This is a genomic window from Pseudomonas sp. SbOxS1, assembly GCF_013416725.1.
Lineage (GTDB): Bacteria > Pseudomonadota > Gammaproteobacteria > Pseudomonadales > Pseudomonadaceae > Aquipseudomonas.
Genome location: NZ_JAAVXC010000029.1, coordinates 1 through 57671 on the forward strand (window position 1 = coordinate 1; position 57671 = coordinate 57671).

A 57671-nucleotide genomic window follows, 5' to 3' on the forward strand; every position below is an offset into this window, starting at 1 on the left:
TTCGCCGGCAAGTCGGATCGCCGCACCGCTGGCTCCTACAGGCGAAGAACGATAACGCGGTGCAGCAGATTCACCGCAGCGCCTGGTTCGCCGGCAAGTCGGATCGCCGCACCGCTGGCTCCTACAGGTGAAGAGCGATAACGCGGTGCAACAGATACACCGCGGCGTCTCGGATTCAGGTCAGCGGATTCCAGCGTTGTGACCAGTCGTCATCGCCCTTGATCACCTCGCGCAGCAGATCGAAGGCCCGCTGCAGTGCTGCCGAGTCGCGGTCGCGGGAGTACACCAGGTAGGTCGGGTAACTGAATTCCGGGGCCTTGGGCACGGGTTCCAGCATGCCGTTTTCCAGGTAGCTTTGGACCACCCGGGTCCGGAAGTAGCCGCTGCCGCCGTGTTCGAGGATGTACTGCAAACCCAGGGGGCCAAGGTTGAAACTGAGCGCCGCCTTGGCTTTTTCCGGCAGGGCGGCGTCGTGTTGACGCCGGAAGTGCTGGCCCCAGTCGATGTACACGTAGGGTTCGGGGCGTTCGGGGTGGCGCACGAGGATGAGTTTTTCTTCGAGGATCTGCTCGACCTGCAGGCGCGGCCAGTATTCGGGCTGATAGACCAACGCCGCATCGAGCACCCCAAGCTCCAGTTGCCGCAGCAGGTGTTCGCCGTCGCGGATTTCCATGCGCAGCGCATGGCCGGGAATCCTGTCACGCAATACGCCGGCCCAACGGAGCATCAACGGATTGCACAGGCTGACTTCGCCACCGATGTGCAGGACGTCATGGAACCCCTCGGGCAAGGGCAAATCCCGGCGCGCGGCTTCCCAGGTCTCCACCAGTTGGTTGGCATAGATCACGAAGGCCTCGCCATTGGGCGTCAGGCGGGCACCGGCGCGGTTGCGTACGAACAGCGTGCTGCCCAGGTGACTTTCCAGCTTCTGTACCCGCGCGGTGATCGCGGTCTGGGTGACGTGGAGTTTCTCGGCGGCTGCGGCAAGGCTGCCGTGGCGGACGATTTCCAGGAAGGTGCGGGCGAGGTCGATGTCCATGGGGCGGCCGGTGGCGGAAATGCTGGCATTGTACGAGAAATCAAAAGATCGCAGCCTGCGGCAGCTCCTACAGAGAACCCCTGTAGGAGCTGCCGCAGGCTCGGGCCGCGTTCGGACGATCTTTTGCTTTCAGGTCAAAACGCGAAACAGGAACAGCCAAACGCCCCCCAGAACCCGCGAAAGTCACTGACCGGCGCGTTCGACAAGCGCGCCCGTTCGTGACTGTGCGCATGCACCGCGCAAGCCCCGACGCATTGATGAACCTGAGCCGTCAGCGGTGCCAATGGCTTCCAGTGGCCGGGCACCTTGGCCACGGGCGACCACTCCGGCACCACCGGGATGGGCGGGGGGCCGAGTTTTTCGAACTCGTTGCTGGCATAGACGACCTTGCCATCGACAAGGGTCAGCACCGATTCGATACCCTTGATGCCCTCGACCTCCATATGGAAATAGTCGGCCGACAGCGCGATCAGGTCCGCCAGTTGCCCGACCTTGATCTGGCCCTTCTTGCCTTGCTCGGACGAGAACCAGGCGCTGCCATGGGTAAACAGCTCCAGCGCGGTGTCACGGCTCAAGCCTTGTGGATACAACGCCAGGCCGCCGACGGTGCGGCCACTGACCAGCCAGTACAGCGACGTCCACGGGTTGTAGCTCGACACCCGCGTTGCATCCGTGCCGGCACCTACCGGCACGCCCTCGGCGAGCATGCGTGCAATCGGCGGTGTGTGTTCTGCCGCCTTGGCGCCATAGCGGTCGACGAAGTACTCACCCTGGAACGCCATGCGGTCCTGGATGGCGATGCCGCCGCCCAGCGCCTTGACCCGCTCGATGTTCTGCACGGTGATGGTTTCGGCATGGTCGAAGAACCACGGCAAGCCGTCGAACGGAATGTCGCGATTGACCTTTTCGAACACGTCGAGCATACGGCTGATGGATTCGTTGTAGGTAGCATGCAGGCGAAACGGCCAGCGTTGCTCGACCAGGTGCCGCACCACCGGTTCCAGGTCCTGCTCCAGGGTGGACGGCAGGTCCGGGCGCGGCTCAAGGAAATCCTCGAAGTCCGCCGCCGAGAACACCAGCATTTCCCCGGCACCGTTGTGCCGCAGGAAATCGTCGCCCTGGCCATAGCGTGAGGTACTGGTCCAATGCTTGAAATCGGTCAGTTCTTCCTTGGGTTTCTGGGTGAACAGGTTATAGGCGATGCGTACGGTCAGCTGCTGATCCCTGGCCAGTTGCTGGATGACCTGATAGTCGTCCGGGTAATTCTGATAGCCGCCGCCCGCGTCGATCGCGCTGGTGACACCCAGGCGGTTGAGTTCGCGCATGAATTGCCGGGTGGAGTTGACCTGATGCTCCAGCGGCAGCTTCGGCCCCTTGGCCAGGGTTGAATACAGGATCATTGCGTTGGGCCGGGCGATCAACATGCCGGTGGGATCGCCGTTGGCATCGCGCTGGATTTCGCCGCCCGGCGGGTTCGGCGTTTCCCGGGTATAACCCACCACTTTCAACGCGGCGCGGTTGAGCAGTGCACGGTCGTACAGGTGCAGGACGAACACCGGTGTGTCGGGCGCGGCCTTGTTCAGTTCGTCGAGCGTGGGCAGGCGTTTTTCGGCGAACTGGAATTCGTTCCAGCCACCGACCACCCGTACCCACTGCGGCGTGGGCGTGCGGTCGGCCTGGTCCTTAAGCATGCGCAGCGCATCGACCAGAGAGGGTACGCCTTCCCAGCGCAGTTCGAGGTTGTAATTGAGGCCACCACGGATCAAGTGCAAGTGTGAGTCATTGAGGCCGGGAATCACCGTGCGCCCGTGCAGGTCGATGACTTGCGTGCCGGGGCCTTGCAGGGCCATGGCCTGGGCGTCGCTGCCAACCACCACGAAGCGCCCGTCCTTGATCGCGACGGCACTGGCCTGGGGTTTCTTGCGATCGACGGTGTGCAGTCGTCCGTTGTAGAGAATGAGGTCGGCGGGGTTGTCTGGCATGGTTTTACTCCCTGCGAACAGCGGGCTGATCCAGGCACCGACGGCGCCTGCGGACAGGCCTTGGAGTACGTGGCGGCGGTTGACGCCGTTGTGGTCCTCAGGTGGGCTCATGTCAGTGCTCCGCGCAACGTGAGTTGAGGGCAAACAGCTGAAAGCAGCCGCATGCGGCCAGAAGGAATATAGACGGCAAATCCGCAAGCAGCCGTTTTCAGGCGCGTAAAACGACGAATCCCGCCACAAGGGGCGGGATTCGTTTGCAGCCAGGGTCGCTTGCGCAAGCCGCAAGCGGCGCGCTTAGGCCGGGAACAGCTCGGACAGTTTCATGGCCAGCATCATGTCGCCTTCAGCGCGCAGCTTGCCGCCCATGAATGCTTGCATGCCGTCGGTTTCGCCGCTGACGATGCCTTGCAGGGTTTCGGCGTCCATCACCAGGGTCACCTGGGCGTCAGGGTTTTCGCCTTCTTGCAGCTCGCAGGTGCTGTCCTTGACGATCAGCGAGAAGTGCTTGTCTTCGTCGATGCGGAAACCGAAGACCAGGTCCAGACCGGCAGCAGCGGCTGGGTTGAACTTGGCTTTCATTGCTTGTACGGCATCTGCTACGGAGGTCATGGTTTGATCCTTTTTTTGGTAATTGGAGCAGGGTAATAAGAGCTGGGTGGTTACAGCCAGGGTCACAATAGTCCGGACTCAGCGAAACGTGATGAGTTCCGGGGCCTTCAACAGTTGCAGGTGCGCATGACTGTTGAAGGAAGCCAGGGCCACCTCGCGACCACGGAACTTCAGGTGGTTGAGCGAGGTGTTGACGATTTGCCAGTTCAATTCAAAAGCCTGTTTTGCCGGCATTTGCGTAATGAGGTGGAGCAGGGCGGTGATGGTGCCGCCAGAGGTGAATACGGCGATTTTCTGGGTGTTGTCGGCTTGTTCGAGGATGCGCTGCAGGCCGGCCTGAACCCGCTCGACAAAGCCCAGCCAGCTTTCCAGGCCCGGTGTGTCGTAGGTGCCGGCGAGCCAGCGTTCGATGATCAGGGCGAAGATTCGCTGGAACTCGCCACGGTTCTGCGCGGCGTTGCGCAGGATGTTCAGCGCTTGCGGCTCATCCGGCAACATGGCAGGCAACAGCGCGCGGATCACCGCGTCGGCGTCGAATTCATTGAATGCGCTGTCGGTCTCCAGGATCGGCACCGGCAGGCCCACGGCGGCGTATTGTTCGAGCGCGCTATTGGCCGTATGTTGCTGGCGGCGCAGGTCGCCCGACAGGCACCGATCGAAGCTGATACCCAGTTCGGCCAGGTGCCGACCGAGGATTTCTGCCTGGCGGATACCGGTGGGCGACAGGACGTCATAGTCGTCTGCACCAAAGGAGGCCTGGCCATGTCGAATCAAGTAGATACTGCCCACGTCCGCGTCATCCCGGTACGTTGAAGGTTTGGCGAGGTTATGGGGATGACGGTGAGCTGTCAATGAAAAAACATACGCTTGTTTGAAATGCCCGTTACAGGCCTGTTGCCAGAGGTTTCACGGCTGGTAGCAGGGGCGGCGCATGGGTATGCTGGTGGTATCCCGCGCGCTTGCATGCCGCGCAACGTTTAAGGAGTCCCCGTGGAGTTTTTGTCCGAGTACGCCGTTTTCCTGGCCAAGACCGTGACCCTGGTGATCGCCATACTGGTGGTCCTGGCCAGTTTTGCGGCCTTGCGCAGCAAGGGTCGACGCAAATCCGCCGGCCAGTTGCAGGTCAGCAAGCTCAATGATTTCTACAAAGGGTTGCGCGAACGACTGGAGCAAACCTTGCTCGACAAGGACCAGCTCAAGGCCTTGCGCAAGACACAGGCCAAGACCGAGAAAAAACAGAAGAAACAGCCCGAGTCCAAACCCCGGGTATTCGTGCTGGATTTCAACGGCGACATCAAGGCCTCGGCCACTGAAAGCTTGCGTCACGAAATCACCGCGCTGCTGACCCTGGCAACGCCCAAGGACGAAGTGGTGCTGCGCCTGGAAAGCGGCGGCGGCATGGTGCACAGCTACGGCCTGGCGTCTTCGCAACTGGCGCGTATCCGTGAGGCCGGCGTGCCATTGACCGTGTGCATCGACAAGGTCGCGGCCAGCGGTGGCTACATGATGGCGTGCATCGGCGAGAAGATCATCAGCGCGCCGTTCGCCATCCTTGGGTCGATCGGCGTGGTGGCGCAGTTGCCCAACGTCAATCGCCTGCTGAAAAAACACGACATCGATTTCGAAGTCCTGACCGCCGGTGAATACAAACGAACCTTGACCGTGTTTGGCGAAAATACCGAGAAGGGCCGGGAAAAGTTCCAGGAAGACCTGGACATCACCCATCAGTTGTTCAAGAACTTCGTCTCGCGTTATCGCCCGCAACTGGCCATTGACGAAGTGGCTACGGGTGAAATCTGGCTCGGCATTGCTGCATTGGACAAGCAACTGGTGGACGAGCTCAAGACCAGTGATGAATACCTCGCCGAACGGGCGAAAAAATCGGAGCTTTACCACTTGCACTACGCCGAACGCAAAAGCCTGCCGGAGCGCATCGGCATGGCGGCCAGCGGTTCGGTTGATCGCCTGTTACTGAGTTGGTGGAGCCGGTTGACCCAACAACGTTTCTGGTAACGCTTTAATAACAGGGGCCCTTTCATTGTCTGGCAATGAAAGGGCCCCTGTTTATTTAGCGGTATATATGTAGCGCCTGTGAAAAAACAACGCTCGATATGCTGACGACTCTTGTCAGTTTCGAGTGATTCACCATGTCTTCTCTACCCGTCAATCAAACCGTTCCCGAGTTAACGCCCGAGCAACAAGGCGTTTTTTATGATCTGTTACGAACCAATGTCCCTGCCTGGTTGTTGGCCGCGTCAGAACCGCTGCGACGCCAACTCCATGAAAGCCTGATCGCGAGCCATCGCTCACGAGATGAAGTTGCCATCTTTGTGAAGCGTCTTCAGTCTCCTGAAGGCTTCTGTGCGCCTCTGCTGGCCAGGGCCATGTCGGATAAGCTGGGTAAGCCCCTGGATGTGGCGGGTGTGATTTTCCAGCATGTAAGGTCCACCTCCAGCTTTCTGGGTCTGCGCAAGAAATTGATCCTGCCCATCGATCGGGACTTGCTGAACGCTGCCTGTGAAAACTTTGAACTCAGCGAAACGCTGTCGGCAAACTACAACGACACTTCACTGATTTACATCCCCGAAAAAATTACCGGACGTGCCGCAGTAATATTGCCGATCGAGCCCCACGAGTTTGCCCTGTTGTGTCGAACACTGGATTTGGGCAAGCAATACCAATCTCATCTCCAGGGCGTGCTCAACCCCGCACCCGCGATTAACGAGTTTCGCGATAAATACGTTGCCCATGCAACGAACAGTTTTGAAGTGATCCGGCATCTGGCGCTGATGAAACAACACATCAGTGTTGAGTTACACCAGGCATTGAGCGCGGTGAAAACTCAGCAATCGAACACGATGAGTGACAACACCCTGAATTACCAGGCGCTGGAGATGTTCGGTGTCACCATCAATGGTGCGATCTGCATCAGCCCGGTCGGCGAGCATGACGATGATGATTCCCGTTGCGTGATTTATCTGCCGGATGACCCGCTGCACCCGCTCAAAGAGTATTCGTCGTTCAATCTTTTTGAGGTGCAATTGAGTACGCGATTGAGAAACCCGGCGTTCCGCAAGTTTTTCATGCGTTACATCAAGCTGGGTGATCGCGCGGCTTTCCTGAAAGCCCTCGATGAAGGGTTGGCGTCACCCTCTGGCACTGCACTTCCACCGAGCAGCATTTACGTGTCGGTGTCAGGTACTGCAGTACAAGGCCATCCGTTTCAGGAAAGTTTTCGTCAGCATTCGCAACAAGTCCTGGCGGATGCCCGGCTACTGGTCGTACCCACGGGCGATGAAGACGAGAAGTCCAGGCTCAAGCGACTGGAAACCTACGAGTCGATTGGTCTCAACATTTTTCTGGTGGGCGCGTCTTTTGTGCCGGTGGTCGGTGAGATCCTGATGGCGGTGACCGTCATGCAACTGCTGTCGGAGGTTTATGAGGGGATCGCCAGTTGGTCCAGGGGTGAGCAGGAGCAGGCCACGGATTATTTGTTCGATACCGTGGAAAACCTTGTGCTCATGGCGGCTTTCGCTGCAGGTACGGCGGCCGTTGGCCAGGCTTACAAAGTTATCCGGACTTCGGTTTTCGTTCAGCGCCTGAGAAAAGTGAGGGTGGCGAATGCCCGAGAGCGCTTGTGGAAGCCCGATTTGGAGGTCTATCGCCAGCCTCGGCTGTTACCGCAGGCGCTCGTGCCAGATGCCCGAGGCCTATGTTGGGTGGATGGCCAGGCTTATTTGCCACTCGACAACCGTGTTTTTGCCGTGCGCCCCCAAACCGGAACGGATCTTTGGGAGGTCTTGCCCCCGGTCAGCGCCGGCGACGTCTATTCCCCCTTGCTCGAAACCAACGGCGCAGGCGCATGGCGCCATGACTCGGAGCTTGTGCAGGAATGGAGTGGGTTGAAGCTGTTTCGCCGGTTCGGCTATACCAGCGACGACTTGCCGGATGTCACCGCTGAACAGATCCTTGCCGTCTGCGCGATCGATGACAATGTCTTGCGCCAGGCACACGTTGATCGAAGCAGGCCTCCTGCATTGCTGGTCGACACCGTGCAACGGTTTCGGGCAGACACCGCGGTCACGGCGTTTATCGAGCAGATAAACCAACCTTCGTCGGCATCCCAGGCGGATCCAGACTTGCAATTGCATCTGCTGACGAGCTCCAGCCATTGGCCAGGCAATAGCGCGATCAAGGTCGTCAATTTTGCCGGTCGACAAGCGGGTTTCCATGGCGCGACCACCGCGCAGGCGAGCGACACCGTCATCCTCCAGCAGGACGCGCTGCTTAAAGGGCAATTGCACAGTTCGCTGTTGTCAGCGTTGAGCCGTGCTCAACGCGAGGCCCTGTTAAGTACGCCAACGACGGACTCGCAAACTCAGGTCAAGGCCTTGACGAAGGTCATTGCCGATCAGGCCGAAAGCCACAGAGCGGCACTGTTCCTGCGCATCTATCAACGCACCGAGGCACCGACCGACACGCGTGCGGCGGTGCTGATGCAGAGGTTCGTCGATTTGCCAGCGGCGGTTGCCGATGAGCTGGTGAGGTATGCCGAAGCCGGGGAGTGGGATGACCTGGATGCTGACAAGGTGCCGTTGCGGCTGGCAGAAGAGGCCCAACGCTACTTGGAGGTCGTGCGTGTCAGTCGGGCTTATGAAGGGCTATACCTCAATGCTGTCGATGGCCTTCATACTGACCGCCTGGTACTCAACACCCTCGCACACCTTCCCGGCTGGACCGGCAATGCATGGGTGCAGATAGGTGAGGCGTCCGGCAGTCAATCCGAGTCGGTCAGTATCGGATCGGCACAAGCCTCGGAAAAGATCCAGGTCGACGTCCATGCCGATCGCTACAGCGTGATTGTCGACGACATCACACCCTCGACCACATTCGCCGGGCGTACGCGTGAGCATTATTTCCAGGCGCTGTGGCATGGACTTTCGGCGCAACGAAAAACAGCGCTGGGTGTGGACGTGGACGACGCCGGGACTGCGTTGCGCCAGAAAATAACCGAGCTTGCCCTGACGCGACGCGCCACCATTGCGCGGATCATGGGTGCCATTCCCCTGGGCATGCCCTATGCATCGCCCATGGGGCTGGCCGACCGGGGGGCAGCGCCGGCTACGCCAGGATTTTCCAGGCCCCTGGTCATCCAAAGTAGCCAGGATGTGTTGGTACGCAGGGCATTGGAGCTGTATCCGATGCATTCGCCGACGCAGATTCAAACCCTGGTGAATGCGCTGGGGAGCAATGTAATTCTGGTACTGCAGAAACTGGAAGCGATGAGGCGTGAATTCCAGGGGCTCAGGCACGGACTGAGTCTGTGGGTGAATCGGCAAACCTGGCATCAGGCCCCGGAGGGTCCAAGGCTTGAGGTCCCCAGGCTCAGCAAATTTCGCACCGCTCAGGCGATCCTTCGCTGTTGGCGCAATGAACCCGCAGTTACCCAACCCGGCGGGGCGCTCGGGCACACGCTCAGGTTTGACGCCGAGCCATTGGGAGAGTTGCCGGTCATCATCGCCGACTTCGCTCATATAGGCAGGCTGATAATGGATGGCGTGGGGCCCAGCGCCGGGCTCAACACCTTTTTGCAAAACTTCGCCAATCTGCGCAGCCTGTCCTTGAGGGGCAACCACTTGACAAGGTTGCCGCTGGCGCTAAGCAACATGTCCAGGCTTGCTCATCTGGATCTGAGCAACAACCTGATTCTATTGACAGCCGAGTCGGTGACTCAATTGGCAGGCATGAGCAGTCTGCAATCGGTGAACCTTGCGTTCAATCCGCACCTCACACGCGCCCCAGACGTCAGCAAACTGCAACGCCTGGAGCAACTGAACCTGCAAGGAACCGGAATAACCCAGTGGCCGCAGGGCGCCTCCTCCCTGCCCAGGCTGCGTGAGCTCGATTTACGTGACAATCGGATCGAAACGCTCCCGCCAGAGGTTTTTCAGGCCGGTGCGCTGCCGAACCAAGGGACCAACATTCATGGCAACCCCTTATCACCCGACACCCTGAAAAAGGTCGTTGCGCATCAGCAAAAGACTGGCGTCAGTCTTGGCATCATTGCTTCAGAGTACCGTCGGCTAAGCGTACCCATTGCGACCGATGCGCTGAGCTCGCTGTGGCTGTCGGAATTGAGCCTGGCCGAGGCCACTCCAAAACTTGCATTGTGGGAGTCACTGCGGGCCTCTGCAGATTCCAGGGACTTTTTCAACGTGCTGGAGCGGCTGACCGGCACCGCTGATTACGCGCGCCTTTATTCGCACTTCAGCCATCGGGTCTGGGTCGTCCTGGAGGCAGCGGCCGAAGATGATCGCCTGCGCCGCTCACTGTTTCGTCTGGCCCGGGCTGCAAGGTTCAGTGTTGATGGTTACTCAGCACTGTTCAGTGAGATGGAAGTGCAGGTGCTGTGTTATCGGGCCATGGCGGCGGCCACCACCGGGGTTGCCTCCCTGGAGCAGCAACTCATCACCCTGCTACGGGGCTTGTTTCGATTGCAGGAAGTCGAGGCAATAGCATTGGCGGATATCAACTCGCGGAGTGCCTCCCAGTCGGCAAACTATGAGCATGCCCTGGAGATCAGCCTGGCGTATCGCGTGGGGCTGGCAGCCCGCCTGGATTTGCCGGCCCAGCCAAGGACAATGGTCTCCGGGTTGAACCACGGCGTTACCCAGACGGCGCTGGACCAGGCTTATCGCAAAGTCCTGGCAGCCGAACGATCTCGCTTGCTGCTGGAGTGGGTCATCACCCAAAGATTTTGGGTGGAGTATCTGGAGGCGTCGCATCAAGACCGTTTTCTTGAGGTCACGGACCGCGCTGCGCGAGAGTTTGCGAGGCTGGATGCTGAGCCAGGGCTTTCCCGCGCCGCTGCCACCGAACGCATGAATGCCATTGTCGACAACTTCCGAAACGGACATCGGGCATTGATCAGCCAGCTCTCCTCCCAGGCACTACAACGTCAACGCGCCGCTGAAATGCCAGGTAGCAGCTCAGGCGCGGGGGCATCCCGATGAACCAATCCTCACAGAATGTCGCGGGCACAGCGGACTCGTCGACGCTGCCGAGAATGCGCGACGAACTCAAGGCCGTCCTGGACGTTGCATTGCCGCAAACACCCAGCCAGTTTGGCGAGCACTTGATCAGGGAAAAATGGGGGCAGGGCATCGACCCGCAGACGGCCATGCTGGTAACGCTCGATTACAACTACAAGGGGCATCCTGCGCGCGATGGCGTTGAACAGGGGCAAGTGGCGAGTTCGCAATCGTTGCTGCAAGCGCTGCTGCTCAACTATCAAACCGTGGACGACGGCCGTTTCGCGGAAAATGCGTTCGGTCTGTACACACCGCCCGACGTGGGGCCGTCCGTGCAAATTGTGCAGAAGGTCGATGAGTTCGCTGGTGCCGGCAGCGGTAATCACCAGACGTATGCAGGCATCTACCGCCAAACCTTGCCACAAACCTATGGGCCGCCGACGCAGATCAACTTGCGACCCGCCGACTTCAAGAAGTGGGTCTGGGAGCTGGGTTTGCAGCATTTGTACAAGGCCTACCTGGATCAGGCCTGGCCATCGGACGAAGCCGTCGTCGGGACCGCCTCCTGTGCATTGAGGACGTCGACCAAAGCGGCATTTGTCATGACGGCCTGGTTGCAGCGTCATGAGCAGCGCCTGAGCGAAAAGGGCCTTGCCCTCGCGATGCAGGCCGCCGGTTTGCCAGCGGATCAGCCCTGGGAAACCCTGACGATCGAACAGCTGCAAGCACCCACCCGGATGCCGCCGAAGGTCAAGGCCAGCCGCCTGAAGCTTTATCGTTACACCGCGACCGATATCTGGATGTTTCGCAGTGCGGGCAGTGATCGGGTGCTGGTGTACATCCCGGGCAATTCTTCGCCGCTGCATGAGTTCACCAACGCCTCGCAGCTGCACCAATGGGTGGTTAAACAGGGCAACGGCGAGGACACGAAGCAGGCCCTGGCGTCGCACTTTACCGAGGAGGATCGCCAGGATGGGACTTTCCATGCGGGTGTGCTGACCGCGCTGGACGGCATGGCGATGTACCCCCAAAAGCATTGGCTGACCAACAACGCCGGTTTCTTCAACAATGACGGTTTTTGGGATCCGGCCGAGTACATCGGTTTCGACGATCAGGCACCGGCGACCGATCCGTTCGCACAGCTTGTGCTAAGGATGAAGCAGGCCGCCCAGGCCAGTGTCGCAACCATCCGCGACAATGCGCAGGTCAACCGCGACAACCTGAGTGCCGTGGTCGAGCCGGTCGTCCAATGGGTCAATCAGTTTGGTCCGCTGGCAGTGTTTGTACCGGGCGGCGAAGGGGTGTTGGCGCTGGCCGGGCTGATCGATGCCGGTTACGGGTTGGACCAGGCCATCAACGGTGATACGTCCGAAATACGTTCGCAAGGTATCTCCCGCACGGTGTTCGGCTTGCTCAATGCGCTGCCGCTGGTCACCGAGGCCGCGTCGATCGGCCACGGAGGGGCTGAGGAGGGCTCGATCAAAGCGGGGGAAGGCGGTCGCGAATCCTCGAAGCCTCCCGCGGCAGGGCCGGTTTCCGGGGCTGATATCGGTGAAACGCCGGTCTTGTCATTGCCGACGCGTACCGATCTCTTGCGTGGCATCGGTGCCCCGGCAGGTACATTCAGTGACGAAGTGCTGGCACAGATCGGCAGGGTCAGCGTAGTCGACGATGACATGCTGCGCCTGATGCAGGCAGGACGCGCGCCGACACCGTTGCTGGGCGACACAATCGATCGCTTCAGAATCGATCAGGAAGTCGCGGCGCTGGGCGATCCGTCGACCGCACAGGCTCAATTCAACCGAAGATATCAAGCGCTCCAGCAGTCGGAACACGAATGGGTCCGGCTGTTTCAAGAGGCATACCCCGACCTGCCCAAAACTGCCGTGGAGCAAATGCTGGATCGCTACGGTGTCGATTTCAAGGCTACGCCCAACCCAGACCTGGCCAGGGAACTGTTCAGGCAACTGGACAGCAAGGCGCGCCAATACCAGGAGCATGTGCGCCTCAATCGTGCTTATGAGGGACTGTATCTCCGATCGGTAACCAGTGATGAGTCGCAAACATTGGCCTTGCACTCTCTCGCACGCTTGCCTGGTTGGCCCAAAGGGCTTCGCATTGAAGTGCTCGACGCCTCACCCGCGGGGCAGGTGCTGGATCGCACCGGTCCCATCGACTCACCTGATTGCCTGCGCCTGATCAAGGTGCAAGAGCGCTATCGGCCCTATAGTCTGTCAGCCCCGACTGCTCCGGCGATGAGTTTTCATGAAGTGGTCGCCGGGGGGCTGTCCACGGACCAGCGTTCGGCCTTGGGCCTGTTTTCCGCTGATCCCGGTGCGGAGCTGAAGATCAAACTCAGCGAACACACACTGTCACGTTCCGAACTGGCGACCGGTCTGGGCAGAATGGAGTCGGGACTCGCCTTTGAGCCGCAGGGACTCAAGGGTGGTGTCTTCCCGGATACCCTTCAGAACGAAGCACTGACGCAGGCTGTCAAGAGAATCCAGCTCCGAGAGATCTACCCCGAGCTCACCGATACTGAAGCGGATGTGGAACTGGCGCGAGCAGGCAGTGGTTACACCGCCCATATTGATCAGTTAACCGGACAGCTTCACCAGTTGTGGGCTGATATGAGCGCCTGGATTGATCTGGTGGCGCAAGACATCCACGACATGGGCGTGCCACTCCTGAATATCGGCGATCCTGGTGCCGCGGGAATGGCTCCGGCGCAGTTGGCAGCACATAACGCAGGGCTGATACAAGCCGCGATGGCGTTTGAGCGGCAGAGCAGAGTTGAACTGGCTGGCGAGCTCATTTCCATTTGGCGAAAGCGTTTACCGCAGCAAGATAGCCGATACGCCGGCAACCATGCCGTCGGCTTCACAATGGACCTGCAGCATGAGCAATTTCATCGATTACCCGCGTTAAGCGTTCGATTCAACGATGTCGTTGGCTTGAACATGCACAACTTTCAAATGACTGTGATTTCCAGCCTGGATGAATTTCTTGAGGCATTCCCCAATGTGCAGACGCTGGATCTTTCAGGCGTCGATTTGCGGTTTGACCTTGCGAATGGGCAACAGGACAGTGAGTTACCTTTCATGATCCCCGAGTTGAAGCGTCTGACTTCATTGAATTTGTCCGCCACGGAACTGAAATTAAGTGAGCTCAATGCAGGGAAGTTGAGTGAGCTGACCAATCTTCAATCCCTGGACATGAGCAATAACCCATTAGGCGAGCCACCCTTGGTGATGGGCATGAATCAGTTGCAGTATTTAAATCTGGAAGGTACGGGGATTACAAGATGTCCGGTCGGCATCATGGAGCGCCCGTATTTGAGGCTGCTGAACCTGCAAGACAACCAGATCGGTCGAGTACCGCAGGCGGTGCTGAATCAGGCGGTCGCCAGGGATCGGGTGTTGCTGTGGCACAACCCGATCACTGATGAAGACACCCTGCAGCGACTGGTCGCGCATCGGCAGCAAACGGGCATCAATTTGTGGCTGCGCTCGGCGGGCAATGACTATGGGGCACCGGCGGCCTGGTTAAACGGGATTGAACCTGCGCAAGAGAATGCCCGGTTACAGGTATGGCAACGACTGGCGCTAAAGTATCGCGGTAAACGGTTTTTACAGACCATCAATACATTGACGCTCACCGCGGATTTCCAGGTCGACTATCTGGATCTTCAGGCTCGGGTATGGCGGCTGTTGACTGAAGCGGACGCTTCGCAGGAGTTGTGGGAGCGATTGGCTCAGAATGTGACGGCACCAGGGGGGGCTTTCGATAACCCGTTTGCGGCGTTCACGACGTTGGAGGACCGGGCGCGACTTTACGCCCACTGGGTGGCATTGGGGCGGCCATTTCCGGCTGTAGGGATTCCCTAGCGACAGCCCATCAGCCTTGAGCCCCATGCGGGGGGCTCAAGGCATCACGATTCAACGGCGACGGAACAGCGGCAGCGGTTCGTCGGTAGCAGCCTGATACGTCACGGAGAAGTCCTTGAGACCTTCCAGGGCTTCGTACGGGTCTTTGTCGGCGCGAATGGCGAACGCATCGAAACCGCAGCGGTGCAGGTAGAACAACTGGTCGCGCAGTACGTCGCCAATGGCCCGCAGTTCGCCTTTGAAACCGTAACGGTCACGCAGCAAACGGGCGTTGGAGTAGTTGCGGCCATCGGTGAAGGCCGGGAAGTTCAGGGCGATGACCTGGAACTGCGCCACGTCTTCGCCGATTTCCTCGGCTTCCTCATCGGCGTCCAGCCAGATTCCCAGGCCACCGTCGCGGGCCAGGAGCATACGGCTGTGTTCACGCCACAACTGCAGCGGGACAATGTAGTCGTCACAGTTGGTGATTTCGTCGATGCTGAAATCCTTGGGCAGCAGGTGCCAGGTTTCGTCGACGACTTCGTTGTTCTTAATGATTCGCTGCATAGACGCGCTCCTTGAAGAGGTCGATGCCAATACGCTGGTAGGTGTCGATGAAGCGCTCGTCTTCGGTACGTTGTTCGATGTACACGTCGATCAGCTTCTCGATCACGTCAGGCATGGCTTCCTGGGCAAAGGACGGGCCGAGGATCTTGCCCAGGCTGGCGTCGCGGCTGGCGCTGCCGCCGAGGGACACCTGGTAGAACTCTTCGCCTTTCTTGTCCACGCCGAGAATGCCGATGTGGCCGACGTGGTGGTGACCACAGGCGTTCATGCAGCCGGAGATGTTCAGGTCCAGTTCACCAATGTCGAACAGGTAGTCCAGGTCGTCGAAACGGCGCTGGATCGATTCGGCGATCGGGATCGACTTGGCGTTGGCCAGGGAGCAGAAGTCACCACCCGGGCAGCAGATGATGTCGGTCAGCAGGCCGATGTTCGGCGTGGCGAAACCTTGCTCGCGCAGCTCGCCCCACAGGGTGAACAGTTTTTCCTGCTCGACGTCGGCCAGGATGATGTTCTGCTCGTGGGAGGTACGCAATTCACCAAAGCTGTAGCGGTCGGCCAGGTCGGCCACGGCGTCGAGCTGCTTGTCGGTGATGTCACCCGGTGCAACGCCGGTTGGCTTGAGGGACAGGGTCACGGCCACGTAGCCCGGCTTCTTGTGGGTCAGGGTGTTGCGCACGCGCCAACGGGCGAAGCCCGGGTGCTGCTGGTCGAGCTCGGCCAGTGCGGCGCTCTGGTTGTCCAGCGCCTTGTAGTCCGGGTCGACGAAGTGTTTGGCGACGCGCTGCACTTCGGCTTCGGTCAGCGTGGTCTGGCCACCGCGCAGGTGTTCCATTTCCGCATCGACTTTCTGGGCGAAGACCTCAGGGGTCAGCGCTTTCACCAGGATCTTGATCCGCGCCTTGTACTTGTTGTCGCGACGGCCATAGCGGTTGTAGACCCGCAGGATGGCGTCGAGGTAGCTCAACAGGTCTTGCCACGGCAGGAATTCATTGATGAACGCGCCCACCACCGGCGTACGGCCCAGGCCACCGCCGACCAGCACGCGGAAACCCAGTTCGCCAGCGGCGTTGTGCACCGGCTCAAGGCCGATGTCGTGGACTTCGATGGCAGCGCGGTCGGAGGTCGAACCGTTGACGGCAATCTTGAACTTGCGCGGCAGGTAGGCGAATTCCGGGTGGAAGGTGGTCCACTGGCGGACGATCTCGCACCACGGGCGCGGGTCGATCACTTCATCGGCCGCGACACCGGCGAACTGGTCGGTGGTGACGTTGCGCAGGCAGTTACCGCTGGTCTGGATCGCGTGCATCTGCACGGTGGCCAGTTCAGCCAGGATGTCCGGGATGTCTTCCACGGCAGGCCAGTTGAACTGCACGTTCTGCCGGGTACTGATGTGGGCGTAGCCCTTGTCGTAGTCACGGGCAATCCTGGCCATCATTCGCATCTGGCGCGAAGTCAGCTGGCCGTAAGGCACCGCCACCCGCAACATCGGCGCGAAGCGCTGGATATACAGGCCATTTTGCAGGCGCAGGGGGCGGAATTCTTCTTCGCTCAGCTCGCCTGCCAGATAGCGTCGGGTCTGATCACGGAACTGCTTGACGCGGTCCTCGATGATCCGCTGATCGTATTCGTCGTATACGTACATATAAGTCCTGTTCTCAGGCTTGGGTCGCTCGGATACAGCTGCGTTTTTTGCTTGCCGCAGTCCAAGAGCCTCTGCAATTCTGCGCGCACGGCCGCGCACTCCTAATGGAGCCGGGGCAAGATACCAGTTTGCGGTTATGCGCAAAAGTGATGTTTGAGTATATGTAAAGAACCAAAAGGACTAATGAGAATCGTTGTTGCAAAGCCCCTGTTTGTGGTGCGGGCAATCGTCGTCTTTACTGTGATCGAGTCTTTATGCAATCACCGATAAAACCGACAAGAGGCGATGCAATGAGCAACCCTACCAAAGCTTCAAAACCCGATAGCACGGTGGACGCTTGGGCGATTTTGTTCCTGATCATTCTGGTCGTGGGTACTGCCGTTTTCTGGGTCAGCCATCAATAACCGTTAGCGCCCGTGCCGTGGTCGGGCTGCCAGCGCCGACCGCGGACCGGTTTCCTTACGGAGTCTGCTTTGCGCAGTAATGCCTGGCGGCGGCCTCAGATGCCTGCGAGGTAAAGCACCAGCTTGACGATGGCAAACAGCGTCAGGGCGAACACCGCGGTGAACAATATCCCCAAAATCACGAAGTGGCTCGGCTTGCCGTGGGTAAAGTCCCGCGCCCGGTTTTTCCCGCTCTGCACCCCGAATGCCGCGGCCATCACGCTGTGCACCATTTGCCAGAAGGTCGGCGGCTTGTTGTCGACTGGATCGTCCATATACCCCTCGTCATGCAGAAGTGAACTTTAAGCATAGCCAAACCTGTCCTCCATAACTATGTACCGCCATGGCGCCGCAGGGCCGTGATTTCCTGATGCCTCAACCACAGCGATCAGGATGCACGTCATGCCCGAGCTTTCCCCACCCATGGACCCTGGGTTTCATGTTCCATTTATCAAGAAACGCCTGCCCGACTGGACTCGACACCTCGCACCCGCACATATCGACAACCTCACCCGGGCCAGGGATCCGGCCGAGGCGTTTGCCAGGAACTATCCGCGGCTATACACCGAGGCATTGCCTGCGCTGCGCCTGGCGCTTTACGAAAGTCAGGTGCGCAGCAACCGCTCCACCCAGGCGCTGGCCAAGACCCTCAAGGACTTCAAGGGCATCACCGAATTTTCCAAGCCGCTGCTGGCGGAGGCCATGAACAAGACCTTTGGCCAGTCCCCCGATCTGACCAAAACCATGCTCTATCACCTGCGAGCCCCCAACCGGGCCGATGAGCAGACACTGCTGCAGGCCGCGTTGCGCAATTTCGAGGACGATGAACCCTTTGATGAAGTCGCCCTGCAGGAGACCAGTGCGCTGGCTCCCGCCGGGGCACTGCAGCGAGAGCTTTACGACAGGCAACAGACCATCCCGTTCTGGAGTACGCGCTACAAGATCCTCGACAAGCTGTCGATCAAGCCCGGGGAGTTCGCCACCCTTTGCCGGCAATTGGACCTGGGCCAGCAATATCAGGATCACCTGAGCGCCGTTTTCGATAGCTCCGCCACGCGTGCGACGGTGCGCCAGCAGACGATTACGGCCAACAAAGACCTGATGCGCCTGCAACTGCACATCGCGCGAATGAAGTCGCACGTCAGTGAATCGGCGTATGCGACCTTGCTGGCGGTACTCGACGGCAGACCGGAGCCCCGGATCGATGGCCGTCCCGTGGCGTTCAGTCAATTGACGGCGCTGGGCTCGGAGTTGAGCGACGTATTGATCATCGGCCCGGTGTCCCGCAAGCCCACCTCGACCCTGGAGGACATCGCCGAGGCCTTCCTGCCGGTACCCGTCTGGAGCGCGGCAGTCGACACCCATGCGCGAATCGTCGTCTACATCCCGGGTGACACGAGACACCCGATCAAGGAGTTCACGTCGCTGGCCGCATTTGCCAAAGACTTTGCCGTGCGATTGCGCTCGCGAAGCTTTCAGCGCTTTATCGCCGGGTTGCTGCCCCAGGACGAGTCGCCGAGGTTTATGCGCCGGCTCACCGCCCAACTCAAGACCCACCGATGGAACCCGAATCCGGTCTGGCCAGGCCCGCCCTACAATCCGGAAGCCTACCGCAATGGCATGTATGAAGAGATCTGGAACGAAGACGCCAATGTCGCCCTGAGCGAAACCTTCATCGACGCCGAAGTATTCGGCGCGCGCTACGAGGCCCACCTGGCCAGGATCAAGGCCAACGCCAGGCTCCTGGCCGTTCCTACTGCCGCCGTAGACCACCAGGCCTGGATCGAGCGCCTCGAACACCTGGCTGGATGGGGCTTGAACATACTCAATGTGGGCGCGTTTTTCGTGCCCGGACTCGGCGAAGTGATGCTGTTGGTGACCGCGGTGCAACTGGGCCGTGAGGTGTATCAGGGCGTGGAAGCCTGGAAGGAGGGCGATGCCGAGGAGGCCTGGGGGCATCTCACGTCGGTCATGCAGAACGTGGCCTTCATGGCGGTGCTGGGCGCACTGGCCAGCAAGGCACCCCCGATCACGGCCTCGCGCTTCGTCGACGGCATGCGCAAAGTCACCACGCCGTTCGGCGAGCCGCGCCTGTGGAACCCGGACCTGGTGGCATACAAAAGCAGCGTTGCACTCGATGGCGTGACGCCAAACGCACTGGGGCAATATGAGGTAGGGGGCAAGACCTATATCAAGATCGAAGGCAATGCCTACGAGAAGAGCTACGACCCGGCACTCGATCAGTGGTCTATCAAGCACCCCACTGACCCTGAAGCTTTTCAGCCGATCTTGCAGCACAACCAACTCGGCGCCTGGCGCCACCTCGATGAGCGACCGCTAGAGTGGGACCGCCTGACGCTGTTGCGGCGCATCGGCACGCAGATGGATGCCTTCTCCGAAGCACAGTTGCAGCAGATCGCCGAGGTCAGCGGGGTCAGCGACGATGCCTTGCGCCAGATGCACATCGATCATCAGGCACCGCCACCACGCCTGGCGGAGACCATCGCGGTGTTCAGCGCCGATCAGCAGGTGGATGAGTTCATCCTGGGCCTGCGTCGCGGCACTCGCCTGAACGATGCCGCCGAGTTCGCCGTACCACTGACCCTGGAACTGCCCAACTGGCCCGTTGATGAAGTACTGGAAGTCTTCGAGGGCACTGAACACTGGGGCACCTCCCAGCGCTACGGCGTGGAGTCGGCGCAGCACAGTGCCAGGCCGACGATCAAGATCACCCGCGCCGAAGTCCGCGCCGGCAAGCTGCCGGATATCGTTCTGGCGGCGCTCGACGAACAGCAAAAGATTCAGTTGCTGGGGGCGCACAGCACGGGACCCGGCGCGGACCCGGTGCAGATGTTCCGGAACCGTCTTGCTGATCGGGCACTGACCCGCAGGCAGTCATTGTTCAAACGTCTGCACACCCCGGAACCGACGACGAATCCCGACATCCAGCGCCTGCAGCGCAGTTTCCCGTCGCTGTCGGCCGAGGCTGCCCAGGAGGTGCTCAATGGCTCCCGTGCCAGCGATTTGTCGCGGTTGCGCACCAGCGGCAAAATGTCTTTGCGCCAGGCCAAGGCTATTCGCCTGCATCTTCAGCAGGCCGCCCTGAACCGTGCACTCATCGGCTTGCGCCTGGACAGCATGGCCTCGGCGGCCAGTGACCGTCTGGCCCTGCACAGCCTGCAGAACATGCCTGGCTGGACCGCGCAGATGCGCGTGGAAGTGCGCGCAGGTTCCATTTTGGGCCCGCTGCTGGACAGCGTCGGCAGCGCAACCGCGAGGCCCGGCTTCTATCTGGTCAAAAGCCTGGATACTTACCGGGCGTTCGATGCACAGGGCGTGGCGCTCAACAGCATCCCCGCCCATGGGCGAAATCTGTTCGGGTCGCTGGTGGAGGTATTGCCGAAAACTGCCCGGGATAACCTGCAAGGCCATCCTGGCCGAGCCTTGCGTGAGGACTTGGCCTCCTCTGCCAGCGCTCACCGCGAGGAGATGGCGCGCGCACTCAATCAACATCCCGTCGATGGCCCGGGGCCGTCCCTGCGCCTGCGTTCAGGGCAGCTCGGCTATCTGGCCAGCGGTCGTGGGGCCGGTTTCGCTGATTTGCCCGAAAGCGGATTGATTACCCGGGTACGCGTGCTTTACCCGAACATTTCCGATGAACAAGCCACTCAGTTCATCAGCAGCCGCCTGAGCGCCGGGGATAGCCATCAGCAGGTTTTCAACCTGCTGAACAATCGCCAGCGGGAGTTCGAAGGGTTATCCCGTCAGTTGAGCAGCTGGATCGGCACCGGTGCCGGGCAAGCCGTGCGCAGGGTGCAGGCGGAAAAAGTGATGCGCTGCTGGCGCAATGGCCTTTATCGAGGCCAGGAGCCTGCCTTTGAACTGGATTTGCGCGGCGCGGATGCTTTACCGGAATGGGACGCCGGCTTCAGCCACGTGAAAACCTTGCGGCTCAACAGCAGCCAGCTCACCGACGACACTGGCCCGGCGTTGCTGGCCAGGTTTTTGCGGCTCAAAAAACTCGACATTCTCGTCGACGGGCAGGACACGGCCGCCCTGGCCGGGAAAGTGCCAGAGTGGACCACTGTAACCGAGCTTAATCTTGCTGGCCTGGGGCAGACGTATGCGCCCCAATTCCTGCGCGCACTCGAGGGCATGACGCCGCTGGAGACTCTTTCGCTGTGGGGTGATGCGGGCTCGATGGACTTCGGCAAACTGACAGGCCTGCGAACTTTGAACTTGTTCGGCCAACCTGGTCGTTGGCCGACCGGGGTCCTGGATTTGCCGGGGCTCGAAAGCCTGAACTTGCAGCACGTAGCGATCCCGGACCTGCCCGCCGAACTCTATACGGGTCATGAAGCGCTCTGGCGTGGCCTGAGGTTGAACTGGGGAGCCTTGGAACCGCAGGCATTACGCAAGGCTTGCAACTATGTGCGCGACAATCCGGCGCATCTGGCGGACGAATCGCAGATGGTCGCAGACTACTGCAGTAGGCGTCTTGCCTCGCTCATGCCCGAGGATTATTCCTTCGCTTCCGATGCCCTGGCGCGGTTCAATGCCGACGGGGTAACGGGCACGGCACTGCTCGACCGGGTCGACGCCCTGCACCAACAGCACAATGCATTGAACCTGGCGTTGGACAGTTGGCAGAACACCCCGGTCAGGGTCGAAGGGGAACAGGTAGATGTTCATAGTCGCGAGGTGATTGCCCGCAATCTTCGGGAATGCGCGCGCAACAGCTTGCGTGCCCAATATGCGCCCGACGAACCCGTGGCGGGACCGTCACGGGCGTCTGCCAGGTCGGATAGCGGAGTGCTCGACATGACGGGGTTCGGAGCCATCGGCGATCTGCCTGCATTGGGCGATACGGTGTTTGCTCATATACGCCGTCTGAATCTGGGAGGCAGCAGGCTGACGAGCGCCCAGGTGAACGATTTCCTGCGAGCGTTTCCGCAACTGCGCACCCTTGAACTCAGCGCCAACCGATTGACTGAACTGCCTCAGGCCTTGGACTCGCTGAGCGGACTGACCACGCTCGACCTTTCGTTCAACGAGTTGACAATCACGGCGACGGCGCAAGCCCGGATCAATCGCCTGACCTCATTGCAGGCGCTGAACCTGGCCTACAACCGGGTAGGCGCACTGGACGTCAGTTCGCTGAGGAACCTGTACAGCCTGGACCTGGGGCATACGCGCGTCACTCGCTGGCCCGACGGTGCGCTTTCACTACCCCGGCTGCGTCGCCTGGCCCTCAATCACAGCGCGATCACCGACATCCCGGTAGAAGCGTTGACCGGGCATGATCCTCTGCTGGGGGAGACCTTGCTGCAAGGTTGCCGACTGAGCCCGCAAGGCCTGGCGGCAGTGCGCGCTTTCGCTGATCGCACTCCGTCCCAGGCGCCGATGGGCATCACCCGGGCGCATCTGGCGGCAGGTCGAACAGGCGGGGATCCCGAGTTTTTTCCGCTCGAGGTATCAGAGGATCCGAATCTTTTGTTGCCGCAGAGCCCCGCGCCAGTCGACGGTCAGTTGCCGCAGACTTCCGCCGCCCGGCTGCAGCGCCTTGATCCGCAACTGGGTGACGCAGAAGCCGTCGAACGCATCAATGCATGGCTGGCACGCGGCCTGGGTGCGACGGAGATTGAAGCGCGACTGGTGCAATGGGAGCAGCAACAGACCCAACTGGTCGGTAGATTGAATGAATGGATCGATGCCCCGGCTGCACGCTTGCGCCGCGCCTGGGTCAACGCCGTGGACCGCCGCCGGGCAGCTGACCGGTTGCTGGAAAGCTGGCGGCTCACGCTGGGTGAGGCTCCCGGGGTCGAGGGAACGCTCGATTTTACCGGGATGATCATCGGTGATCTGCCCACAATGCCGTTCATCTTCAATCATGTGGTGGAACTGGACCTCAGTGGCGTCGGGCTGTCGACGAATTCCGAAGGTTTCCTGAGTTGTTTTCCGCGTTTGCGCAGCCTGACACTCAACCAGAACGGCCTGGGCAACTTGCCCGAAGCGGTGACCCAGTGTCAGGAATTGACCCGCCTGAACGCCAGCTACAACGATATTCGCGCCAGCGAGCCATTACAGCGCCAATTGCGTTCATTGCCGCGTTTGCAATGGCTCGACCTGGGCGAAAACCACTTGGGCGAATTTGACCTCAACGGTCTCGACCAACTGCAAAGCCTGGATCTGCGTGGCAACGGCCTGCGCGAGTGGCCGACGGGGGTATTACAGGCACCTGCGCTGACCACCCTGGACCTGTCGAACAACCAGATAGCGACCATTCCCCAGGCGGCATTGCAGCCGGAACACGCGAATCTGATGGTCGGCACCAACCTGGTCGATAACATGCTGGAGCCCGATGAGTTCATTCGCCTGCAGGAATACGCGCAGGAAACCGGGCGAGGGTTGGGGTTTACCCCGATGGAAATCGACCAACTGCTGGAGGGGTTTGGGCCCTCGGAATCGTCTCAGGCCAGTGAGGACGAGGTGCATCCGGATCGAGAGTCTGACGCCGCGCAGAAAGAGCGCTGGTTCAGCGGCGTTGCGACGGATTCGGAAAAGCACGCCATGTGGAGCGCCATGATGAGGCAGGACACCACCCACGACTTTGCCTACATTCTGTCGCAATTACGCCATACCCAGGATTTTCGCGTGGATCGTCTCGGCCTGACACAGCGGGTCTGGCGCGTCATTGAGTCGGCCTATGCCGACGAGGCGCTGAGCGAGCGCCTGATGGGCCTGGCAAAAGCGCTGAGGCACCAGGCGACCTGCGGCGATGGCCGGATCCTGTTGTTCAACGAACTGGAGGTCGAGGTGTTCGAGTACGGCGCCCTGAAGTCCATCGCTCCCGAACATAAGGGGCGCGAGTTGCTCAAGCTGTCCAGGCGGCTGTTCCGCCTGTCGCAGGTGGAAGAGGTCGCCAGCAGCAGGATCGCGACTCATCCGACTACCGATCCGGCGGAAATTCGCCTGGCCTATCGCATCGGCCTGGCCCGTCGCCTGGATCTGCCCGATCAACCCAAAGGCATGCTCTACGCCAACCTGGCCCAGGTGGCGGCAGCGGATCTCGATCAAGCCTACACCCGGATCATTGCTCAGGAGCAGACTACGGTGTTCAACGACCAACTGATTGCGCGCAAATACTGGAGAGACTATCTGGAAGAAAAGTACCCGGCGGAATTCACCCGGGTGCAACAGCAATTCCAGGAAAAAAACACGGCCCTTGAAGACAAGTACGACGAATTCAACGAGGCATACTTTGAGGAGTTGCAGTCGCTGGAATCGGACAACCTGGTCGACCGCAAGAACCTGCTGAGCGAACTCACGTCCCGTGAGCTGGCCGAGCAGGCATCAATGACCTGATCATCGATCGGCAGACCCTGGAGTCGACTGCGTTCGACTCCAGGGCTCACTGGATCAGTCGTCGTAGCCGAGGTTCGGCGCCAGCCAGCGCTCGGTGACGCTCAACTCCTGACCCTTGCGCGAGGTGTAGCTCTGCACCTGATCCTTGTCGATCTTGCCCACGGCAAAGTACTGCGCCTGCGGGTGGGCGAAGTACCAACCGCTGACCGCCGCCGCCGGGAACATCGCGTAATGCTCGGTGAGGAACACGCCGCTGCGGCCGGCACGCATTTCGGCGGCCTCGGGATCGAGCAGGGCAAACAGCGCGGCCTTCTCGGTGTGATCCGGGCACGCCGGGTAGCCCGGGGCAGGGCGGATGCCGCTGTATTGCTCCTTGATCAGCGCCTCGTTGTCGAGCGTCTCGTCCTTGGCGTAACCCCAGTAGTCTTTACGCACCTGCTGGTGCAGCCACTCGGCACAGGCCTCGGCCAGGCGGTCGGCCAGGGCCTTGACCATGATCGAGTTGTAATCGTCGCCAGCGTCCTGATAAGCCTTGGCCACTTCTTCGGCACCGATGCCGGCGGTGGTGATGAAACCGCCCACGTAGTCGGTGACTTCGCTGTCCTTGGGCGCGACAAAATCCGCCAGGGAGAAGTTCGGCTTGCCGTCGGTCTTGATGGTCTGTTGGCGCAAGTGATGCAGCTTGGCCAATGGCTTGCCGTCATCGCCGTACAGTTCGATATCGTCGTCGCGCACCTGGTTGGCCGGCCAGAAGCCGAACACCGCGCGGGCGCTGATCAGTTTCTCGTCGATCAGTTTGGCGAGCATTTCCTGGGCATCGGCGTACAGCGTGGTCGCGGCTTCACCGACCACTTCGTCCTGGAGGATGCGCGGGAACTTGCCGGCCAGGTCCCAGGAAATGAAGAACGGCGTCCAGTCGATGTATTCGGCCAGTACCTTGAGGTCGATGTTGTCCAGCACCTTGGCGCCGGTAAAGGCTGGTTTGACCGGCGTGTAGGTGCTCCAGTCGAACTGTGGCTTCTTGGCGATCGCCGCCGCGTAGCTCAGGCGTTCGGTGCGGGCGCTGCGGTTGGCGGTGCGCTCGCGCACTTCGATGTATTCCTCGCGGGTTCTCTCGACGAAGCCGGCCTTCAGTTCCTTGGACAGCAACTGGGTCGCCACGCCCACAGCACGGGAGGCGTCGGTAACGTACACCACCGCGTCGTTGCTGTACTTGGGCTCGATCTTCACCGCCGTGTGCGCCTTGGAGGTGGTGGCGCCACCGATCATCAACGGCAGGTGGAAATCCTGGCGCTGCATCTCGCGAGCCACATGGACCATTTCATCCAGCGACGGCGTGATCAGGCCGGACAGGCCGATGATGTCGCACTTCTGCTCCTTGGCCACCTGGAGGATTTTCTCCGCCGGCACCATCACGCCGAGGTCGACGATGTCGTAGCCGTTACAGCCCAGCACCACGCCGACGATGTTCTTGCCGATGTCGTGCACGTCGCCTTTCACGGTGGCCATGAGGATCTTGCCCTTGGCCTCCGGCTTGTCGCCTTTTTCCAGTTCGATGAACGGGATCAGGTGGGCCACGGCCTGCTTCATCACCCGGGCGGATTTCACCACCTGCGGCAGGAACATTTTGCCGGCACCGAACAGGTCGCCAACGATGTTCATGCCGGACATCAGCGGCCCTTCGATCACTTCGATCGGACGGGCGAAGGATTGGCGCGACTCTTCGGTGTCTTCGACGATGTGCGTGGTGATGCCCTTGACCAGTGCGTGTTCCAGGCGCTTGTTGACGTCCCAGTTGCGCCACTCTTCGGTCTCGGCTTCCTTGACGCTGCCGTCGCCCTTGTACTTGTCGGCGATGGCGAGCAGGGCGTCGGTGCCCTCCGGGGTGCGGTTGAGGATCACGTCCTCAACGGCGTCGCGCAGTTCGACCGGGATCTGGTCGTAGATCTCCAGCTGACCGGCGTTGACGATGCCCATGGTCAGGCCGGCGCGGATCGCGTACAGCAGGAACACCGAGTGGATCGCCTCGCGCACCGGGTTGTTGCCGCGAAACGAGAACGACACGTTGGACACGCCGCCCGACGTCAACGCATACGGCAGCTCGTCGCGGATGTAGGCACAGGCGTTGATGAAGTCCACGGCGTAGTTGTTGTGTTCTTCGATACCGGTGGCCACGGCGAAGATGTTCGGGTCGAAGATGATGTCTTCCGGCGGGAAGCCGACTTCATTGACCAGAATGTCGTAGGAGCGCTTGCAGATCTCTTTCTTGCGCGCTTCGGTATCGGCCTGGCCGGCTTCGTCGAATGCCATCACCACCACCGCGGCGCCATAACGCTTGCACAACTTGGCGTGGTGAATGAACTGCTCGACGCCTTCCTTCATGCTGATCGAGTTGACGATGCCCTTGCCCTGGATGCACTTGAGACCGGCCTCGATCACTTCCCACTTGGAGGAGTCGATCATGATCGGTACGCGGGAGATGTCCGGTTCGCCGGCAATCAGATTGAGGAAGGTCACCATGGCCTTCTTCGAATCGAGCATCCCTTCGTCCATGTTGATGTCGATCACCTGGGCGCCGGCCTCGACCTGCTGCAGGGCGACTTCCAGGGCTTCGGTGTAGTTGTCTTCACGGATCAGCCGGGCGAACTTGGCGGAACCGGTGATGTTGGTGCGCTCGCCGACGTTGACGAACAGCGAGTTGCGATCGATGGTGAACGGCTCCAGGCCCGAGAGACGGCAGGCCTTGGGGATCTCCGGAATCTGGCGCGGTGCGTAGCCGGCCACGGCCTTGGCGATGGCCTCGATGTGGCCCGGCGTGGTGCCGCAGCAACCGCCGACGATGTTGAGGAAGCCGCTTTGGGCGAATTCTTCGATGACCTTGGCGGTTTGCGCCGGCAGTTCGTCGTACTCGCCGAACTCGTTGGGCAGGCCGGCGTTCGGGTGTGCGGAAACGTGGGTGCCTGCCTTGTTCGACAGCTCTTCGAGGTACGGGCGCAGTTCACTGGCGCCCAGGGCGCAGTTCAGGCCGACCGAAATCGGCTTGGCATGGGCCACGGAGTTCCAGAACGCTTCGGTGGTCTGCCCGGACAGGGTGCGGCCGGAGGCGTCGGTGATGGTGCCGGAAATCATGATCGGCAATTCGATGCCCAGCTCTTCGAACACCCCTTGCACGGCGAAGATCGCGGCCTTGGCGTTGAGGGTGTCGAAGATGGTTTCGATCAGGATCAGGTCGGCACCGCCTTCGATCAGGCCTTTGGTGGCCTCGGTGTAGTTCACCACCAGCTCATCGAAGGTCACGTTGCGGTAGCCAGGGTTGTTCACGTCCGGGGACAACGAACAGGTACGGCTGGTCGGGCCAAGCACGCCGGCAACGAAGCGCGGCTTGTCCGGGTTCTCGAGGGTTTTCGCATCGGCGACCTTGCGCGCCAGGCGAGCGCCTTCTACGTTCAATTCGTAGGCCAGTTCTTCCATGCCGTAATCGGCCATGGAAATTCGGGTGGCGTTGAAGGTGTTGGTTTCCAGGATGTCGGCACCGGCATCCAGGTAGGCCTTCTCGATGCCACCAATCACGTCCGGGCGCGTCAGCACCAACAGGTCGTTGTTGCCTTTGACATCGCTCGGCCAGTCAGCGAAACGTTTGCCACGGTAATCCTGCTCTTCGAGCTTGTAGCTCTGGATCATCGTGCCCATGCCGCCATCGAGAATCAGGATGCGCTCTTTGAGGGCGTGCTTGAGAGCTTGAAGGCGAACACTGCGATCGGACATTGGGACTACTCGAAAAGACCATGACGAAGGGCCGGGATGATAGCAAACCTGTGCGCTTTTAGAGCATGTCCGGGTTTTCCATGAATATCGCTCATGTTGGTGGGGCGGCCAGCCCGGTAGAATCGCGGCGTTTTCTAAAGGATCGGGACCAGGGACATGTCGTATCGCGTCGTCATCAGCAGTGTGTTGCTGTTTTTAAGCTGGGGCGCGGTCGCGCAAAGTCCGGCGATTTCGCCTGCAATCTCCTACACCCGCGACATCCAGCCGATCTTCACCGAAAAGTGCGTGGCCTGCCACGCCTGCAACGACGCCGCCTGTCAGCTCAACCTGGGCAGCGGGGAGGGCGCGGCCCGTGGCGCGACGAAAGTCCCGGTGTATGACGGCGATCGCAGCCAGGCTGTCGCGCCGAGCCGCCTGTTCTATGACGCGTTTGGCAAGCGGGCCTGGCAACAAAAGGGCTTCTATTCGGTGCTCGACGCCCAGGGCAGCCAGGCTGCATTAATGGCGCGCATGCTTGAACTGGGCCACACCAACCGCTTGCAACCCAATGCCAAATTGCCCGAGGACATCGTCCTGGGCCTCAATCGCGACAACATGTGCGCCTTGCCTGCCGAGTTCGACGGGTATGCCAGCGCTCATCCCAAGGAAGGCATGCCCTTGGCAGTCACCGGCCTGACCGATCAGCAATACCAGACGCTGCAACGCTGGCTGGCCTCGGGTGCCCCGATCGATGAACAGGCCCTGGTGCCCAGCGCGAAGGAAGCGTTGCAAGTGGTGCAGTGGGAAAACCTGCTCAACGCACCGGGCGCCCGGCAGAGTCTGGTGGGGCGCTGGTTGTTCGAGCACTGGTTTCTCGCGCACCTCTATTTCAAGGACGGCGAGCCGGGGCATTTCTTCCAGTGGGTGCGATCGCGCACGCCGACCGGCCAGCCGATCGACCTGATCAACACCCGTCGGCCGAACGACGACCCCGGCACCCAGGTGTATTACCGCTTGTGGCCGGTGCAGGGGGTGATCGTGCACAAGACCCACATCACCTATGCCCTGAGCGCGGCGAAGCTGGCCCGGGTCAAGAGTCTGTTCTACAACGGCAACTGGCAGGTCAGCGCCTTGCCGGGCTACGGCCCGGAACGCCGGGCCAATCCGTTTGCCACCTTCGAAGCGATCCCGGCCCAGGCGCGTTATCAGTTCATGCTCGATAACGCCGAGTATTTCGTGCGCACCTTTATTCGCGGCCCAGTCTGCCGCGGGCAGATCGCGACGGACGTGATCCGCGACAACTTCTGGGCACTGTTCCAGGCGCCGGAACACGACCTCTATATCACCGACCCGAACTATCGCGGCCAGGCCACGCCGTTGCTGGCGATGCCGGGGCAAAACGACGACGTCGGCAGTGTCCTGAGCCTGTGGCACGACTACCGCGACAAGCGTAACGAATATGAAGCCCTGCGCCGGGACAGCTATGCCGATCTGCCGGCACCGAGCTGGTCGAGCCTGTGGGCCGGCAACGACAACGCTCTGCTGAGCATTTTCCGCCACTACGACAGCGCCGCGGTGACCAAGGGCCTGATCGGCGACGTACCACAGACGATGTGGCTGTTCGACTTCCCGCTGCTGGAGCGCACTTACTATCAGTTGGCGGTGAATTTCGACGTGTTCGGCAATGTGTCCCACCAGGCCCAGACGCGCCTGTATTTCGACCTGATCCGCAATGGCGCCGAGCAGAATTTCCTGCGCCTGATGCCGGCGGATTCCCGGGACGATTTCCTCGACGATTGGTACCAGAGCAGCGGTAAATTCAAGATGTGGCTGGATTATGAGTCCATCGACAACGACACGCCGACCGCCCTGAAACTCGATGAAAAGGACCCCAAGCGCGACTTCGCCATGCAGCTGCTGGCCCGTTACGGTGAGCTGAACGCCAAACCTGACCCGATCAATCGCTGCGACGGCGCCTATTGCTCGCGGCCGAACATCGATCCGGTCCTGCAGGCCGCCGAGCAGGCCCTGAGTCGCCTGGCCTCACGCCCGGCGGCCGGCCTCAAGGTCATCGATCAGCTGCCGGAAGCGACCATGCTGCGCATCGAAACCGCGAGCGGTCAGCGTGTGGTCTACAGCCTGCTGCGCAACCGTGCGCACAGCAACGTGGCGTTCCTGGTGGGCGAGTCGCTGCGGTACCAGCCGGGGCTGGATACGCTCACCATTTTTCCCGGGGTACTGAGCAGTTACCCGAACTTCATGTTCAATATTCCGGCCGATCAGGTGCCTGAGTTTGTCGATGCGATGGAAAACGCCAAGGATGCCGACCGTTTCGAGAAAATCGTCGAACGTTGGGGAATTCGGCGTAGCCATCCGCAATTTTGGCAGTACTTCCATGACCTGAGCCGCTACATCCACGAAACCGAACCGGTGGAAGAGGGTGTGCTGGACATGAATCGCTACGAGAACCTCTGAATAATTCCTGTAGGAGCGAGGCTTGCCCGCGAACCAGGCGCTGTAGTCTCGGGGTAGACAGCGTTATCGTTCTTCGCGGGCAAGCCTCGCTCCTACAGGGTCAATCGTCCTTTCTTTTCCCGACAAAAATACTAGGACTTTGTGCGCGGCGATGATTGGCGTAAACTGCGCCCAAGCCTGCGAGGAGTTTCCATGACCGCTATTACCATCACCGACGCCGCACACGATTACCTGGCTGATCTGCTCTCCAAGCAGAACACCCCGGGCATCGGCATCCGCGTCTTCATCACCCAGCCTGGCACCCAGTACGCCGAAACCTGCATTGCCTATTGCAAGCCGGGCGAAGAAAAACCTGAAGACACCGCGCTGGGGCTCAAAAGCTTCACCGCGTACATCGACCATTTCAGCGAAGCTTTCCTGGACGATGCCGTTGTCGACTACGCCACCGACCGCATGGGCGGCCAGCTGACCATCAAGGCGCCAAACGCCAAGGTGCCGATGGTCAATGCCGACAGCCCGATCAACGAGCGTATCAACTACTACCTGCAAACCGAGATCAACCCGGGGCTGGCCAGCCACGGCGGCCAGGTCAGCCTGATCGATGTGGTCGAAGACGGCATCGCCGTCCTGCAGTTCGGCGGCGGTTGCCAGGGCTGTGGCCAGGCAGACGTGACCTTGAAGGAAGGCATCGAGCGCACCTTGCTCGAGCGTATTCCCGAGCTCAAGGGCGTGCGTGATGTGACGGACCACACGCAGAAAGAAAACGCCTACTACTAAGGTGTTCGCTGCGGCATGAAAAAACGGCGCCCCGTGAGCGCCGTTTTTTTTTGATCGTTCCCACGCTCCGCGTGGGAATGCCTCAACGGACGCTCCGCGTTCGGCTTTAGAGGGGACGCAGAGCGTCCCGGGCTGCATTCCCACGCAGAGCGTGGGGACGATCAGGGTCGGAAGAGATGTGCATGCCCGGCGCGATACAGCGACGACTCGCTGAAATGATCGCTGCCGAGCACCCGACCCACCAGAATCAACGCCGTGCGCCGAAACCCCTTGGTCGCAACCTTCCCGGCAATATCCTCAAGCGTCCCCACCACCCAATCCTGATCCGGCCAGGTCGCCCGGTGAATCACCGCGATCGGGCAATCCGCACCGTAATGCGGCAGCAACTCGGCAAGGATTTTCTCCAGATGATTGACCCCCAAGTGGATCGCCATGGTCGCCCCATGCTGCGCCAGGCTGCCCAGTTCTTCTCCGGCCGGCATCGCGGTCTTGTCGGCGTAGCGAGTCAGGATCACGCTTTGTGACACATCCGGCAACGTCAGCTCCGCGCCCAGAAGCGCCGCGCAGGCGGCCGTGGCCGTCACGCCGGGGATGATCTCAAAAGGAATATCGAGCTCACGCAGATGGCGAATCTGTTCGCCGATGGCGCCATACAGGCTCGGGTCGCCGGAGTGCACGCGAGCCACGTCCTGGCCATTGGCATGGGCCGTCTTGATCAATTCGATGATCTGTTCCAGGTGCAGTTCGGCGCTGTTGACCACCTGTTCGGCGCAGTGTCCTTCCAGCACCGCGGTGGGTACCAGCGAGCCGGCATAGATGATCACCGGGCAGCTGCGAATCAGGCGCTGGCCCTTGACGGTAATCAGTTCCGGGTCGCCGGGACCTGCGCCAATGAAGTAGACGGTCATCAAAGGTTCCTGTTGAAAATGGGGGCTGCGCAAGGCTTCAGATGAAGATTGCTCATGATCGAATGCGCGGATTATCGGGGATTTTACGCGGCGCCGGCCAAGGCGAGGGTGGCCTGGGCATATTTTTGTCGGCGAATCAGCAGTTTTGCCGGCGACTGGGCCAACTGTTCGGCCAAGGCCAGGGCGGCACTTTCCGCCACGCCGTAACAGCCGGTACGCTCGAACGCGATCTGCGAATGGTGGCTGAGGTGTGGCTGATAGGCGGCCAATTGCTCACTGCTGAAGTACAGCACCTGCAACCCAAGCTGTTCGGCCAGTTCGTTCAGGGCCGGTTCGTCGCGCTTCAAATCGATACTGGCCAAGGCCTTGATCCGATGCAGTTCGATCCGGTGCGCCTGCAGTGCCTGGTCGAGCAGTGCCCGCAACGTGCTGACGGGGCAGCCGCGCTGGCAGCCCAGGCCGACCACCAGGGTCGGCGCTGTGCCGAGGTCAGTCATGCGTGGTATTGGCCATCGCTTTTGCGGCGGAACAACCAGGCGCTGATCAGGCCCAGGGCCAGCCAGAACGCCACGTTGGTCAGCTGCGAAGCGATCTTGAACTGAGTTTCCAGTGCCTCTGGAGCGAGCATCGAGTGCACCTCCGGTTGCGGTGCGCCAATCACATGCGGCACGGCAAGGATCGCCACGCCGAGGACTTTCATCAGCCAGTGGCGGCTGAATACGATCAGGGCGATACCGACAGCGGTGGAGGCCGCGGTGCCGATCCACCAGAGCTGGCGTTGCGCCAGATCGGCAGCCGCGGTGCCCGGCAACTCAGGGGGCAGGCCAAGGGTCGGCGCCAGTACGAAGGTCGCGTAGCCAGCCAGGCCCCAGAGCAGGCCTTGGGAAGTCTTTGTCGGCGCGCGCAGGGTGTAGAGGCCGGCGAGCATCAGGGCGAAACCGACTGCCACCACGAGGTTGCCGCCAGTGGTCGACAGCACGCGCTGCCAGCCGTCTTCCGGCTCCCAGGCTTCACCGTCGTGACTATGAGCGGCGACGCCCGCGGCGTGTTCGTGGACTTCAACCGCCGCAGGTTCGGATTTCTCGTAGGTTTCGGCCTGCAAAATCAGCGGAGAAACCCAGAAGCTTTGCAGCAGGGTCAGCAGCAGGGCGGCCAGCAGCCCGCTGAACCCTGCGGTTTGCGCAATACGCTTGATCATGTCGGCAGGTCTCAATGGCACGGGAACGCGGAACTGTGGCGCGTATCGTGAGCCGCGTTGTGAACGGCTTCGATGTGCGAGAAACCGGCGAAATACACCAGGCACGCGCCGAGGATCGACGCACAAACGGCGGCGGTCAGGCGCTGGGACAGGGTAGTGGTGGTGCTGGCGGTATTGCTGTGGCCGGTGCTGCTGATAATCGACATGGCGCTTCCCTCTGTTCTGTCAGCGGGGAATAAGAGCGCAAGCAGAGCTCCGCACGACCGGGCGCGCAGGAGTCCGAACAGCGCCCGCCCACCGCGGGTTTGTTGATTGAAGTGATCGTATTGTTCACTTTGTGTTGCGGGCCGGTCTCCGGGCTCACGAGGGGCGCGGGCGTTAGCCTGAACCTGTAAGCGTCACCTTCCCATGCCGCATTGGCACAGTGGATCTGACGCTTCGCTCGCTTACCGTTGCGGGGGCAGCACCGGACTGACATGGCCTGAAGTAAAGCACATGATTCACCGGTTTCCCGTTTCACCCTGTGAAGGGCACCCGTAACAAGATGCGTAGGAGAGCATGGGCGGGGGTGATGCGTCAATTGGCAAGGGTTCTCGTTTGAGTGTTGGATCGTTCCCACGCTCTGCGTGGGAATGCCTCTTCGGACGCTCCGCGTTCGGCGGTTGATGGGACGCGGAGCGTCCCGGGCTGCATTCCCACGCAGAGCGTGGGAACGATCTAGCTCCTACGGATTGACCCGCCCCGATACCATGCGTAGCCTTGCGCTTTCGAGGTTCTTCGGCGTTTGTCGAAGCTAAGAAGGGAACGCGGTCAATGCCGCGGCTGCCCCCGCAACTGTGAACGGTTCAGTTTCTGCCATGCCACTGCATGCGCCAGCCATGGCGCGCGCGGGAAGGCGCAGCAACCGCCAGTCCAACGACTGGCCAGCCGTCAGCCAGGAGACCTGCCTCGATACAGATTCTCACTACAACCGGGCGGGGTGATCCGGTGGCGAACGCTTCCGGCGCGCTTGTGCGTTGCCGGTTCTCGTCCCGTATGCCCGCCACCTTGCCAAAGGGCATCCGATGAAAACACTGGCCAAACTCCCCGTCACCATCGTCACCGGCTTCCTCGGCTCGGGCAAAACCACCTTGCTGCGGCACATGCTCGACAATGCCCAGGGCCGCCGTATCGCGGTGATCGTCAACGAGTTCGGCGAACTGGGCATTGACGGCGAAATCCTCAAGCAGTGCTCCATCGGTTGCACCGAAGAAGAGGCCAATGGCCGTGTCTACGAACTGGCCAACGGCTGCCTGTGCTGCACCGTACAGGAAGAGTTCTTCCCGGTGATGCGCGAACTGGTGGCCCGTCGTGGCGACCTCGACCACATTCTGATCGAAACCTCTGGCCTGGCCCTGCCAAAACCCCTGGTCCAGGCCTTCCAGTGGCCGGAAATCCGCAGCGCCTGCACCGTTGACGCGGTGATCACCGTGGTCGACAGCCCGGCCGTGGCGGCTGGCACCTTCGCCGCGTTCCCGGATCAAGTCGACGCCCAGCGTAAACTCGACCCGAACCTGGATCACGAATCGCCACTGCACGAGCTGTTCGCCGACCAGTTGGCCAGCGCCGACCTGGTGATCCTCAACAAGGCCGACCTGATCAGCCCCGAAGACCTGGCCCGCGTGCGCCTGGAAGTCGCCGAAGAACTGCCGCCAGCGGTGAAAGTCATCGAAGCCAGCAGCGGTCGCCTGCCGTTGGACGTGCTGATCGGCCTCGGCGCCGGTTCCGAAGAACACATCGACAGCCGCCACAGCCATCACGACCACCACCATGAAGGCGAAGACGATCACGACCACGATGCTTTCGACTCGATCTCCATCGAACTGCCGGCATCCGACGAAAGCCTGCTGATGGATGCGCTGACCCAACTGGTGGTGCAGCACGGCATCCTGCGCGTCAAAGGTTTCGCCGCGGTTCCAAACAAACCGATGCGCCTGCTGATCCAGGGTGTGGGCACCCGTTTCGACAAGCATTTCGATCGCCAGTGGGGCGCGGAAGAAGCGCGCACCACCCGGCTGGTATTGATCGGCCAGGCACTGGACGCCGCAACGCTCGAAGCGCAATTGCGCGCCGCGCTCAGCGTGTAACCCATGCACCTGCTCAGGACCCAGCCCGGCGGATTCGTGTCGGATGACAACATTGCCGACCTTGGACAAACCCCCGCCGAGCTGGTGATCCTGTGCAGCGGCGACTCCAGCCTGGCGCTGCTTGCCGAAGCGGCGCAGCAGTTGCCCGACGATTACCCGAGCGTGCGCCTGGCCAACCCGATGCAGGTGCAGAACCATGCGTCGGTCGACCTGTATGTCGACGAAGTACTGCGCCACGCCAAAGTCATCCTGATTTCGCTGCACGGTGGCATTGCCTATTGGCGTTACGGCGTCGAGCGGCTGGTGGAGTTGTCGCAGCGGGGTGTGCAGCTGATCCTGGTGCCCGGCGATGATCGTCCGGACCCGGAGCTGAGCGACCTCAGCACCGTGGGCGTCGAGGATCGTGACCAGCTTTGGCAATTCCTGCGACAGGGCGGCATGGGCAATGCCCTCGATTTTTTCCGTTGCCTGGCCAATCGTTGGCTGGGGCGCGACTACGCCTGGGCCGAGCCGCACACCTTGCCGCGCACGGCGATTTACCATCCACAAAAAAGCCCCGCGGCACTGAGTGACTGGCAAGCCGAGTGGCAGGGCGGTCAGCCGGTGGCGGCGGTGCTGTTTTACCGCTCGCATTTGCAGGCGGCGAACACCGCGTTCATCGATATTTTCTGCCAGCGCTTGCAGGCGGCGGGGCTTAATCCGCTGCCGATAGCGCTGGCCAGCCTGAAAGAGCCCGGCTGCCTCACGGTGGTCGAGGACTGGCTGGATGACGTCGAGGCGGGGGTGATTCTCAATACCACCGGTTTCGCCCAATCCAGCCCGGAAGCACCGCACTTGCGCCCATTTCGCCGCAATATCCCGGTGATCCAGGCCATTTGCGCCCAGGACAATGAACCGGGCTGGCGAGCCAGCGAACAGGGGCTCGGCCCCCGGGATCTGGCGATGCACATCGCATTGCCGGAACTGGACGGGCGCATCATCAGCCGGCCAATTAGTTTCAAGGACCTGGCCTGGCGCAGCGAGCGCAGTCAGTCAGACGTGGTCTGCTATCGCGCGCAGCCGGAACGCATGGACTTTGTCGCGCAACTGGCGCGGCGCTGGATCGATCTGGCGCGGTTGCCCAATGGCGAAAAACGCATCGCGCTGATCCTGGCCAATTACCCGACCCGCGATGGTCGGATCGGCAATGGCGTCGGGCTCGATACTCCGGCTGCGGCGTTGAACATCCTGCGCGCGCTATATAACGAAGGCTATCCGCTGCCAGCCGGGTTGCCGGACAGCGGCACCGGGTTGATCCAGCAATTGCTCGGCGGCGTCAGCAACGACCTTGATACCCTCGATCAACGCCCGTGCCAGCAAAGCCTGGCCATGGACGATTACCTGCAGATGTTCAACGCGCTGCCAGACGCCAACCGGGCGGCGGTACTGGAACGCTGGGGCACGCCCGACAGTGATCCGATGTGCCGTGACGGACGAATGATGATCGCCGGGTTGCGCTTTGGCCTGACTTTCGTCGGCATTCAACCGGCGCGGGGTTACCAGGTCGATCCCAGTGCGGTGTATCACGACCCGGACCTGGTGCCGCCCCATGGCTACCTGGCGTTCTATTTCTGGCTGCGCAACACCTACGGCGCCCACGGTGTGATCCATGTCGGCAAGCACGGCAACCTGGAATGGCTGCCGGGTAAGGGCGTGGGGCTGTCGGAGCACTGCTGGCCGGATGCGCTGCTCGGGCCGCTGCCGAACATCTATCCGTTCATCGTCAACGACCCGGGCGAAGGCGCCCAGGCCAAGCGCCGCACCCAGGCGGTGATCATCGACCACCTGATGCCGCCGCTGACCCGCGCCGAAACCTACGGCCCGCTGCGCAACCTGGAGTTGCTGGCGGACGAATACTACGAGGCGCAATTGCTCGATCCACGGCGTGCCCGGGAATTGCAGCGCGATATCCTGCAACTGGTGCGCGACACCCACATCGACCGTGAACTGCAACTGGACGAACGACTGGACAGCGAGGCCGATGCGGCGATCTGGCTGCCGCGCCTGGACACGTACCTGTGTGACTTGAAAGAGTCGCAGATCCGCGATGGCTTGCACGTGTTCGGCGAGTCGCCGGCCGGTCGCTTGCGGATCGACACCTTGCTCGCGCTATTGCGCATTCCCCGGGGTGATGGCCGTGGGGCGCAATCGAGCCTGCTGCGGGCGTTGGCCAAGGCCTTCGAACTGGGGTTCGATCCGCTGGATTGCGCGTTGGCCGAACCGTGGACCGGGCCGCGCCCGAACGCATTGTTGTCGCTCGGTGATGAGCCCTGGCGCACCACCGGCGATACCCGTGAACGCCTCGAACTGTTTGCCACACAGCTTATTTCACAAACGTTGAATACCCCCTGTGGGAGCCAGCCTTTGTGGCGAGGGGATTTATCCCCGTTGGACTGCGCAGCAGTCCCATTCTCCAGGGCCGCCCCGCGACCCAACGGGGATAAATCCCCTCGCCACAAAAGTGGGCTCCCACAGGAGACGCGCTGGATTGAGGTTCAAGTCATCCTCGACCACCTGCGCGAAGTGGTCGCACCAAGGCTGGACGCCTGTGGTCCCGCAGAGATGCGCGGCCTGCTCGATGCCCTGAGCGGCCGTTTCGTCCCGGCCGGCCCCAGTGGCGCGCCGAGTCGCGGTCGCCTGGACGTGCTGCCCACCGGGCGCAACTTCTATTCTGTGGACGTGCGCAACCTGCCGACCACCACCGCGTGGCGCATCGGTTTCCAGTCCGCCAACCTGATTCTCGAGCGCCACCTGCAAGACCATGGCGATCACCTGCGTCAGCTCGGCCTGTCGGTGTGGGGCACGGCGACCATGCGCACTGGCGGCGACGACATCGCCCAGGCCATGGCGCTGATGGGCGTGCGTCCGGTCTGGGCCACCGGCAGTCAGCGGGTCGACGACTTTGAAATCCTGCCGCTGAGTTTGCTCGATCGTCCGCGGGTTGACGTAACTTTGCGCGTATCGGGTTTCTTCCGCGATGCCTTCGCCAACCTGATCCGGCTGTTCGATGCGGCCGTGCAGGCAGTCGCCGCGCTGGATGAGCCGGACGATCTCAATCCGTTGGCAGCCAAGGTGCGCGCCGAGCGTGAAGCATTGCTGCAATCGGGGCTCGATGATGAAGCGGCTCGCCGTCAGGCCGGTTGGCGCATTTTCGGCGCCAAACCCGGCGCGTATGGCGCAGGCGTGCAGGGCGCCATCGATGGTCGCTTGTGGCAAAGCCGCGAGGATCTGGCCGAGGTTTACCTGAACTGGGGCGGCTACGCGTATGGTGGGTCTGACGAAGGCACCGAGGCACGCGGGCAGTTTTCCCAGCGCCTGAGCCAGGTGCAAGCGGTGCTGCAAAACCAGGACAACCGAGAGCACGACCTGCTCGATTCCAATGACTACTACCAATTCCAGGGCGGTATGCTGGCCGCCGTTGAAAGCCTGAGTGGCGAGGCGGCGGCCAGTTATCACGGCGATCACAGCCAGCCGGACTTGCCGAAGATCCGCACGCTGAAGGAAGAACTGAACCGGGTCATCCGCTCCCGGGCGGCCAATCCGAAGTGGATCGACGGGGTCAAGCGGCACGGCTACAAAGGCGCATTCGAAATGGCCGCGACGGTGGACAACCTGTTCGCTTTCGACGCCACCACCCGCTTGATCGACGATCACCAATACGCGCTGCTGGCCGATGCCTATCTGCTCGATCCGGGCACCCGGGATTTCGTGCGCGAGCATAACCCCCATGCCCTGCGGGACATGACCGAGCGGATGCTCGAAGCGCAACAGCGGGGGATGTGGAAAGAACCGGGTGATTACCGGGAAGCGCTGGAAAACTTGTTGCTGGATATAGAAGAAGACAGCTGACGGCTTGAGAGATCGTTCCCACGCTCTGCGTGGGAATGCCTCAACGGACGCTCCGCGTTCGGCTTTAGAGGGGACGCGGAGCGTCCCGGGCTGCGTTCCCACGCGGAGCGTGGGAACGATCAACGACACCACCGACCATGATGAGTAACCCGACATGACCGACACCCCGCATTTCCCGCTTTCCGCCGTGGTCGGCGCCGACGATTTGAAACTCGCGCTGTACCTGACCGCCATCGACCCGAAAATCGGCGGTGTGCTGATCGAAGGCCCGCGCGGCATGGCCAAGTCGACCCTGGCCCGCGGCCTTGCAGACCTGCTGGCCAGCGGCCAATTCGTCACCTTGCCCCTGGGCGCCACCGAAGAGCGCCTGGTCGGCACCCTCGACCTCGACGCCGCCCTGAGTGAAGGTCGCGCGCAATTTTCCCCCGGTGTGCTGGCCAAGGCCGACGGCGGTGTGCTCTACGTTGATGAAGTGAACCTGCTGCCGGATCACCTCGTCGATCTGCTGCTCGACGTGGCGGCCAGCGGCACCAATCTGGTTGAGCGCGACGGCATTTCCCATCGGCATTCGGCGAAGTTCGTGCTGATCGGCACCATGAACCCGGAGGAGGGCGAGTTGCGTCCGCAACTGCTCGATCGCTTTGGCTTGAACGTCGCCCTCAGCGGCCACACCGCACCGACGGAGCGCGGGCAAATCATCCGTCGGCGCCTGGATTTCGACAGTGACCCGCAACAATTCTGCGTCGAATGGGAGCACCAGCAGCAGTCGTTGCGTGAGCGCTGCCAAACCGCGCGCAGCACCTTGGCGAGCATTCCCCTCGACGATGACGCGTTGGCGCAGATCACCGAGCGTTGCTTTGCCGCCGGAGTCGATGGCTTGCGCGCCGACCTGGTCTGGTTGCGCGCGGCGCGCGCCCATGCGGCCTGGCGCGGCGCGACAGCCATTGGCGAAGAGGATATCGACGCGGTCGCCGAGTTCGCCTTGCGTCATCGTCGTCGCGAGCACACACCACCGGCACCCCAACAAAACCAGGCCCCATCCAGCCAACAACCAAATCCGAGCGAAGGCCAGGGCCAGTGGGGCGAGATGCCCGCGCAAGCGCTGCCGGTCGGAGCGCGGCGTGAAGTGCCGAGCTGGCCAAAAAAGCCCTAGGCATTCGCCCTCGATCTGACGCGGGGGCGAATGCCAGACCCCGTGCCGGCCACCTCGATCACGGTAAACAGGGTAAACGTCACGCGGCCCCTAACGGCTCGATCAATTGGCCCGGCACCTTACTCAACGGTCGACCACGCCAGCGCCAGGATGTGCTGTTCCAGCTGCGCACGCGCTCGGCGCATGAGCTGTGGCTGGTGATTGTCGATGCGTCGGCTTCGACCCGCCGCCACCAGGCATTGAGTGATGCCAAGGGCCTGTTGGCGCAATTGTTCGATGATGCCTACCGCCAGCGTGCGCGCCTGGCATTGCTCACGGCCAGCGGTGCGGTACCGAAGTGGCAGGTGCAGGGGTTGAAGGCATCCAGCGGTTTGCGCCATTGGCTCGACGGCCTCGGCGCGGGCGGCGGCACGCCGTTGCTGGCGGCGTTGGGTGAAGCAGCGCTTTGGCTAGGTGTGCGGCGAAAGCGTTTTCCGGAGGAGCAGCAGCGCTTGCTGGTGGTGACCGATGGCCGGATGAAGGAATGGCCTTCGTTGCCCGTGCTCGACTGCCCGGGGCTGTTGATCGACATCGAGCGCGGACCGATTCGCCTTGGGCGCAGCAAGGTATTGGCGGCGCAGTTGCAGTCCGAGTATAGGCATATCGACGAGTTGCTGCCGGGCTGAGCTCTGTGTGGCCTTGCCTGATCGCCAGCAGGCTGGCTCCCACAGTCATTCGGGTGAGCCACAGATTTCATCAGTGCCGGATATCCCCTGTGGGAGCCAGCCTGCTGGCGATGGGTATCCCACAATCAAAGATGAACTCGCCAGGTACGCTTCATTCAAGCACCAGGGCTGTCCGGGCCGCTGGAATCGGATTGCGCATCAGTGTCCCGACAACCAATGCGCCCAGCAACCCCGCCAGGCCCGCGACCCAAAGCAACAAACTGAAACCACCCACGAATGCCTGTCGCGCCAGTGGCTCGACCACCGGCCGCGCGGCCTCTGGCAACAGACTCAGCGCCGCCGGCATGTCACCGGCCACCACCCGCGAGGCGATACCCTGGCTGTGCTCGAGCCATTGTCCGCCCTGTGCCGCCAGGCCGTCGTGCAGCAACTGTTCGCTATGCCCCGACAGCAGCGCACCATAAACCCCGATGGCCAGCATCACCGCACTGAAGCGCATGGTCGTACTCATGCCCGAGGCCATGCCAGTACGCGCCCGAGGCACACAGGCCATGATGTTTTTCTGCGTATCGCCATTAAGCAGCCCGGCGCCGGCACCCGTGACTGCAATCGCCAGGGCGAAGGGCAGGTATCCGCCGCTATCAACTGCCCAGGCGCTGAGCAAGTTACCGCTGCCCACCAGGGTGAGTCCGATGGCCATCATGTTCGCGGGCGTCACGCATCCTGCCAGCCGTGCACCGATGCGCGGGAAGATCAGCATGGTCACCGCAAACGGCAGCATGCCGAGCCCCGCGGAAATGGCGGTAAAACCCAGGCCGTTCTGCAAGTAGAACGGCAGCAGGGTCATCATCACCTGGGCGCACGCGGCGTAGGCAAACATACCGAGCAACGCGCCGATGAACCGTGGGTGACGGAACAGTTGCAGATCGATCATCGGCCGCTGCTGCAGGCGCTCGATCACCACGAACAATCCGAGCAACAGGGCACCACCCACCAGGCGGACGTAGGTCGCCGGATTGTTCCAGCCGATGCGGTTGGCTTCGATCAAGCCCCAGATCAGGCACAGCAAGCTGGCGCTGAAGGCGAGGCTGCCCCACGGATCGAGACGCGCGGCCTGGGCGTCACGGGATTCCGGTACCGCGCGCCAGACCATGAACATCAGGAACAGGCCGATCGGCAGGTTGAGGTAGAAAATCCAGCGCCAGCCCACGTACTCGGCGATCAACCCGCCCAGGGTCGGCGCCGCCGTCATGGCCACGCCCATGCAACCGCCCCAGAAGGCCCAGGCCTTGGCCCGTTCGGCTTCATCGTGGAAGGTGTGGCCGATGGAGGCGAGCGCCGAGGTCAACAGCAGCGCCGCGCCGACGCCCTTGATCGCGCGGGCGATGTCGAGAAACAGCGCGTTCGGTGCGGCACCACAACCGATCGAGGCCAGGATGAAAATACCCAGCCCCCACATCAGGGTTTTCTGCCGACCAAAACGGTCCGCCAGGCTGCCCGCGGGCAACAGCAACGCGGCGAAGGCCAGCATGTAGGCGCTGACCACCCATTCGATGTCAGCGAAATTCGCCCCCAGGTCCCGGGCGATGCTGGGCAAGGTAACGGCGACGATGTTGGTGTCCAGCACGATCAGCGAGCACACCGCACTGGCGGTTAACAAGGTCAGGCGCGGGCTCACCTGGGGTTTGACGGACATGGCAGGGGTTCTCTACTGTGAGGTTCCGTGCAGCTTATCCCTGGCTGGCGATGCCTTTGTTAGGCGCCAACCATCACTTCATTACCTTTGAGCTAATGCACCGATGGATATCCGCCACTTTCGTTACTTCCTTGCGGTCGCCCGGCACCGCAACTTCACCCGCGCCGCCGAGCAACTGGGCATCGCACCGCCGACCCTGACCCGGCAAATCCAGGACATGGAAGCGGAACTGGGCGCGCGCCTGTTCCTGCGCCAGGTCCGGGATGTCAGCCTGACCGAGGCGGGCGCGGCACTGGTGATAGAGGCCGAGGCCACGGTGCGGCAATTCGAGTCGGCGCAGCGCAATGCCCAGCGTGCCGGTCGGGGCGATATCGGCCACATCGAACTGGGTTATGTGGCGTCGGCGGTGTATGCGGGGCTGCTGCAAAAGCAGGTGCAGGGTTTTGCCGGCCAATACCCGGATGTCAGCCTCAATGTGCGGGAAAGCCCCATGGCCAGCCTGCCGAACATGATCCTCGAAGGGCGCTTCGACCTGGGTTACATCCGCTGCCCATTGGCCTTGCCCGAGGGCGTCGAGGGTGTGCGCCTGAGTGATGAAGGCTTTGTGTTGGCATTGCCGATCGACTCATGGCTCCACCGCTTGCCGGTCATCACGTGCGCGCATTTGCACAATGAAAACTTCATTCTCCCCGAACAGGTTATTGGCACCTTGCACGTTGCCAGCCAAGGCGATTTCGTACCCAGGCTGGGCGCGCAGCCGGGTGGGTTGGTGGCGGTGATTGCTTTGGTCTCCCTTGGCCAGGGCGTCGCGGTTGTCCCGGAGTCGGTGGTGGGCCATGTCAGTTTGCCGAATGTGGTGTATCGCCCGATCAAGGACTGTCACGCGACGTCGTGGCTGGCGTTGATTCATCGGCGGTTCGAGAAATCTCCGGCGGTGCTCAGGTATGTCGAATGGATCAGGAGATCGGCGTAGGTGGCGAATTTTTCGCTCTTCTACAGATCTTGAAATGATTTCAAGCTGTAGGAGTTGTCGCTATCGCCTGTACGATTCAAGTCCTTTTTCCTTTCCAGGACTTGCATGAACGCCCTTACGGAGCCCCCCAGTTATCCTTTCCCCTCGCGCCAACGCGCGGCCTTGATGCACGCGAAACACCCGGTCTTCTGGCGTCCCGATCTCCCTGTCATTGCAGTTTCCCGGCATCAAAGCCGTGCCTTGCCGTGCCCGGCATCCTGAATTCACTGAAGAGATCGAGACATTTACATGGAATGGTTAGCTGACCCCACCGCGTGGCTGGGCTTGTTGACACTGATTGTGCTGGAGTTGGTGCTGGGCATCGATAACCTGGTGTTCATCGCGATCCTCGCGGACAAATTGCCGCCCGAACAGCGCGACCGCGCGCGCATCATCGGCCTGTCCTTGGCATTGTTGATGCGCCTGGGCCTGCTGGCGAGTATTTCCTGGCTGGTAACCCTGACCCAGCCGCTGTTTGAAGTGTTCGACAAGAGCTTCTCGGGTCGTGACCTGATCATGCTGTTTGGCGGTGTGTTCCTGTTGTTCAAGGCCACCATGGAGCTGCACGAACGGCTTGAAGGCCATGTCGGCGAGCGCACGCCCAATACGGCTTACGCGTTGTTCTGGCCTATCGTGGCGCAAATCGTGGTGCTCGACGCGGTATTCTCCCTCGATGCGGTGATTACCGCGGTGGGCATGGTCGACGAATTGTCGGTGATGATGATCGCCGTGATCATTTCCATCGGCCTGATGATCGTTGCCAGCAAGCCGTTGACCCGCTTTGTCAACGCGCACCCCACGGTGATCATGCTGTGCCTGGGCTTTTTGATGATGATCGGTTTTGCCCTGACCGCCGAAGGCCTGGGCTTCCATATTCCAAAGGGTTACTTGTATGCGGCCATCGGCTTCTCGATCCTGATCGAGGTGTTCAACCAGATCGCCCGGGCCCGGCGCAAACGTTCGATGCAGGGCCTGCGACCGATGCGTGAACGCACCGCGCACGCGGTGATGCGCATGCTCGGCGGGCGCAAACTGGCGGTGGAAGAAGTCGGTGAAGAAATCGCCGACATGCTGGATGACGGCGAAGCGCAGAGCGAAGAGCTGTTTGACCGGCGTGAACGGGTGATGATCAGCGGCGTATTGCAACTGGCCGAGCGGCCGATCCGTAGCTTGATGACCGTGCGTGCCGACGTCGACCACATTGACCTGGCCGACGACCCGCAGACCATTCGCACGCGTTTGATGCATTCGTCCTACTCGCGTCTACCGCTGATTCGCGACGGCGCGGTGGATGAACCGCTGGGCTTCGTGCACAAGAAGGAACTGTTGAAGGAATTCCTGGCTGGCAACCAGCCTGATCTTGCACACCTGGCGCGCCAGGCCATCAACCTGCTGGACAGCTATTCGGTCCTCAATGCCCTGGAGCAGATGCGCAAGGCCTCGACCCACATCGCGTTTGTGGTCAACGAATTCGGTGACTTCGTGGGCGTGCTGACCATGACCGACATCCTCGAGTCGATTGCCGGTGAACTGCCCGACGCCAGCGAAATCCAGGGCCCGGACGTGGTCGAGGAGAAGGGCGGTTTCGTGGTCAGCGGTGCATTGAACCTGATGCGGGTGCGTCAACGCACCGGATTCGCGGCAGAGCCGACCGACGACTACCAAACCCTGGCCGGCCTGGTGGTGAGCCTGCTGGATCGACTGCCGATGATCGGTGACAGCCACGAGTGGGAAGGCTGGCGATTGACCGTCATGTCGGTTGAAGAACGGCGGGTGACGCGGGTGTTTTTGGCGCGGATGGGCGGGTGATTCATTCTTAGGCTCTTTGAGAATATGTGGCCGTCACGCTGCCGGACATAGGATTTTCCTACAGAAACTCAGGCACCCCCCTTACCCAACTTCAGGACCCACCTGATAGGAATCACGGAAACTGGGAAGCGTGCAAAGTGCTAACTTTTGCACGTTCTCAGCAAATCATGGTCACGGGGTCCTATGTCGAAAGTAGTGAAGTCAGATGTGCTTCGTAGTGCTATTTTTAGCACTACTAAAAGCACTCTAAGGAACAATTTCATGCCGCATATCGTGCTTTCGCATGTCGTAGCGAGTATCTCTGAACTCAAAAAAAACCCGATGGGTACAGTCGCTGCCGGTGGAGGTTTGTCCGTCGCTATCCTCAATCGCAATGAGCCCGCGTTTTATTGCGTCCCAGCCAAAGAATATGAGGCGATGATGAGCCGGCTGGAAGATCTGGAATTGGTTGCCCTTTGTAAAGAACGAGAAAATGATCCCACCATAAAGGTTTCGATTGATGACCTATGAGTTGGAGTTTTCTGAAAAGGCCTGGAAGGAATGGGGAAGCTCGGAGCAAATCTGAGAGAACAGTTCAAAAAGAAGCTTCAGGAGCGACTGAATAATCCACACGTACCGGCGGACCGGCTAAGCGGGCTTGGAAACGCCTACAAGATCAAGCTGCGTAGTGCCGGATATCGGTTGGTTTATCGGGTCGTGGATGAAGCGCTGGTAGTGACTGTCATAGCAGTCGGAAAAAGAGAGCGGGGTGACGTGTATAGAGACGCTGGCGCCCGCTAAGCCATCGTTACGGGACGTGCTCATTTCGAAACCACGCGTGCTCTTGTTGCAAATCTGATCCTCGCCCTCCGTAACCAACCGTAGTGCTTTCCGAACCATCTCCTTCGCAAAGCCCTTCTGGTGTTTTCATCCATCAGATTCAAAAACACTTTTCAATCTCCCCCTACATTCCGTTCACGACCTGTGGCACACTTTCTGTCGTCCATTCCGCTAGTACATACTCTGTTCCGGTATAGCGGAATTAACTGGGCCTTCGAAGTTTCGCAGAAGATCGATTTCATAAATCTGATCCTTCGATTTTCAATCAGGAGAAACACCCATGAGCATTACTCGTTACGGCACCGGCAGCACCGCCGCTGGCGGCCAGCCACGCCCTTTCGCCCGCGCCGTGGAAGCCGATGGCTGGCTGCACGTTTCCGGGCAGGTGCCGGCGGTGGAGGGCGAGATCATTGTTGGCGGCATCGTCGAGCAGACCCACCAGACCATGAAGAACCTGATCGCTATTCTTCAAGAAGCCGGTTATGGCCTGGAAGATGTGGTGCGTGTTGGGGTGTGGCTGGAAGATCCGCGGGATTTCACCAGTTTCAACAAGGTCTTCTCCGAGTACTTCAAGCCTGAACACGCACCGGCCCGGGCCTGTGTGCAGGCGAACATGATGGTCGACTGCAAGGTCGAGATCGATTGCATTGCGTACAAGAAAAAGGTCTGAGATTTGCGATAGCTTGCGGACGCCTTCGCTGGCAAGCCAGCTCCTACAGGGCGAATTTGAATGGGAACCACTGACATGAGCGAAGACACCATCAAGCGCCGGGCACGCGGTCTGGACCGGGCGTTCGATATCCTCGATTTTCTCAAGGAAATCGGCCAGCCCCTGCGTCCGAACGACATCGCCAACGGCATCGGCAGTCCGAAATCCACGGTATACGAGCTGGTGGCCTCGCTGCTGGAACGGCGGATCCTGGAGCCGGTGGGCAAGGACGGTCATGTCTATCTCGGCCGCCAGCTGTATTTCCTCGGCCAGGCGCACCTGCGCCATTTCGACCTGACCCGCGAAGCCGATCGAGCCCTGCAGGAAATCGTCAGCCAGACCCACGAAACGGCGCAGATGTGCCTGCTCAACGGACGCAAATACACCGTGGCGCTGATGAAAGAGGGTGAACGGCATTTCCGTATTTCTTCGGACATCGGCGAGAACGCGCCCATCCCCTGGACAGCGTCCGGGCGCCTGTTGCTGGCGCACCTGAGTGACGAGGAAATCGTCGACCTGATCGACCATGACGATTTCATCCTGCCCAACGGCGAACGTTTGCCGCTGGAACAGTTTCTCAAGGAAATCCGTCAGGCCGGCATCGATGGCTTTTTTTCCTTCGACAGCGTGGCCGACACCTTTACCCATTGCTTCGCCGCCCCGGTCAAAGGCCCCGATGGCGTGGCCATTGCCACCCTGTGCATCGTCGCCCCACGGGCCGATGCCAAGACCCATTACAGCGATTACCGCCGCGTGCTGATCGATAGCGCCAACAGCCTGGCCCGTCGCATCAACGAATGACAGCGGCTGCCCGCAGCCGCGAATGTGAGGAGTTCGACCATGTCTTCTGCCAAGAATATTGCCGCCGTGGAAAAGGGCTTTGCCCACACGGGCGCCCACCTGGTGCGCGACGTCAGCCTGCCCGCGTTGGTACTGCATCGCGAAGCGCTGGAACACAACATCAGCTGGATGCAGGACTTTGTCAGCAACAGCGGCGCGCAGCTTGCGCCCCACGGCAAGACCAGCATGACCCCGGCGCTGTTCCGCCGGCAGCTGGACGCCGGCGCCTGGGGCATCACCCTGGCCAGCGCCACGCAAACCCGTGCGGCCTATGCCCACGGCGTGCATCGGGTGCTGATGGCCAACCAACTGGTCGGCACCCCGAACATGGCGTTGATTGCCGATCTCCTGGCTGATCCGGGCTTCGACTTCCATTGCATGGTCGATCACCCGGACAACGTCGCCGACCTCGGCGCCTATTTCGCTTCGCGGGGTGTGCGCCTGAACGTGATGATCGAGTACGGCGTGGTTGGCGGTCGTTGCGGTTGCCGCAGCGAACAGCAAGTGCTGGACCTGGCCAAGGCCATCGCCGCACAACCGGCCTTGGCGCTGACCGGGATCGAAGGGTATGAAGGGGTGATCCACGGTGACCACGCGGTGAGTGGCATTCGCGCTTTCGCCGGCTCCCTGGTGCGTCTGGCCGTGCAGTTGCAGGACAGCGGCGCCTTCGCGATTGCCAAGCCGATCATCACCGCTTCAGGTTCGGCCTGGTATGACTTGATCGCCGAGGAGTTCGAGGCGCAGAACGCATGCGGGCGCTTCCTCAGTGTGTTGCGTCCGGGCAGCTATGTGGCCCACGACCATGGCATCTATAAGGAAGCGCAATGCTGCGTGCTCGACCGTCGCAGCGATCTGCAGGAAGGCCTGCGCCCGGCGCTGGAAGTCTGGGCACACGTGCAGTCGTTGCCGGAGCCGGGCTTTGCGGTGATTGCCCTGGGCAAGCGCGACGTGGCTTATGACGCCGGCTTGCCGGTGCCGTTGCTGCGTTATCGGGCCGGTGTAGTGCCGGCCAAGGGCGATGATGTGAGCGCCTGCAAGGTCACCGCCGTGATGGATCAGCATGCCTTCATGACCGTGGCGCCGGGAGTTGATTTGCGGGTGGGCGACATCATTTCGTTCGGCACTTCGCACCCGTGCCTGACGTTCGACAAGTGGCGCGTGGGTTGTTTGGTGGATGAGCAATTGAACGTTGTCGAGACCATGGAGACCTGTTTCTAAAGGTTTGAGACCGCGGCGCGGCCTTCGCGGGCAAGCCACGCTCCTACAGGGGAATGCGTTCCATTGTAGGAGCGAGGCTTGCCCGCGAAGGGGCCCTGACAGACAACAAAGAAACACCAGAGACCCCACAACATGAACACCATCAACACCCCACGCATCGCCCTGATCGGCGAATGCATGATCGAGTTGCAACACCGCGCCGACGGCAGTCTGCAACAGAGTTTCGGCGGCGATACCTTGAACACCGCGGTCTACCTGTCCCGGGAGCTGGGCGCGGCGGGGTCGGTGGATTACGTCACCGCCCTGGGCGATGACAGTTTCAGCGATGCCATGTGCCAGGGCTGGGCCGCCGAAAACATTGGCCTGAGCAAGGTCCAGCGCTTGCCCGGGCGCTTGCCGGGGCTGTATTGCATCCAGACCGACGCCGCCGGCGAGCGGCGTTTTCTCTATTGGCGCAATGAAGCGGCGGTACGCGATTGCTTCACCACCCCGGCCGCCGCGCCGATCCTGGCCGCGCTGCCGGATTACGACGTGTTGTATTTCAGCGGCATCACCCTCGCGGTACTCGGCGTACAAGGTCGGGAAAAGTTATTGGAAACCCTGGTCGAAGCGCGCCAGCGCGATGCGCGGATCGTCTTCGACAACAACTACCGGCCGCGGTTGTGGGCCTCGGTGGAGGACGCGCGGGTGGCTTACCGCAAAATCCTGCCCTATGTCGACCTGGCACTGCTGACCGTCGATGACGAGCAGGCGTTGTTCCATTTCGCCGATTGCGAGGCGGTGTTTGCAGCGTACGAGCAGATCGGCACGCCTGAAGTGGTGCTCAAGCGCGGCGCCGAGGCCTGTCTGATTCGTTGTGCCGGCGAGTCATTCGAAGTGCCGGCGTTCGAGGTCGAACGGGTGGTGGATACCACGGCGGCGGGGGATTCGTTCAGTGCGGCGTACCTGGCCTCGCGGCTCAAGGGGGCAAGCCCGGTCGAGGCGGCTGAGGCGGGGCATCGGCTGGCGAGCCGGGTGATTCAGGTGCCGGGGGCACTGATTCCGAAGTAAGTGTTGGATGGCCGCTGGCAAGCCAGCTCCTACAAGGTCGATGCAATACCTGTAGGAGCTGGCTTGCCAGCGAAGAGGTCCTAAAGCCAACTATCAATCCCGGTAAAACACCTGCACCAGGTGATACCCGAACTTGCTCTTGATCGGCCCATGCACCACCCGCAGCGGTTTCTTGAAGATCACCGCATCGATCGCGCCGACCATCTGGCCCGGCCGCACTTCACCCAGGTCGCCGCCGCGTTTGCCGGACGGGCAGGTGGAGTACTTCTTGGCCAGCACATCGAAGGCTTCGCCCTTGGCGATGCGTTGCTTGAGTTGCTCGGCTTCTTCCGAGGTTTTCACCAGGATATGGCGGGCTTGAGCTTTCATGGGGCAGATACCTTGTTACGGTAGTGGCAGCGAGGGGGCGCGATTATGCCCCAACTCACTGCGGTTGACCGATCATCGTGCGAATCTTGTTGGCCAGCAGATCGATGGAAAACGGTTTGGCCACCATATCCATGCCTTCTTCGAGGAAGCCCTGGCGCTCGGCGGCCATTTGCGCGTAACCGGTCATGAACAGCACTTTCAGTTGCGGGCGATGCTGGCGCGCGATTTCCGCCAGTTGGCGTCCATTCATCCCGGGCAGTCCGACGTCGGTGACCAGCAGATCGACCCGCAAGTCGGACTCGAGCAAGGGCAGGGCCGTCTTCGCGTCTTCGGCTTCATAGGCGTGATAACCCAACTCCTTGAGCAGGTCGGTCACCAGCATGCGCACCGCCGGATCGTCTTCCACCAGCACCACCGTTTCGCCGGCAATCGCCGACGGTGCTTCGCTGACCACGGGTGACAGCACATCCTGCGGCTCGATGCCCCGCAGTCGCGGCAAGTACAGGCGCACGCTGGTGCCTTGGCCGGGCAGGCTGAACAGGGTCACGTGGCCACCGGACTGCTGGGCGAAACCGTAGATCATCGACAACCCCAGCCCGGTGCCCTGGCCGATGGGTTTGGTGGTGAAGAACGGGTCGAATGCCTTGGACAATACCTTGGGCGTCATGCCGGTGCCGTTGTCGCTGACTGCGATCATCAGGTAATCCCCGGCCTTGACCGGTTCCAGGGTGGTGATATCGCTGCCGTCGAGGTAGACATTGGCGGTTTCGATGCACAACTGGCCACCCTCGGGCATGGCGTCCCGGGCGTTGATCACCAGGTTGAGCAGGGCGTTTTCCAGTTGGCTGACGTCGGTGCTGACCGGCCAGGCATCTTCGGCCAGTTGCAGCTTGAGTTCGATGTGGTCGCCCTTGGTCCGGCTGAGCAAGTCTTCCAGGGAGTGGATCAGGTCATTGGCGTTCAGCGTCTTGCGATCCAGTGACTGCCGCCTGGAGAATGCCAGCAGCCGATGGGTGAGGGCAGCGGCGCGGTTGGCCGAGGACACAGCGGCCTCGGTGAAACGGCTGACTTCGGCGGCGCGGCCGTCGGCGATGTAGCGTTGCATCAGGTCCAGGCTGCCGATAATTCCGGTGAGCATGTTGTTGAAGTCATGGGCAATGCCGCCGGTGAGCTGGCCGAGCGCTTCCATTTTCTGCGCATGCCGCAGGGCTTCTTCGGCGCGCTCGCGTTCGAACATCTCGCTGAGCAGTTTTTCATTGGCCTCGGCCAATTGTCGGGTGCGGGCGCTCACCCGTTCTTCGAGGGTTTCGTTGAGGTTGCGCAGGGCTTCTTCGGTCTGTTTGCGCTCGGTTTCGTCGATGACGAAGATGTAGAAACCATTCACCGCGCCATCCGCGCCGTGACGCGGCAGGTAATTCATCAGCGCCTGGCGGATGCTGCCGTCGCGGTGCGGGGTGCTGATGCTGAAACAGCAGGGCTTGCCGCTCAGGGCCTGGACGATGTGCTCGGCGCGCAAGGCGTAGGCCTCATCACCCAGCACTTCGCGAATGGTTCGGCCGTAGAGTTCCTGGGGCGTGAGGCCATACCAGTCCAGGTAAGCGGCGTTGTTCAGCCGAAAGCGCTCCTCGCGGTCGACGTAGCTGATCAGGATCGGCATGGCGTTGATGATCAACTGCAGCTCAGTCTGGCTCTGGCGCAAGGCCTGCTCGGTGTTCTTGCGATCGGTCAGGTCGAGGGCTGCGCCGAGGAAACGGATCGGTCGCCCATGGTGATCCTTGTAGCAGCGTCCGCGGGCGAACACCCAGCGCAACTGGCCATCGGGTTGCAGCAGTCGGTATTCCTCGGCGTATTCGGTGCCGTGGGTGATGCAATGCTTGATGCTGCGGGCGATCAGTGCGCGGTCCTCGGGGTGGACTCCGTGCAGGTATTCGCTGATCGGCAGCTGGCCGGACAGGGCCGGCTCGATGCCGTGCAATTGGGCGAAGTGAGCGTCGGCGATGAAGCGGTCCTGACTGATGTCCCAGTCCCAGGTGCCGACCGCGTCAGTGGCGGCGAGGGCCAGTTGCAGGCGTTCTTCGGTGTCTTGCTGGGCCTTGAGGCTCGCGGCGGAGCGCTGTTCCAGTTCGAGGGCGATGCGCCGGCGTTCGTTGGTTTCGATGGCGGTGACCAGGATCCCGGCGACCTGGGCGTTTTCGTCGCGGATGGGGCTGTAGGTCAGGTCCAGCCAGAAGTCGGAATCGATACCATCGCGCTGCAGGGTAAAGCGCTGTTCGCTGTAGGTTCGCACCTGGCCTTGTAGGACTGCGCTGTAAATCGGGTCGGTAAAGTCCTTTAATTCGGGCCAGATCAGGTGGGTTGGCTGTCCGAAAGCGTGCGGATGCTTGCTGCCGGCCAGCAGCGCGAAGCCATCGTTGTAGATCTGCGTCAGTTGCGGCCCCCAGAGCAGCAGCATCGGCATCGGCGAATGAATCACGATGTCCACGGCGGTGCGCAGGCTCTGTGGCCAGGTGCTAGCAGCGCCCAGGGGGCTGTTTACCCAGTCGAGTCTGGCAATCAAGGCCTGGGCATCGCTGCCGTTGGGTGATGCGTTCATCAAGAAGTCCTGCACAAAAGTCGGTGTGGCGGCGTCAACTATCCTTGCAGGGCAGTAGACGCTGGTTGACCTGCTTCAGGTCATTTTTTAACATTGAATGCTTCGTAGGTGCTTTTTGCCATGGAAATCGACGCGTTGTTAAGCCGCCTGGCCAGCCAGGATGGCTCTGATCTCTACCTGTCCACCGGTGCGCCGCCCAGTGCGCGATTCGACGGTGTGCTCACCGCCCTGGCGGACCAACCGTTCAAGCCGGGAGAAGTTGCGACGATTGCGGCGTCCATCATGGACGCCGAACAGCGCCTTGAGTTCGATCGGGACCTGGAAATGAACCTTGCGATCTCTCCGGCCGGGATCGGACGCTTTCGGGTGAATATTTTCAAACAGCGTAACGATGTGTCGATGGTCGTGCGCAACGTCAAGCTCGACATTCCACGCTTCGAAGACCTCAAGCTGCCGTCGGTATTGCTTGAAACGGTGATGCTCAAGCGAGGGCTGATGCTGTTCGTCGGCGCGACCGACTCGGGCAAGTCCACCTCGCTGGCGGCGTTGATCGACTACCGAAATCGTCATGGCAGCGGTCACATCGTCACCATCGAAGACCCGATCGAGTACATCCACCGGCACCAGCGATCGATCATCAACCAGCGCGAAGTCGGTGTCGACACCCGCAGTTTTCATGCCGCGTTGAAAAATGCCCTGCGCCAGGCGCCGGATGTGGTGTTGATCGGCGAGATCCGCGACCGCGAAACAATGGAGCATGCCCTGGCGTTTGCCGATTCCGGGCATTTGGTGATCTCCACGCTGCATGCCCACAACGCCAGCCAGGCGCTCGATCGCATCATCAATTTTTTTCCCGAAGAGCGCCGGGGGCAATTGCTCAATGACTTGGGTAACAACCTCAAGGCGTTTGTGTCACAGCGCCTGGTACGTGGCGTTGATGGCCAGCGACGGGTCGCGGTGGAGGTGATGCTGGGGACACCGACCGTTGGCGACCTGATCCGGCGTAATGAGTTTTCCGAGCTCAAAGGGGTGATGGAGAAGTCGGCGACGCTGGGGATGCAGACGTTTGATGCTGCGCTCCATGCGCTGGTGCTGGAAGGGGCGATTGATGAGGATGAAGCGTTGAAACATGCAGATTCGGTGAACAATTTACGCTTGCGACTGAAGTTGCATGCCAACACAACGCCTGGCTCTGCGCCATCGGCAGGCGACTGGGGCCTGATGGATTGACCCATACCCCCCCTGTAGGAGCTGGCTTGCCAGCGAAGGGGCCCTTGAGACTTGCAAAGATCTCATTGACGCCTTCGCTGGCAAGCCAGCTCCTACAATGGGGCGGTGTCAGTCCTGAAGTTCGGGGCGATCGCGGAATTGTTCGAGCGCCTCGGGATTGGCCAACGCGTCGGTGTTTTTCACCTTCTGCCCATGCACCACATTGCGCACCGCCAGCTCGACGATTTTGCCGCTGATGGTCCGGGGTATGTCGGTCACCGCGACAATCTTCGCCGGCACATGACGCGGTGTGGTGTTGGCGCGAATGACCTGGCGGATCTGCTGCTGCAGCGCGTCATCCAGTTTCACGCCCTCATGCAAGCGCACGAACAGCACCACCCGTACGTCGTCCTGCCATTGCTGGCCGATGGCCACGCTGTCGAGCACCTGCGGGATTTTCTCCACTTGCCGATAGATTTCCGCGGTACCGATGCGCACGCCGCCGGGGTTGAGCACGGCGTCGGAGCGCCCATGGATCATCATCGCGCCATGGGGCAGTTGCTCGGCGTAGTCGCCCTGGGCCCAGACACCGGGAAATTGACTGAAGTAGGAGGCCTTGAGCTTTGCGCCATCGGGGTCGTTCCACAGACCGATCGGCATCGCCGGGAAGTGCCGCGTACACACCAGTTCGCCTTTTTCACCAATGACCGGCCGGCCCTCGTCGTTCCACACCTCCACGGCCATGCCCAGGCTCTTGCCCTGTATTTCGCCCCGGCGCACCGGCTGCCAGGGGTTGCCGTTGACAAAGCACGAGACGATGTCGGTGCCGCCCGACATCGAGGCCAGGCACAGGTCGGCCTTGAAATCGCGATAGACGTAGTCGTAGCTCTGCGGCGACAGCGCGGAGCCTGTGCAAAGCAAGGTCTTGAGGCTGCCCAGGTCATGGCTATGCCCAGGCTTCACGCCGCTGCTTTGCAGGGTGGCGAGGTACTTGGGGCTGGTGCCGAACACGGTGATGCGCTCGTCGTCGATCAGGTCGATCAAGCGTTGGGCATCCGGCTGGAACGGCGAGCCGTCGTACAGCACCACGGCGCTGCCCACCGCCAGGGCCGAGACCAGCCAGTTCCACATCATCCAGCCGCAGGTGGTGTAGTAGAAAAGGCGATCGCCGGGGCCGAGATCGCAATGCAGGCCGTGTTCCTTGACGTGTTGCAGCAACACGCCGCCGGTGCTGTGGATGATGCATTTGGGCACGCCGGTGGTGCCGCTGGAATAGAGGATGTACAGCGGATGGTCGAAAGGCACCGGAACGAAATCAGGGTCGCCACCAGGCTCATAGAAATCGTCCCAGAGGGTGACGTTGGCCTGGGTACGGAAATCTTCGATGTGTGTTTCGGGCCGTGCATAAGGCACGATCACCAGCTGCTGCAATGACGGCAGGCGTTCGAGGATTTCGTTGACCTTGGCGCTCTGGTCGATCGCCTTGCCGGCGTAACGATAGCCGGCGCAGGTGACCAGCACTTTCGGTTCGATCTGGCCGAAGCGGTCGATCACGCCTTGGGTGCCAAAGTCTGGCGACGAGCAGGACCAGATGGCCCCGAGGCTGGTAGTGGCGAGCATGGCCACCAGGGTTTGCCAGGTGTTGGGCATGCACGCCGCCACCCGGTCGCCAAGGCCGACACCGGCCGCGATCAAGCCGTGCTGAAAGCCGGCGACATGCTCCGCCAATTCGGCCCAGGTCAGGTGTTCACGCTGACCGTTTTCGGCCACGGCCACGACTGCCACGGCATCGTCGCGACGACTGAGCAGGTGTTCGGCGAAGTTCAGGGTGGCGCCGGGGAACCACTGGGCGCTGGGCATCTGCGGGCCTTCCAGCAGCACTGCGTCGGGTTGCTCATGGAAGCGGATGTCGAAGAAGTCGACGATGGCCTGCCAGAAGTCCGGGCGCTGATCGATCGACCATTGGTGCAGGGCAGGGTAGTCGTCGATGTGCAGGTGGTGCCGTTGAATAATGAAGCGCCGAAACGCTTCCATGCGGGTCTTGCCGATGCGTTCGGCGGTGGGTTGCCACAGTACTTCGGACATGATGTGCCTCTTCTTATCAATGCATTCGGTCGGCTTTTTGTGAGGAGATGATTTATCTGTGGCTGGGGATTATGTGGTGAGGGGATTTATCCCCGCTGGGTCGCGTAGCGGCCCCAAAAAATGGGACTGCTGCGCAGTCCGACGGGGATAAATCCCCTCGCCACAACAGGTTGGCGGTTGTTCACTGCGCCAACCACCCACCATCAATATTCCACGCCGCACCACGCACCTGGGTACCAGCCTCGCTGCACAAAAACAGCACCAGTTCACCCAGCTGCGGCGGTGTCACGAACTCCAGCGACGGCTGTTTCTCAGCCAGCAAATCGTGCTGCGCCTGCTGCGGGTCGATGCCCTTGGCGGCGCGATCGTCGATCTGCTTCTGCACCAGCGGCGTCAGCACCCAGCCCGGGCATATGGCATTGCAGGTGATGTTGCTGGTGGCCGTTTCCAGGGCGACGACTTTGGTCAGCCCTATCACGCCGTGCTTGGCGGCGACATAAGCGGCTTTGCCCGTCGACCCTACCAGGCCATGCACCGAGGCGATGTTGATCACCCGGCCCCAGCCCTTGGCGCGCATGCCCGGCAGGGCAAGGCGGGTGCTGTGGAACACCGATGACAAATTGATGGCGATGATCGAGTCCCAGCGTTCCACCGGGAACTCGTCCACGGGGGCCACATGCTGGATGCCGGCGTTGTTGACCAGAATGTCGACGCCGCCGAATTCACGTTCGGCGTAGGCGATCATGTCGGCGATCTGCGCCGGGTCGCTGACGTCGGCGGGATG

At 61.2% G+C, this 57671-nt stretch carries 35 protein-coding genes, 1 pseudogene and 2 riboswitches (1 of these 38 running past the window's edge); of the genes and pseudogenes, 19 read left to right on the forward strand and 17 right to left on the reverse strand.

Translation table 11 applies throughout. From position 1 onward, the window contains the following. Positions 1-175 precede the first annotated feature (175 nt). From HFK74_RS22695 to HFK74_RS22710, 4 genes are all read right to left on the reverse strand, one after another. The gene (locus HFK74_RS22695; RefSeq protein ID WP_180205432.1) at positions 176-1039 is read right to left on the reverse strand and encodes a LysR family transcriptional regulator; all 864 of its coding nucleotides are present in this window, start codon (positions 1037-1039) and stop codon (positions 176-178) included. A gap of 134 nt (positions 1040-1173) precedes the next feature. Continuing rightward, on the reverse strand, positions 1174-3021 hold the full coding sequence (locus HFK74_RS22700; RefSeq protein WP_180205640.1) for an amidohydrolase: 1848 nt from the start codon (positions 3019-3021) through the stop codon (positions 1174-1176). A 294-nt stretch (positions 3022-3315) separates the two neighbouring features. Next, positions 3316-3630: an SCP2 sterol-binding domain-containing protein gene (locus HFK74_RS22705; protein ID WP_111756326.1), complete on the reverse strand. Its 315-nt coding sequence runs from the start codon at positions 3628-3630 to the stop codon at positions 3316-3318. A 78-nt stretch (positions 3631-3708) separates the two neighbouring features. Next, a complete protein-coding gene (locus tag HFK74_RS22710) occupies positions 3709-4419 on the reverse strand; it encodes a histidine phosphatase family protein (RefSeq protein ID WP_180205433.1) in 711 nt (236 codons plus the stop codon). Between the two features lie 201 nt (positions 4420-4620). On the opposite strand from HFK74_RS22710, the gene sohB reads away from it, so the two are divergent. From sohB to HFK74_RS22725, 3 genes are all read left to right on the forward strand, one after another. Continuing rightward, positions 4621-5643 (forward strand): protease SohB, encoded by a 1023-nt coding sequence (gene sohB, locus HFK74_RS22715; RefSeq protein WP_180205434.1) that lies wholly within the window; start codon positions 4621-4623, stop codon positions 5641-5643. Between the two features lie 134 nt (positions 5644-5777). Next, complete coding sequence (locus HFK74_RS22720; RefSeq protein WP_180205435.1) at positions 5778-10643, forward strand: NEL-type E3 ubiquitin ligase domain-containing protein; 4866 nt, start codon at positions 5778-5780, stop codon at positions 10641-10643. Beyond that, positions 10640-14548 (forward strand): DUF6543 domain-containing protein, encoded by a 3909-nt coding sequence (locus HFK74_RS22725; RefSeq protein ID WP_180205436.1) that lies wholly within the window; start codon positions 10640-10642, stop codon positions 14546-14548. Before HFK74_RS22720 ends, HFK74_RS22725 begins: the two co-directional genes overlap by 4 nt. 51 nt (positions 14549-14599) lie before the next feature. Here HFK74_RS22725 and HFK74_RS22730 read toward each other — a convergent pair whose 3' ends face one another. The 3 genes from HFK74_RS22730 to HFK74_RS22740 form a co-directional block, all read right to left on the reverse strand. Beyond that, positions 14600-15094, reverse strand: coding sequence for a DUF934 domain-containing protein (locus HFK74_RS22730; protein WP_033041115.1), 495 nt, complete (start codon positions 15092-15094; stop codon positions 14600-14602). Continuing rightward, positions 15078-16736 (reverse strand): nitrite/sulfite reductase, encoded by a 1659-nt coding sequence (locus HFK74_RS22735; RefSeq protein ID WP_180205437.1) that lies wholly within the window; start codon positions 16734-16736, stop codon positions 15078-15080. The genes HFK74_RS22730 and HFK74_RS22735 overlap by 17 nt, the downstream gene beginning before the upstream one ends. 499 nt (positions 16737-17235) lie before the next feature. Further along, entirely contained in the window at positions 17236-17454 is a 219-nt protein-coding gene (locus HFK74_RS22740; protein ID WP_180205438.1) for a DUF2970 domain-containing protein, read from the reverse strand. Positions 17455-17581: 127 nt separating this feature from the next. Here HFK74_RS22740 and HFK74_RS22745 point away from each other — a divergent pair, with 127 nt between their 5' ends. Beyond that, entirely contained in the window at positions 17582-24544 is a 6963-nt protein-coding gene (locus HFK74_RS22745; RefSeq protein ID WP_180205439.1) for an NEL-type E3 ubiquitin ligase domain-containing protein, read from the forward strand. 54 nt (positions 24545-24598) lie between these two features. On the opposite strand, the gene metH is transcribed toward HFK74_RS22745, so the two are convergent. Continuing rightward, a complete protein-coding gene (metH, locus tag HFK74_RS22750; RefSeq protein ID WP_180205440.1) occupies positions 24599-28309 on the reverse strand; it encodes a methionine synthase in 3711 nt (1236 codons plus the stop codon). Between the two features lie 156 nt (positions 28310-28465). Here metH and HFK74_RS22755 point away from each other — a divergent pair, with 156 nt between their 5' ends. Beyond that, positions 28466-30763: a fatty acid cis/trans isomerase gene (locus HFK74_RS22755; RefSeq protein ID WP_180205441.1), complete on the forward strand. Its 2298-nt coding sequence runs from the start codon at positions 28466-28468 to the stop codon at positions 30761-30763. 192 nt (positions 30764-30955) lie between these two features. Next, a complete protein-coding gene (gene nfuA / locus HFK74_RS22760; protein WP_008059275.1) occupies positions 30956-31540 on the forward strand; it encodes a Fe-S biogenesis protein NfuA in 585 nt (194 codons plus the stop codon). A gap of 161 nt (positions 31541-31701) precedes the next feature. On the opposite strand, the gene cobM is transcribed toward nfuA, so the two are convergent. The 4 genes from cobM to HFK74_RS22780 all read right to left on the reverse strand — a co-directional run bounded on the left by cobM (position 31702) and on the right by HFK74_RS22780 (position 33852). After that, entirely contained in the window at positions 31702-32448 is a 747-nt protein-coding gene (cobM, locus tag HFK74_RS22765) for a precorrin-4 C(11)-methyltransferase (RefSeq protein ID WP_180205442.1), read from the reverse strand. Between the two features lie 83 nt (positions 32449-32531). After that, positions 32532-32945, reverse strand: coding sequence for a cobalamin biosynthesis protein (locus HFK74_RS22770; RefSeq protein ID WP_180205443.1), 414 nt, complete (start codon positions 32943-32945; stop codon positions 32532-32534). After that, positions 32942-33646, reverse strand: a complete 705-nt coding sequence (locus tag HFK74_RS22775; protein ID WP_180205444.1) for a CbtA family protein — start codon at positions 33644-33646, stop codon at positions 32942-32944. The genes HFK74_RS22770 and HFK74_RS22775 overlap by 4 nt, the downstream gene beginning before the upstream one ends. 11 nt (positions 33647-33657) lie before the next feature. Further along, positions 33658-33852 carry a CbtB-domain containing protein gene (locus HFK74_RS22780; protein WP_008059280.1) on the reverse strand — a complete coding sequence of 65 codons (195 nt, stop codon included), beginning with the start codon at positions 33850-33852 and terminating at the stop codon, positions 33658-33660. A 121-nt stretch (positions 33853-33973) separates the two neighbouring features. After that, a riboswitch (cobalamin riboswitch) is annotated at positions 33974-34199 on the reverse strand. A 200-nt stretch (positions 34200-34399) separates the two neighbouring features. Next, a riboswitch (cobalamin riboswitch) is annotated at positions 34400-34612 on the forward strand. Positions 34613-34710: 98 nt separating this feature from the next. Here HFK74_RS22780 and cobW point away from each other — a divergent pair. From cobW to HFK74_RS22800, 4 genes are all read left to right on the forward strand, one after another. After that, positions 34711-35772 (forward strand): cobalamin biosynthesis protein CobW, encoded by a 1062-nt coding sequence (gene cobW, locus HFK74_RS22785; protein WP_180205445.1) that lies wholly within the window; start codon positions 34711-34713, stop codon positions 35770-35772. A 3-nt stretch (positions 35773-35775) separates the two neighbouring features. Further along, positions 35776-39660 (forward strand): cobaltochelatase subunit CobN, encoded by a 3885-nt coding sequence (cobN, locus tag HFK74_RS22790; protein WP_180205446.1) that lies wholly within the window; start codon positions 35776-35778, stop codon positions 39658-39660. A 154-nt stretch (positions 39661-39814) separates the two neighbouring features. Then, positions 39815-40813: an ATP-binding protein gene (locus HFK74_RS22795; protein ID WP_180205447.1), complete on the forward strand. Its 999-nt coding sequence runs from the start codon at positions 39815-39817 to the stop codon at positions 40811-40813. A 2-nt stretch (positions 40814-40815) separates the two neighbouring features. Next, a complete protein-coding gene (locus tag HFK74_RS22800; RefSeq protein ID WP_368738176.1) occupies positions 40816-41478 on the forward strand; it encodes a VWA domain-containing protein in 663 nt (220 codons plus the stop codon). Between the two features lie 151 nt (positions 41479-41629). On the opposite strand, the gene HFK74_RS22805 is transcribed toward HFK74_RS22800, so the two are convergent. Then, on the reverse strand, positions 41630-43174 hold the full coding sequence (locus HFK74_RS22805) for an MFS transporter (protein ID WP_180205448.1): 1545 nt from the start codon (positions 43172-43174) through the stop codon (positions 41630-41632). Positions 43175-43277: 103 nt separating this feature from the next. Here HFK74_RS22805 and HFK74_RS22810 point away from each other — a divergent pair, with 103 nt between their 5' ends. From HFK74_RS22810 to HFK74_RS22845, 8 genes and pseudogenes are all read left to right on the forward strand, one after another. Further along, positions 43278-44147, forward strand: a complete 870-nt coding sequence (locus HFK74_RS22810; RefSeq protein ID WP_180205449.1) for a LysR family transcriptional regulator — start codon at positions 43278-43280, stop codon at positions 44145-44147. Between the two features lie 288 nt (positions 44148-44435). Further along, entirely contained in the window at positions 44436-45995 is a 1560-nt protein-coding gene (locus HFK74_RS22815) for a TerC family protein (RefSeq protein ID WP_180205450.1), read from the forward strand. 261 nt (positions 45996-46256) lie between these two features. Continuing rightward, positions 46257-46505, forward strand: a complete 249-nt coding sequence (locus HFK74_RS22820; RefSeq protein WP_180205451.1) for a type II toxin-antitoxin system Phd/YefM family antitoxin — start codon at positions 46257-46259, stop codon at positions 46503-46505. Further along, positions 46495-46775, forward strand: a pseudogene (locus tag HFK74_RS22825) (type II toxin-antitoxin system RelE/ParE family toxin). Before HFK74_RS22820 ends, HFK74_RS22825 begins: the two are co-directional and overlap by 11 nt. Before the next feature lie 319 nt (positions 46776-47094). Then, the gene (locus tag HFK74_RS22830) at positions 47095-47484 is read left to right on the forward strand and encodes a RidA family protein (protein ID WP_180205452.1); all 390 of its coding nucleotides are present in this window, start codon (positions 47095-47097) and stop codon (positions 47482-47484) included. Positions 47485-47559: 75 nt separating this feature from the next. Further along, positions 47560-48324: an IclR family transcriptional regulator gene (locus HFK74_RS22835; protein WP_008063610.1), complete on the forward strand. Its 765-nt coding sequence runs from the start codon at positions 47560-47562 to the stop codon at positions 48322-48324. A 39-nt stretch (positions 48325-48363) separates the two neighbouring features. Then, positions 48364-49581, forward strand: a complete 1218-nt coding sequence (locus HFK74_RS22840) for an amino acid deaminase (RefSeq protein WP_180205453.1) — start codon at positions 48364-48366, stop codon at positions 49579-49581. A 132-nt stretch (positions 49582-49713) separates the two neighbouring features. After that, positions 49714-50631, forward strand: a complete 918-nt coding sequence (locus tag HFK74_RS22845) for a sugar kinase (RefSeq protein WP_180205454.1) — start codon at positions 49714-49716, stop codon at positions 50629-50631. 93 nt (positions 50632-50724) lie between these two features. Here HFK74_RS22845 and HFK74_RS22850 read toward each other — a convergent pair whose 3' ends face one another. Continuing rightward, positions 50725-51000, reverse strand: coding sequence for a peptidylprolyl isomerase (locus HFK74_RS22850; protein WP_007933743.1), 276 nt, complete (start codon positions 50998-51000; stop codon positions 50725-50727). Positions 51001-51055: 55 nt separating this feature from the next. Beyond that, positions 51056-53593: a PAS domain-containing sensor histidine kinase gene (locus tag HFK74_RS22855; protein WP_180205455.1), complete on the reverse strand. Its 2538-nt coding sequence runs from the start codon at positions 53591-53593 to the stop codon at positions 51056-51058. Between the two features lie 120 nt (positions 53594-53713). On the opposite strand from HFK74_RS22855, the gene HFK74_RS22860 reads away from it, so the two are divergent. Then, positions 53714-54823 (forward strand): PilT/PilU family type 4a pilus ATPase, encoded by a 1110-nt coding sequence (locus tag HFK74_RS22860; RefSeq protein ID WP_180205456.1) that lies wholly within the window; start codon positions 53714-53716, stop codon positions 54821-54823. A gap of 108 nt (positions 54824-54931) precedes the next feature. Here the strand turns inward: HFK74_RS22860 and HFK74_RS22865 are convergent, their stop codons facing one another. Together HFK74_RS22865 and hbdH are read right to left on the reverse strand one after the other, a co-directional pair. Continuing rightward, positions 54932-56887, reverse strand: a complete 1956-nt coding sequence (locus HFK74_RS22865) for an acetoacetate--CoA ligase (RefSeq protein WP_180205457.1) — start codon at positions 56885-56887, stop codon at positions 54932-54934. 181 nt (positions 56888-57068) lie between these two features. Then, on the reverse strand, positions 57069-57671 hold the 3' portion of the coding sequence (hbdH, locus tag HFK74_RS22870) for a 3-hydroxybutyrate dehydrogenase (protein ID WP_180205458.1). Its footprint extends 171 nt past the window's final position; the window shows 603 of its 774 coding nt (coding positions 172-774); the start codon falls outside the window, past its right edge; it ends in the stop codon at positions 57069-57071.

What these genes read in the sequence shown, in the direction of transcription:
- HFK74_RS22805 (WP_180205448.1), bottom strand. Translation starts at nt 43,174, where the DNA reads ATGTCCGTCAAACCCCAGGTGAGCCCGCGCCTGACCTTGTTAACCGCC.
- HFK74_RS22725 (WP_180205436.1), top strand. Translation starts at nt 10,640, where the DNA reads ATGAACCAATCCTCACAGAATGTCGCGGGCACAGCGGACTCGTCGACG.
- HFK74_RS22795 (WP_180205447.1), top strand. Translation starts at nt 39,815, where the DNA reads ATGACCGACACCCCGCATTTCCCGCTTTCCGCCGTGGTCGGCGCCGAC.
- HFK74_RS22775 (WP_180205444.1), bottom strand. Translation starts at nt 33,646, where the DNA reads ATGATCAAGCGTATTGCGCAAACCGCAGGGTTCAGCGGGCTGCTGGCC.
- HFK74_RS22755 (WP_180205441.1), top strand. Translation starts at nt 28,466, where the DNA reads ATGTCGTATCGCGTCGTCATCAGCAGTGTGTTGCTGTTTTTAAGCTGG.
- HFK74_RS22740 (WP_180205438.1), bottom strand. Translation starts at nt 17,454, where the DNA reads ATGGACGATCCAGTCGACAACAAGCCGCCGACCTTCTGGCAAATGGTG.
- metH (WP_180205440.1), bottom strand. Translation starts at nt 28,309, where the DNA reads ATGTCCGATCGCAGTGTTCGCCTTCAAGCTCTCAAGCACGCCCTCAAA.
- HFK74_RS22835 (WP_008063610.1), top strand. Translation starts at nt 47,560, where the DNA reads ATGAGCGAAGACACCATCAAGCGCCGGGCACGCGGTCTGGACCGGGCG.
- HFK74_RS22730 (WP_033041115.1), bottom strand. Translation starts at nt 15,094, where the DNA reads ATGCAGCGAATCATTAAGAACAACGAAGTCGTCGACGAAACCTGGCAC.
- HFK74_RS22745 (WP_180205439.1), top strand. Translation starts at nt 17,582, where the DNA reads ATGCCCGAGCTTTCCCCACCCATGGACCCTGGGTTTCATGTTCCATTT.
- cobN (WP_180205446.1), top strand. Translation starts at nt 35,776, where the DNA reads ATGCACCTGCTCAGGACCCAGCCCGGCGGATTCGTGTCGGATGACAAC.
- cobW (WP_180205445.1), top strand. Translation starts at nt 34,711, where the DNA reads ATGAAAACACTGGCCAAACTCCCCGTCACCATCGTCACCGGCTTCCTC.
- HFK74_RS22770 (WP_180205443.1), bottom strand. Translation starts at nt 32,945, where the DNA reads ATGACTGACCTCGGCACAGCGCCGACCCTGGTGGTCGGCCTGGGCTGC.
- cobM (WP_180205442.1), bottom strand. Translation starts at nt 32,448, where the DNA reads ATGACCGTCTACTTCATTGGCGCAGGTCCCGGCGACCCGGAACTGATT.
- HFK74_RS22860 (WP_180205456.1), top strand. Translation starts at nt 53,714, where the DNA reads ATGGAAATCGACGCGTTGTTAAGCCGCCTGGCCAGCCAGGATGGCTCT.
- HFK74_RS22720 (WP_180205435.1), top strand. Translation starts at nt 5,778, where the DNA reads ATGTCTTCTCTACCCGTCAATCAAACCGTTCCCGAGTTAACGCCCGAG.
- HFK74_RS22700 (WP_180205640.1), bottom strand. Translation starts at nt 3,021, where the DNA reads ATGCCAGACAACCCCGCCGACCTCATTCTCTACAACGGACGACTGCAC.
- HFK74_RS22845 (WP_180205454.1), top strand. Translation starts at nt 49,714, where the DNA reads ATGAACACCATCAACACCCCACGCATCGCCCTGATCGGCGAATGCATG.
- HFK74_RS22840 (WP_180205453.1), top strand. Translation starts at nt 48,364, where the DNA reads ATGTCTTCTGCCAAGAATATTGCCGCCGTGGAAAAGGGCTTTGCCCAC.
- HFK74_RS22705 (WP_111756326.1), bottom strand. Translation starts at nt 3,630, where the DNA reads ATGACCTCCGTAGCAGATGCCGTACAAGCAATGAAAGCCAAGTTCAAC.
- nfuA (WP_008059275.1), top strand. Translation starts at nt 30,956, where the DNA reads ATGACCGCTATTACCATCACCGACGCCGCACACGATTACCTGGCTGAT.
- HFK74_RS22810 (WP_180205449.1), top strand. Translation starts at nt 43,278, where the DNA reads ATGGATATCCGCCACTTTCGTTACTTCCTTGCGGTCGCCCGGCACCGC.
- HFK74_RS22855 (WP_180205455.1), bottom strand. Translation starts at nt 53,593, where the DNA reads ATGAACGCATCACCCAACGGCAGCGATGCCCAGGCCTTGATTGCCAGA.
- HFK74_RS22820 (WP_180205451.1), top strand. Translation starts at nt 46,257, where the DNA reads ATGCCGCATATCGTGCTTTCGCATGTCGTAGCGAGTATCTCTGAACTC.
- HFK74_RS22780 (WP_008059280.1), bottom strand. Translation starts at nt 33,852, where the DNA reads ATGTCGATTATCAGCAGCACCGGCCACAGCAATACCGCCAGCACCACC.
- HFK74_RS22865 (WP_180205457.1), bottom strand. Translation starts at nt 56,887, where the DNA reads ATGTCCGAAGTACTGTGGCAACCCACCGCCGAACGCATCGGCAAGACC.
- HFK74_RS22830 (WP_180205452.1), top strand. Translation starts at nt 47,095, where the DNA reads ATGAGCATTACTCGTTACGGCACCGGCAGCACCGCCGCTGGCGGCCAG.
- HFK74_RS22850 (WP_007933743.1), bottom strand. Translation starts at nt 51,000, where the DNA reads ATGAAAGCTCAAGCCCGCCATATCCTGGTGAAAACCTCGGAAGAAGCC.
- HFK74_RS22735 (WP_180205437.1), bottom strand. Translation starts at nt 16,736, where the DNA reads ATGTACGTATACGACGAATACGATCAGCGGATCATCGAGGACCGCGTC.
- HFK74_RS22815 (WP_180205450.1), top strand. Translation starts at nt 44,436, where the DNA reads ATGGAATGGTTAGCTGACCCCACCGCGTGGCTGGGCTTGTTGACACTG.
- HFK74_RS22695 (WP_180205432.1), bottom strand. Translation starts at nt 1,039, where the DNA reads ATGGACATCGACCTCGCCCGCACCTTCCTGGAAATCGTCCGCCACGGC.